General features: G+C 74.1%; 49 protein-coding genes and 1 riboswitch (1 of these 50 cut by a window edge). Of the genes, 22 read left to right on the top strand and 27 right to left on the bottom strand.

Translation table 11 applies throughout. The annotated features are described in order from the left end of the window. Positions 1-441: the final stretch of an amidohydrolase family protein gene (locus LWC35_RS07525; RefSeq protein WP_232869168.1), read on the top strand. Its footprint begins 894 nt before the window's first position; 441 of the gene's 1335 nt are visible here — the last part of the coding sequence; its start codon lies beyond the left edge, outside the window; it ends in the stop codon at positions 439-441. A gap of 425 nt (positions 442-866) precedes the next feature. On the opposite strand, the gene LWC35_RS07520 is transcribed toward LWC35_RS07525, so the two are convergent. Beyond that, complete coding sequence (locus tag LWC35_RS07520) at positions 867-1454, bottom strand: TetR/AcrR family transcriptional regulator (RefSeq protein WP_232869167.1); 588 nt, start codon at positions 1452-1454, stop codon at positions 867-869. A 99-nt stretch (positions 1455-1553) separates the two neighbouring features. Between LWC35_RS07520 and LWC35_RS07515 the strand changes: the two genes are divergently transcribed. Next, a complete protein-coding gene (locus LWC35_RS07515) occupies positions 1554-1979 on the top strand; it encodes an organic hydroperoxide resistance protein (protein WP_197040715.1) in 426 nt (141 codons plus the stop codon). A 76-nt stretch (positions 1980-2055) separates the two neighbouring features. On the opposite strand, the gene LWC35_RS07510 is transcribed toward LWC35_RS07515, so the two are convergent. Together LWC35_RS07510 and LWC35_RS07505 are read right to left on the bottom strand one after the other, a co-directional pair. Continuing rightward, positions 2056-4656 carry an MFS transporter gene (locus tag LWC35_RS07510; RefSeq protein WP_232869166.1) on the bottom strand — a complete coding sequence of 867 codons (2601 nt, stop codon included), beginning with the start codon at positions 4654-4656 and terminating at the stop codon, positions 2056-2058. A 77-nt stretch (positions 4657-4733) separates the two neighbouring features. Next, positions 4734-5228, bottom strand: coding sequence for a MarR family winged helix-turn-helix transcriptional regulator (locus LWC35_RS07505; protein WP_232869165.1), 495 nt, complete (start codon positions 5226-5228; stop codon positions 4734-4736). Positions 5229-5383: 155 nt separating this feature from the next. Between LWC35_RS07505 and LWC35_RS07500 the strand changes: the two genes are divergently transcribed. Further along, complete coding sequence (locus tag LWC35_RS07500) at positions 5384-5971, top strand: TetR/AcrR family transcriptional regulator (protein WP_232869164.1); 588 nt, start codon at positions 5384-5386, stop codon at positions 5969-5971. 69 nt (positions 5972-6040) lie between these two features. Next, positions 6041-7177 (top strand): MBL fold metallo-hydrolase, encoded by a 1137-nt coding sequence (locus LWC35_RS07495; RefSeq protein WP_232869163.1) that lies wholly within the window; start codon positions 6041-6043, stop codon positions 7175-7177. On the opposite strand, the gene LWC35_RS07490 is transcribed toward LWC35_RS07495, so the two are convergent. The 10 genes from LWC35_RS07490 to LWC35_RS40855 form a co-directional block, all read right to left on the bottom strand. After that, positions 7174-8577, bottom strand: coding sequence for an MFS transporter (locus tag LWC35_RS07490; protein ID WP_232869162.1), 1404 nt, complete (start codon positions 8575-8577; stop codon positions 7174-7176). The two genes, LWC35_RS07495 and LWC35_RS07490, sit on opposite strands and share 4 nt — an antisense overlap. 549 nt (positions 8578-9126) lie before the next feature. Beyond that, positions 9127-9504, bottom strand: a complete 378-nt coding sequence (locus LWC35_RS07485) for a TraR/DksA family transcriptional regulator (RefSeq protein ID WP_232869161.1) — start codon at positions 9502-9504, stop codon at positions 9127-9129. A gap of 318 nt (positions 9505-9822) precedes the next feature. Continuing rightward, positions 9823-10806, bottom strand: a complete 984-nt coding sequence (locus tag LWC35_RS07480; RefSeq protein WP_232869160.1) for an NAD(P)H-dependent flavin oxidoreductase — start codon at positions 10804-10806, stop codon at positions 9823-9825. Between the two features lie 202 nt (positions 10807-11008). Then, positions 11009-11314, bottom strand: a complete 306-nt coding sequence (locus LWC35_RS07475) for a hypothetical protein (RefSeq protein ID WP_232869159.1) — start codon at positions 11312-11314, stop codon at positions 11009-11011. Positions 11315-11513: 199 nt separating this feature from the next. Continuing rightward, positions 11514-11744 carry a hypothetical protein gene (locus LWC35_RS07470; protein ID WP_232869158.1) on the bottom strand — a complete coding sequence of 77 codons (231 nt, stop codon included), beginning with the start codon at positions 11742-11744 and terminating at the stop codon, positions 11514-11516. A gap of 20 nt (positions 11745-11764) precedes the next feature. Next, positions 11765-13063, bottom strand: a complete 1299-nt coding sequence (locus LWC35_RS07465) for a YeeE/YedE family protein (protein ID WP_232869157.1) — start codon at positions 13061-13063, stop codon at positions 11765-11767. A 12-nt stretch (positions 13064-13075) separates the two neighbouring features. After that, on the bottom strand, positions 13076-15292 hold the full coding sequence (locus LWC35_RS07460) for a hypothetical protein (RefSeq protein WP_232869156.1): 2217 nt from the start codon (positions 15290-15292) through the stop codon (positions 13076-13078). Continuing rightward, the gene (locus tag LWC35_RS07455; RefSeq protein ID WP_232869155.1) at positions 15276-17096 is read right to left on the bottom strand and encodes a selenium-binding family protein; all 1821 of its coding nucleotides are present in this window, start codon (positions 17094-17096) and stop codon (positions 15276-15278) included. The genes LWC35_RS07460 and LWC35_RS07455 overlap by 17 nt, the downstream gene beginning before the upstream one ends. Positions 17097-17103: 7 nt before the next feature. Further along, the gene (locus tag LWC35_RS07450) at positions 17104-17433 is read right to left on the bottom strand and encodes a hypothetical protein (protein WP_232869154.1); all 330 of its coding nucleotides are present in this window, start codon (positions 17431-17433) and stop codon (positions 17104-17106) included. A 209-nt stretch (positions 17434-17642) separates the two neighbouring features. Continuing rightward, positions 17643-17729 carry a putative leader peptide gene (locus LWC35_RS40855; protein ID WP_372463014.1) on the bottom strand — a complete coding sequence of 29 codons (87 nt, stop codon included), beginning with the start codon at positions 17727-17729 and terminating at the stop codon, positions 17643-17645. Positions 17730-18216: 487 nt separating this feature from the next. Further along, a riboswitch (SAM riboswitch) is annotated at positions 18217-18330 on the top strand. A gap of 57 nt (positions 18331-18387) precedes the next feature. Here LWC35_RS40855 and LWC35_RS07445 point away from each other — a divergent pair. After that, positions 18388-19857, top strand: coding sequence for an aminotransferase class V-fold PLP-dependent enzyme (locus LWC35_RS07445; RefSeq protein WP_232869153.1), 1470 nt, complete (start codon positions 18388-18390; stop codon positions 19855-19857). Between the two features lie 167 nt (positions 19858-20024). After that, the gene (gene treS, locus LWC35_RS07440) at positions 20025-22286 is read left to right on the top strand and encodes a maltose alpha-D-glucosyltransferase (protein WP_232869152.1); all 2262 of its coding nucleotides are present in this window, start codon (positions 20025-20027) and stop codon (positions 22284-22286) included. A gap of 51 nt (positions 22287-22337) precedes the next feature. On the opposite strand, the gene LWC35_RS07435 is transcribed toward treS, so the two are convergent. After that, entirely contained in the window at positions 22338-23240 is a 903-nt protein-coding gene (locus LWC35_RS07435) for an SDR family oxidoreductase (RefSeq protein ID WP_232869151.1), read from the bottom strand. A gap of 84 nt (positions 23241-23324) precedes the next feature. Between LWC35_RS07435 and LWC35_RS07430 the strand changes: the two genes are divergently transcribed. Beyond that, positions 23325-23885 carry a TetR family transcriptional regulator gene (locus LWC35_RS07430; protein ID WP_232869150.1) on the top strand — a complete coding sequence of 187 codons (561 nt, stop codon included), beginning with the start codon at positions 23325-23327 and terminating at the stop codon, positions 23883-23885. A gap of 32 nt (positions 23886-23917) precedes the next feature. Here LWC35_RS07430 and LWC35_RS07425 read toward each other — a convergent pair whose 3' ends face one another. Together LWC35_RS07425 and LWC35_RS40180 are read right to left on the bottom strand one after the other, a co-directional pair. Continuing rightward, the gene (locus tag LWC35_RS07425; protein WP_232869149.1) at positions 23918-24142 is read right to left on the bottom strand and encodes a hypothetical protein; all 225 of its coding nucleotides are present in this window, start codon (positions 24140-24142) and stop codon (positions 23918-23920) included. A 40-nt stretch (positions 24143-24182) separates the two neighbouring features. Continuing rightward, positions 24183-24587, bottom strand: coding sequence for an SRPBCC family protein (locus LWC35_RS40180; protein WP_232869148.1), 405 nt, complete (start codon positions 24585-24587; stop codon positions 24183-24185). Positions 24588-25028: 441 nt separating this feature from the next. Here LWC35_RS40180 and LWC35_RS07415 point away from each other — a divergent pair, with 441 nt between their 5' ends. Next, on the top strand, positions 25029-25511 hold the full coding sequence (locus tag LWC35_RS07415; RefSeq protein WP_232869147.1) for an HIT family protein: 483 nt from the start codon (positions 25029-25031) through the stop codon (positions 25509-25511). A 22-nt stretch (positions 25512-25533) separates the two neighbouring features. Then, positions 25534-27654: a TPM domain-containing protein gene (locus LWC35_RS07410; protein WP_232869146.1), complete on the top strand. Its 2121-nt coding sequence runs from the start codon at positions 25534-25536 to the stop codon at positions 27652-27654. Between the two features lie 531 nt (positions 27655-28185). Here LWC35_RS07410 and LWC35_RS07405 read toward each other — a convergent pair. Continuing rightward, the gene (locus LWC35_RS07405; protein ID WP_372463013.1) at positions 28186-28833 is read right to left on the bottom strand and encodes a GntR family transcriptional regulator; all 648 of its coding nucleotides are present in this window, start codon (positions 28831-28833) and stop codon (positions 28186-28188) included. 117 nt (positions 28834-28950) lie between these two features. Here LWC35_RS07405 and LWC35_RS07400 point away from each other — a divergent pair, with 117 nt between their 5' ends. The 8 genes from LWC35_RS07400 (at position 28951) to LWC35_RS07365 (ending at position 38392) form a co-directional block, all read left to right on the top strand. Continuing rightward, complete coding sequence (locus tag LWC35_RS07400; protein WP_232869144.1) at positions 28951-30168, top strand: sarcosine oxidase subunit beta family protein; 1218 nt, start codon at positions 28951-28953, stop codon at positions 30166-30168. Between the two features lie 23 nt (positions 30169-30191). Next, a complete protein-coding gene (locus LWC35_RS07395) occupies positions 30192-30434 on the top strand; it encodes a sarcosine oxidase subunit delta (RefSeq protein WP_232869143.1) in 243 nt (80 codons plus the stop codon). Beyond that, positions 30431-33169 carry a 2Fe-2S iron-sulfur cluster-binding protein gene (locus LWC35_RS07390; protein WP_232869142.1) on the top strand — a complete coding sequence of 913 codons (2739 nt, stop codon included), beginning with the start codon at positions 30431-30433 and terminating at the stop codon, positions 33167-33169. Before LWC35_RS07395 ends, LWC35_RS07390 begins: the two co-directional genes overlap by 4 nt. Then, positions 33159-33734 carry a sarcosine oxidase subunit gamma gene (locus tag LWC35_RS07385; RefSeq protein ID WP_232869141.1) on the top strand — a complete coding sequence of 192 codons (576 nt, stop codon included), beginning with the start codon at positions 33159-33161 and terminating at the stop codon, positions 33732-33734. The genes LWC35_RS07390 and LWC35_RS07385 overlap by 11 nt, the downstream gene beginning before the upstream one ends. A 19-nt stretch (positions 33735-33753) precedes the next feature. Beyond that, positions 33754-35121 (top strand): L-serine ammonia-lyase, encoded by a 1368-nt coding sequence (locus LWC35_RS07380; protein ID WP_232869140.1) that lies wholly within the window; start codon positions 33754-33756, stop codon positions 35119-35121. Positions 35122-35238: 117 nt separating this feature from the next. Next, positions 35239-35535, top strand: a complete 297-nt coding sequence (locus tag LWC35_RS07375; RefSeq protein WP_232869139.1) for a DUF3311 domain-containing protein — start codon at positions 35239-35241, stop codon at positions 35533-35535. Continuing rightward, a complete protein-coding gene (locus LWC35_RS07370) occupies positions 35532-37001 on the top strand; it encodes a sodium:solute symporter family protein (protein ID WP_232869138.1) in 1470 nt (489 codons plus the stop codon). Before LWC35_RS07375 ends, LWC35_RS07370 begins: the two co-directional genes overlap by 4 nt. Then, the gene (locus tag LWC35_RS07365) at positions 36998-38392 is read left to right on the top strand and encodes an amidase (protein WP_232869137.1); all 1395 of its coding nucleotides are present in this window, start codon (positions 36998-37000) and stop codon (positions 38390-38392) included. The genes LWC35_RS07370 and LWC35_RS07365 overlap by 4 nt, the downstream gene beginning before the upstream one ends. 34 nt (positions 38393-38426) lie before the next feature. On the opposite strand, the gene LWC35_RS07360 is transcribed toward LWC35_RS07365, so the two are convergent. From LWC35_RS07360 to LWC35_RS07325, 8 genes are all read right to left on the bottom strand, one after another. Then, entirely contained in the window at positions 38427-39473 is a 1047-nt protein-coding gene (locus tag LWC35_RS07360; RefSeq protein WP_232869136.1) for an alcohol dehydrogenase catalytic domain-containing protein, read from the bottom strand. 67 nt (positions 39474-39540) lie between these two features. Next, positions 39541-40008: an aconitase X swivel domain-containing protein gene (locus LWC35_RS07355; protein ID WP_232869135.1), complete on the bottom strand. Its 468-nt coding sequence runs from the start codon at positions 40006-40008 to the stop codon at positions 39541-39543. Beyond that, positions 40005-41273 carry an aconitase X gene (locus tag LWC35_RS07350; protein WP_232869134.1) on the bottom strand — a complete coding sequence of 423 codons (1269 nt, stop codon included), beginning with the start codon at positions 41271-41273 and terminating at the stop codon, positions 40005-40007. The genes LWC35_RS07355 and LWC35_RS07350 overlap by 4 nt, the downstream gene beginning before the upstream one ends. Next, positions 41270-42673 carry an MFS transporter gene (locus LWC35_RS07345; protein ID WP_232869133.1) on the bottom strand — a complete coding sequence of 468 codons (1404 nt, stop codon included), beginning with the start codon at positions 42671-42673 and terminating at the stop codon, positions 41270-41272. Before LWC35_RS07345 ends, LWC35_RS07350 begins: the two co-directional genes overlap by 4 nt. A gap of 32 nt (positions 42674-42705) precedes the next feature. Beyond that, positions 42706-44376 (bottom strand): dihydroxy-acid dehydratase, encoded by a 1671-nt coding sequence (ilvD, locus tag LWC35_RS07340; protein ID WP_232869132.1) that lies wholly within the window; start codon positions 44374-44376, stop codon positions 42706-42708. Then, positions 44373-45674, bottom strand: coding sequence for an FAD-dependent oxidoreductase (locus LWC35_RS07335; protein ID WP_232869131.1), 1302 nt, complete (start codon positions 45672-45674; stop codon positions 44373-44375). The genes ilvD and LWC35_RS07335 overlap by 4 nt, the downstream gene beginning before the upstream one ends. An 84-nt stretch (positions 45675-45758) precedes the next feature. Then, on the bottom strand, positions 45759-46700 hold the full coding sequence (locus LWC35_RS07330; protein ID WP_232869130.1) for a LysR family transcriptional regulator: 942 nt from the start codon (positions 46698-46700) through the stop codon (positions 45759-45761). Between the two features lie 51 nt (positions 46701-46751). Continuing rightward, the gene (locus tag LWC35_RS07325; RefSeq protein ID WP_232869129.1) at positions 46752-47969 is read right to left on the bottom strand and encodes a CoA transferase; all 1218 of its coding nucleotides are present in this window, start codon (positions 47967-47969) and stop codon (positions 46752-46754) included. A gap of 112 nt (positions 47970-48081) precedes the next feature. Between LWC35_RS07325 and LWC35_RS07320 the strand changes: the two genes are divergently transcribed. Together LWC35_RS07320 and LWC35_RS07315 are read left to right on the top strand one after the other, a co-directional pair. Beyond that, a complete protein-coding gene (locus LWC35_RS07320) occupies positions 48082-48573 on the top strand; it encodes a nuclear transport factor 2 family protein (RefSeq protein WP_232869128.1) in 492 nt (163 codons plus the stop codon). A gap of 169 nt (positions 48574-48742) precedes the next feature. Next, complete coding sequence (locus LWC35_RS07315; protein WP_232869127.1) at positions 48743-50482, top strand: flavin-containing monooxygenase; 1740 nt, start codon at positions 48743-48745, stop codon at positions 50480-50482. A 36-nt stretch (positions 50483-50518) separates the two neighbouring features. On the opposite strand, the gene LWC35_RS07310 is transcribed toward LWC35_RS07315, so the two are convergent. Together LWC35_RS07310 and LWC35_RS07305 are read right to left on the bottom strand one after the other, a co-directional pair. Beyond that, positions 50519-51457, bottom strand: a complete 939-nt coding sequence (locus tag LWC35_RS07310; protein ID WP_232869126.1) for an NADP-dependent oxidoreductase — start codon at positions 51455-51457, stop codon at positions 50519-50521. A gap of 64 nt (positions 51458-51521) precedes the next feature. Next, a complete protein-coding gene (locus tag LWC35_RS07305) occupies positions 51522-52427 on the bottom strand; it encodes a TauD/TfdA dioxygenase family protein (RefSeq protein ID WP_232869125.1) in 906 nt (301 codons plus the stop codon). A gap of 381 nt (positions 52428-52808) precedes the next feature. On the opposite strand from LWC35_RS07305, the gene LWC35_RS07300 reads away from it, so the two are divergent. From LWC35_RS07300 to LWC35_RS07290, 3 genes are read left to right on the top strand one after another with little or no spacing between them, the layout of a single operon-like run. Next, entirely contained in the window at positions 52809-53693 is an 885-nt protein-coding gene (locus tag LWC35_RS07300; RefSeq protein WP_232869124.1) for an LLM class flavin-dependent oxidoreductase, read from the top strand. Beyond that, positions 53690-55669, top strand: a complete 1980-nt coding sequence (locus LWC35_RS07295) for a M13 family metallopeptidase (protein WP_232869123.1) — start codon at positions 53690-53692, stop codon at positions 55667-55669. The genes LWC35_RS07300 and LWC35_RS07295 overlap by 4 nt, the downstream gene beginning before the upstream one ends. After that, on the top strand, positions 55666-57288 hold the full coding sequence (locus tag LWC35_RS07290; protein WP_232869122.1) for a site-specific DNA-methyltransferase: 1623 nt from the start codon (positions 55666-55668) through the stop codon (positions 57286-57288). The genes LWC35_RS07295 and LWC35_RS07290 overlap by 4 nt, the downstream gene beginning before the upstream one ends. Position 57289 lies beyond the last annotated feature (1 nt).

Raw genomic sequence — 57289 nt, 5'->3', positions numbered from 1 at the left:
GCGCTGCGGGGGCTCGCCGTCGTCACGCAGCCGGGGTTCCTGGCCGACCGGGGCGACCTCTTCCGGCGGGAGGTCCCGGCCGAGGAGCACGCGGACCTCTACCGGTGCCGGAGCCTGCTGGACGCGGGCGTGGGGGTCGCGTTCTCCTCCGACGCCCCCTACGGCCCGGTCGACCCGTGGGCGGTGATCGCCGCGGCGACGACCCGCCGCACCCCCGACGGTGCACCGCTCGGCCGTGGTGAGGCCGTCGAGGCGCGGCAGGCGGTCGAGGCCTACCTCGCCCCGCCCGACGACCCCGGGGGCCCGCCCCGCCGGGTCTCCCCCGGCGCCTCCGCCGATCTCGTCCTGCTGCACCGCCCCCTCGCCCCGGCTCTCGCCACCCCCTCCGCCGCGCTCGTGCGAGGGACGGTGATCGGCGGGCGGTGGGTGTACGGGGGCTGAGCGAGCCGCCGTGATCCTCGTTTCCGGAGCGGGAGGGTCGAATTCCGACCCTCTCCACCCACAGCAGCTGATCACTGCTCGACATGCCCGCTCAGCCGCGACATCCGCGCTGGAACTCCCGGCGGCCGACCACCCGGCGTCCGGACCCGTCCCGCCCACCAAGATCACCCGAGCGGGACCCGGAACGTCGAAAACCGACCCTCGCCGTCCAGGGTCGCTGATCATCGTCGCCGCGACCCCTCAGCCGTGGCCACCCGTGCCGCGCCGCCCGCCGCACGACCACCCGGCGTCCGGACCCGTCCCGCCCACCAAGATCACCCGAGCCGGACCCGGAACGTCGGAAATCGGCCCTTGCCGTCCAGGACCAGCGATCAACCGCCGTCGCACCACGCCGGACGGCGTCGCACGAGGCTCCGACCGGCCGCTCAGGCCTGCTCGAGCAGACCCTCGAGCCCCCGGACCAGGGTCTCCCGGGCCCGCGCCGCGTCGGCCAGGTAGCCCGCGACCATCGCCCCGTCCCGCAGCATCATCAGGTGCGCCGCGGCCTGCTCGGGGTCCGGATGTCCGGCGACCCCGAGCTCGCGCACGAACAGCGCCGCAAGCCACGCCCGGTGCTCCGCGACCGCCCGGTGCACGCGACTGTCCGGGTCGGGGTACTCCGCGGCCGCGTTGATGAACGCGCACCCGCGGAAGCCTGGGGAACACGCCTGCTCCCCCATCTCCCCGATCACGGCCCGGAGCCGCTCCCGCCCCTCGGGCGCGCCCTCGGCGATCGCGCGGACCGCCTCGTCCACCGACCGCAGGTAGGCGACGACCAGGTCGTCCTTGCTCGGGAAGTGCCGGTAGAAGGTGGCGCGCGTGACCGCGGCCTCGCCGATCACCCGGTCGACGCCCACGGCGCGGATACCCTCGCCGTAGAACAGGGCGCACGCGGTGCGCAGCAGCCGCTCCCGCGCCTCGGAGCGCCCGGACGTCCGGTCGTGGGTCGGGGAGTCGGAGAGCCGCGCAGGCATGCCACCACGGTAACAGACAGAACGATCGGTCTTGCATTTCTCGGCGTCCCGTGCCAGAGTCGACGTCCAAGAAGGACCGTTCGTTCTACCGAGGAGTCGATCGTGAAGGTGCTCTACACCGCCGCCGCCATGTCCAGCGGGGACGCCCGCAACGGCCACGTCCGCTCGTCGGACGGCCTGCTCGACTTCGACCTGGCCACCCCGAAGGAGATGGGCGGCGCCGGTGGCGCCACCAACCCGGAGCAGCTCTTCGCCGCCGGCTACTCGGCCTGCTTCCACAGTGCGCTGAAGGCCGTCGCGCGGCAGAAGAAGATCGACATCACCGACTCGTCGGTCTCCGCCGAGGTCGGCATCGGCCCGAACGACCAGGGCGGCTTCGCCCTGACCGTCGCCCTGCACGCCGAGATCGGCGGGGTCGACCAGGCCACGGCCGACGAGCTGGTGCAGGCCGCCCACCAGGTCTGCCCCTACTCGAACGCCACCCGCGGCAACATCCCCGTGACCGTCGACGCCACCGTCGAGTGAGCGCCTGACGGACCGCCCGACGCACGAGGGCCCGGCACCACCACGGTGCCGGGCCCGCTGTCCTTCCTCGTAACGGTCAGTCGCCCGCGATCGGCTGCGGCAGGCGGTCCGCCGGCGCCGGGACCCCGCCGGGAGCGGGGGCGCCGAGCGCGACCCGGACCTCGGTCGTCGAGCCCGGGTCGACCCGGACGACCTGCACGTCGGGCGCGTACCCGGCCGCGGTGAGCGTGTAGGTGCCGCTCGGCAGGTCGGCGAAGGCGAACCCACCCTCGTCGTCCGTGCTGGTCGACGCGACCACGCGCCCGTCGGCCCCCACGAGGGTCGCGACGGCGTCGGGCACGCCACGGCCGCTGCTCGCAGCGGTGACGGTGCCGCGCAGCTCGGCCCGGTTCGGCAGGACGACGTCGTGCACCAGCGGGGTGCCGTCGGCGAGGGTCACCGAGGTCGCCACCGGCACCCCCGGCCCGGCCGCGGCCAGCGTGAACGCGCCGGAGGAGACCCCGGCGATCCGGTAGCGGCCGGCCTCGTCGGTCCGGGTGGTCCCGGCGACGTCGCCGCGGGCGTCGATCAGCGTGACCGTGACCCCGGCGGCCGGGACGGCGGGCTCGCCCCGCGTCACCGTCCCGGACACCTCGCTTCCGCCGCCGAGGGTGACGTCGTGCCGCACGGGGCGGTCGGCCACGGCGACCATCGACGCGGAGGGCCGCAGCGTGCCGGCCGACACGACCAGCAGGAACGTGCCGCCGGTGGGCAGGTGGAACTCGAAGCCGCCGTCCGGGTCGGTGGCGGCACGCGCGACCTGCTCCCCCGTGCCCGCCGTCAGCGTGACGACGGCGTGCCCGATCCCCGCCCCGCCGGTGCCGCCGACGAAGCCGTAGATCGCGGGCCCGACGCCCTCCGGGTCGGCGGGGCGCCCGGTGGTGACGGGGTGCGGCATGGCGTGCCGGCCCCGTCCCCGGTCGTCGGTCGGGGGCCCGGCCGGGAGCTCCGCCGGACCGGCCGCGGTGGCCGGCGCGGCGACGGCGGCCGCCGGGGCGGCAGCCGCGGCGACGGCTCCCGCGGGCGCCGGTGCGGGAGCCGCCCCGTCCGCCTCCGCCTGCTGCTGGATCCCGCTCAGCGTGCGCAGCGGGGCCTCCTTGATGAACACGATCGCGAGCAGGGAGACGATCGCCAGCGCACCCGCGACGAGGAAGATCCGGGCGGTCGCGTCGCCGTAGGCGCCGCGGACGATGTCGCCGACGAAGTCCGGGAGCTCGTTGAGCGAGCCGATCCCGACCTCGCCGGACCCCGCGCCCGTCACGGGCACACCGGCCGCGGACAGGCCCTCCGTGGTGAGGTCCGCGACCCGGGTCGCCAGGATCGCGCCCAGCACCGAGACACCGATCGTGCCGCCGAGCGACCGGAAGAAGGTGACGACCGACGACGCCGACCCCAGGTCGCCGACCTTGACCGTGTTCTGCACCGCGAGCACCAGGTTCTGCATGGTCATGCCCAGGCCGAGGCCCAGGACGGCGAGGTAGAGGCCCATGAGCCAGATGTTCGTGGCGTGGTCGATCGTGGCGAGCAGGCCGAAGCCGCCGACCATCAGGATCGCGCCGGCGACGAGGAAGACCTTCCACTTGCCGAGCTTGGTGATCAGCATGCCGGAGACGGTCGCCGAGAGCGTCGAGCCGATGATCATCGGCAGGGTCAGCAGGCCGGAGGCCGTCGGGGAGTAGCCCCGCGCGATCTGGAAGTACTGCCCCAGGAACACCGCGCCGCCGAACATCGCGACGCCGACGGCGATGCTCGCGACGACCGCGAGCGTGGTCGTGCGCTCCTTGAACAGGTACAGCGGGACGATCGGCTCGGCGGCCCGCGACTCGACGAGCACCGCGAGCCCGAGCAGGACGACGCCGATGGCGACGAGCAGCCACGACGTGCCGGAGCCAAACGCGAAGTCGTTGCCGGCCAGGGTGACCCAGATGAGCAGGTCGCAGACGCCGGCCGCGATCAGCGCGGCACCCAGGTAGTCGATCTTCACCGCGCGCCTGACCACGGGCAGGTTCAGCGTGCGCTGCACGACGACCAGCGCAACCACCGCGAACGGGGCGCCGACCCAGAAGCACCAGCGCCACCCCAGCGAGCTGTCCACGATCACGCCGCCGATCAGCGGCCCGGCGACCGTGGCCAGCGACATGACCGCGGCGATCGGGCCCGTGTAGCGGCCGCGCTCCCGCGGGCTGATCATCGCGGCGATCACGATCATGATCAGGGACTGCAGCGCGCCGAGGCCCAGGCCCTGGACGGCGCGCCAGACGATCAGGATGTCGACCGAGTGCGAGAAGCCGGCGAGGATCGACCCGCCGATGTAGAAGACGATGCCGAGCTGGACCAGCAGCTTCTTCGAGAAGAGGTCGGACAGCTTGCCCCAGATCGGGGTGCTCGCCGTGGACGACAGCAGGGTCGCGGTGACCACCCAGGTGTACTGGCTCTGCGAGCCGTGCAGGTCCGTGATGATCGTCGGCAGCGCGTTCGAGACGATCGTCGCCGACAGGAACGCGGTGAACATCGCCAGCAACATGCCGGAGAGCGCCTGCAGGACCTGGCGGTGCGTCATGGCGCCGGCCTCACCGCTGGTCGGGGGCGCAGCCGGCGCGCTCGGCGCGACCGGTGTCTCGGCGCGGGTGGTGGACACGCGTGTTTCCTCGTCTCTCGGATCTTCCGGGTTCGTGCGGGGAGATGTCGGCCGGGGCGGACCCGGGCGGCCGGCGGTCAACGCGTCGGCGCCGGCTCGGACCGCCGCCGCGGGGCTGGCGGGATCCGGTGCAGGTCCGCGACCAGGCCGCGGAGCTCGCCGGCGATCCGGCCGACCTCCTCGTCCGTGCGGTGGGCGAGGGCGGCGGCGACCTGCTCGGCGCGGTGCTCGCGATAGGCGACGAGGGCGGCACGCCCCCGGTCGGTCGCGCCCACGAGCTGCGCGCGGCGGTCCTGCGGGTCGGGACGGCGCGCGACGAGGCCGGCCTCCTCGAGGGCGGCGACGCGTCGGCTGATCACCGAGGCGTCGACGTCGAGCGACGCGGCCAGCACCCCGAGCCGCTGCTCCCCCTCCCCCACCAGCAGGCCGAGCAGCCCGGCGCTCGACGGGTGCAGGACGCACGAGCCCTCGGCGGGCGGCTCGGCGTCGGCCAGCTGGCGCGCGAGACGGCCGAGGCCGACGAACTCGCGGATGGCCTCCACGAGGTCGGACGCCGTCGACGTGCTGATCACGGTCCTCTCCCTTTGGTTGCTACATGCAAGCATAGCCTGATGCTTTCGCCATGCAATTCTGGTCCGTCACGTTCGCCCCATCAGGTCCTCCGGACACCGTCGTCCCGTCCGTCCCGCTCGGACCGCGCCCGGACCGGGGCTAACCTGGCCGCGAGATGAGCGCCTCCCCCGCCGCGGGCCGCCCCCGCGATCCGGACGTCGACCGGCGGGTCGCGCGCGCCGCCGTCGAGCTCTTCGGCTCGCAGGGCTGGGCGGGGTTCAGCGTCGAGGCGGTGGCCCGCCGCGCCGGCGTCGGCAAGGCGTCGATCTACCTGCGCTGGCCGAGCAAGGAAGCCCTGCTGGTCGGCGCGCTCGCCGAGCGCGTACCGGTCGTCGCGGACGTCGACACCGGCACCCTCCGCGGCGACCTCGTCCGGCTGGCCCGACAGCTCCTGGACATGCACCTCGGCCCGTCCGGACGCGCGTTCCAGCGGATGGGGCTGGACGCCCCGCAGCTCCCCGGGGTGGCCGAGCGCTGGGAACGGCACCGCGAGGCCCAGGTGCGGGCGGCGCGGGCGATGGTCCGGCGAGGGATCGACCGCGGCGAGATCGCCGCCGACACCCCGGTCACGCTGCTGCTCGACACCCTGTGCGGCGGAGTCGCACTGCACGTCTCGTCCACCCCGGAGCGGCTGCGGCCGAACATCGACGTCGAGGACTACGCGGAGCGTCTCGTCACGTTCCTCCTCCGCTCGCTTGAGTGAGCCGCCCGGGCCGGGTTACCGTCCGAGCAGGTTTTCGGACGTTCGGCGTCCAGGAAGTGGGGTGGCCGGGTGGCGCAGAGGGTCCCCGCGGGCGGCGTCCCCGCGGGTGTGGAGGTCGTCGGGACCGCGCAGCGCGAGGCGTGGGCGGCGAAGGTGCTCCCGCCCGTCGAGCGACTGGAGGCGGGCCTGTGGTCCGTGCCGGTCCCGATCCCGCACAACCCGTTGCGATACACGCTCTGCTACCTGGTCCCGGGCGACGACGGCGTGGTCGTCGTCGACCCGGGGTGGGACACCGACGAGACCTGGGACGCCCTGGTCGGCGGGCTGCGGGCCGCGGGCGCGGGCTTCGACGACGTCATCGGGATCGTCGCGACGCACGTCCACCCGGACCACCACGGCCTGTCCGGGCGGCTCGCCGAGCACAGCGGCGCGTGGATCGCGATGCACACGGCCGAGGCCGCGACGCTCCCCCAGCGCTGGAGCTCGGGCAGCGCCGAGGACAGCCGCCGGGTCATGGCCGGCTGGCTCTGCGGCTGCGGCGCCTCGGACACCGAGGTCGGGGAGCTCACCGGGCCGCGCTCCGGCGGACCCGACGGGTCGATGGCGGAGCCGGACGTCCTGCTCGACGACGGTGACGTCCTCCCGGTGAAGGGCCGTACGCTCCGCACCCTCTGGACGCCCGGGCACACCCCGGGGCACATCTGCCTGCTCGAGGCCGACGCCGGGGTGCTGCTGACCGGCGACCACGTCCTGCCGCGGATCACCCCGAACATCGGCCTCACGCCCAGCTCCGACGCCCCGGCCCTCGCCACCTTCCTCGACTCGCTCGAACGCGTCGCGGTCACCGACACCGAGCACGGCGGGCTCACGGCGCTCCCCGCCCACGAATACCGGTTCCGCGGGCTCGCCGCGCGGTCCCGCGCACTGCAGGCGCACCACGCCGAACGGTGCGACGAGCTGACGGAGATCGTCCGGGAGGCCGGCGAACCCACGATGTGGGAGCTGGCCGCTCGTCTGACCTGGTCGCGGCCGTGGGAGGAGGTCGGTCCGATGCGTATCGGCGCGCTCGCCGAGACCGCCTCCCACGTGCGCTACCTCGTCGACCGCGGCGAGCTCGAGTGCCTGGGCGGCGTCCCGGGCGCGATCACCGCGCCCGAGCCCGACCACACCCTGCGGGTCCGGCTCGCGCGGCGTGCCGTCGCCTAGTCCTCCTCGATGAGCTCGCGCGCCTCGGCCTCGCTGGACGCCGCGGGCCGCGAGCCGGCCAGGGGCCGGCGGGCGCTCTCGGCGAGCAGCCACACCGAGATCGCGCCGACGACACCGGCCGCGATCAGGTAGTAGCCGGGCCAGTTGAGGTCGCCGGTGGCCAGCACCAGGGCCCCGATCACCGTGGCGGCCGTGCCGGCGAAGGCGGACACGAAGAGGTTGAACGTGATCGACAGACCGCCGTAGCGGATCTCGGTCGGGAACAGCGCCGGGAGCGTCGACGGCGCGGTCGAGGAGAAGCAGACCAGCATCAGGCCCATCACCAGCAGGCCGAGGAACGTCGCGCCGACGCCGCCCTGACGCAGCAGCAGCACGGACGGCAGGCCGAGGACCACGAGCGCCACCGACCCGATCATGAGCACCGGGCGCCGACCGATCCGGTCGCTGAGCCGGCCGAGGAAGGTGATCACGGCCATGAGGATCACCAGCACGGCGATCTGCAGCAGGTTCGACGCCGACTCGCTGATCCGGTCCTCCGGTGGCAGCGTCTGCGTGACGTAGGTCGGGACGTACGCGGTCAGCACGTAGTTCGTGACGTTCCAGGCGATGATCACGCCGCCCGCGATCAGCATCTGCTTCCAGTACCTGGTGAAGATCAGCCGGAAGGCGCGGCCGGTCGGGGTGCCCTCCTTCGACTCCGACGACTTCAGCATCGCCTGGAAGGCGGGCGTCTCCTCCAGCTTCACCCGCAGGTAGAGCCCGACGACACCGAGCGGCAGCGCCAGCAGGAACGGGATCCGCCAGCCCCAGCTCACCAGCTGCTCGGGCGTCAGGAGCCAGGTCAGGAAGGTGACGAGGCCGGCGCCCAGCGCGTAGCCGGTGAGCGTGCCGAACTCCAGCCAGCTGCCCAGGAACCCGCGCCGCCGGTCCGGGGCGTACTCGGCGATGAAGGTCATCGCGCCGCCGTACTCACCGCCCGTCGAGAAGCCCTGGATCAGCCGGACCAGCAGGACCAGCAGCGGCGCCGCGATGCCGATCGTCGCGTAGCCGGGCAGCAGGCCGAGGATCGTCGTCCCGGCCGCCATCATGATCACCGTGATCGAGAGGACCTTCGTCCGGCCGATGCGGTCCCCGAGCGGGCCGAAGAACAGCCCGCCGAGCGGCCGGACGACGAAGGAGACGGCGAAGACCGCGAACGCGTAGACCGTCGCCGTCGCGGGGGGCAGGTCGGTGAAGAAGACCTTGGTGATCGTGACGACGAGGTACGAGTAGACCCCGAAGTCGTACCACTCGGTGACGTTGCCGATGGCGGCCGCGCCGACCGCCCTCCGGATCGTCGCCTCGTCGGTGATGGTGATCTCGTCCAGGGTCAGCCCGGAGTCGCGTCCCTCGTCGGCCACTACATGTCCTTCCGTCATACCGGCGGGGAACGCTAGTCCCGGTGCCACGGGATTGCAGGATGGAACGATCAGTCGTGTGGGGGTCGTTTACGCTGGTCAGGGCGCTTCATCCCGATCACGTGGCGGGAATCGCACGATGGCGCCCGCGCCCGGGCGAGCCGCCCTCGTCCGTGGTCGCTCCGCCCACCCCTTCCGGCGCCGCACGCCCGTTGCCTGCCGGTCCCACACCCGTCCCGGCGCCGCACGCGCATGCCGACCCGGCCCCACACCCGCGGAGTCCGGGCAGCGAACCGTCCGACCCGGCGCGCCGCCGGCCGGTGGCCCCGCCGATCGTGTCGTCCCACTCCGCGCGCGTGCTCCACGCTCGACCTGCGGCACGACCGGAGCGACATGACACCGGCCGTCGGTTCGGTGTGCCGTACACCTCGCGCGTGTGGCCGGGACCGCGAGTGGGTGTGGCAGAGCCGGGAGAGTGTGGGGCGGCCCGAGGGGTGTGTGACGGCGCACGACGACTCAAGGCCCGACGGACGGCGGGTGGGAAGCCGTCGCTCAGCGGCGTCGACGACGGCCGCGGCGGAGGTCGGCGCAGGCCAGGCAGGTTTCGGCGGCGGGGAGGGCTTCGAGCCGGACGTCGGGGATGGCGGCACCGCAGTCGGCGCAGTCGCCGTAGCGGCCCTCGCGCAGTCGTTCGGCTGCGCGGTCGAGCGCCGCGATCTCGTCCCGCGCCCCGCCGAGCAGGCCGAGGAGCTGGGCGCGCTCGAAGCCGATCGTGACGCCCTCGGGGTCGTGCTCGTCGTCGTGCGTGGTCAACGCCTGTTGTTCCGCGAGCGCCGCGACCTGAACCTCGAGCGCCGCGGCCCGGGCGATGGCCTCGGCGCGGGCGGCCGCGATCCGCTCGGCGGCGGGCGGCGGATCGGCCGATGCCACCTCCGTCGACTCTGCGCGGCCCGCGGTGGAGCGCGCGCGGCGGTCGGGTCCGGGATCGGGAGGCATGCCCTCCACTCTCCCGGCCCCGACCGCCGCGCGCAGCCTCCGACCCGCGCTCCCGGAACTCGCGACTCGCGGAAGCCCACAGCCCGACTCGCGCTACCGGAACTCGCGACTCGCGGAACCCCAGCTCCACTCGCGGAAGCTCACAGCTCGCCTTGCGCTACCGGAATTGCCGACTCGCGCTACCGGAACTGCCGCCTTGCCGCTACCGGAACTGCCGACTCGCGCAGCCGGAACTGCCGACTCGCGGGGCGGTCAGACCGCCGCGGGAGTCCCGACCATGCCGGCGAGGCGGCCGGTGATGATGTCCTCGGCGTCCCGGACGATGCGGGTGATGAGCTCCTCGCAGGTCGGGATGTCGTGGATGAGCGCCTGCACCATCCCGGCCGACCAGATGCCGTGGTCGAGGTCGCCGGTCTCGTAGACGACCGCGCCGCGCTTGCCCGCCACGAGGTCGCGGATGTCCTCGAACTGCGCCCCGGCCTCGAGCTTCTCCACGACCTCGCGGGACACGGCGTTGTCGGCCACGCGGGCGGTGTTGCGGAGCTGCCGGAAGATCAGCTGGGTGTCCCGCTCCCCCGCCTCGACCAGGCGGTCCTTCACGTTCTGGTGGATGCCCGACTCCACGGTCGCCATGAAGCGGGTGCCCATGTTGATGCCGTCGGCACCCAGCGCGAGCGCCGCGGCGAGCCCGCGTCCGTCGCCGAAGCCGCCGGAGGCGATGAACGGGATCTCCAGGGCGTCGGCCGCCGCGGGCAGCAGGATCAACCCGGGGACGTCGTCCTCACCCGGGTGCCCGGCGCACTCGAAGCCGTCGATGGACAGGGCGTCGACGCCCAGGTTCTGCGCCTTGACCCCGTGCCGCACCGAGGTGCACTTGTGGATCACCTTGATGCCGGCGGAGTGGAAGTGCTCGAGGTGCTCGACGGGGTTCGCCCCCGCGGTCTCGACGAAGGGCACGCCCTCCTCGATGATCACCTGCCGGTACTCCGCGTAGGGCGGCGGGACGATCGCGGGCAGGATGGTGAGGTTGACGCCGAAGTTCTTGTCCGTCAGCTCCCGGCACCGCCGGATCTCCGCCCGCAGGTCCTCGGGCGTGGGCTGGGTGAGGGCCGTGATGAAGCCCAGACCGCCCGCGTCGGCCACCGCGGCGACGAGCGGCGCCCGTCCGACCCACTGCATGCCACCCTGCGCGATGGGGTGCTCGACCCCGAACAGCTCCGTGAAGCGCGTCCGCATCCTTGCTCCGCTCCCCGCCCGCCGGGGGCCGCACCCGCCCGGCGCGCCCGGCCGCGAGAAGCCCCACTGAACGAACGATCGACTAGTCCTCTTCCCCGTGATCGTGCCCGGCGCGCGCGAGGCGCGTCAATGAACTCCGGCTCACGTCACGGAGTTCACGCCACGGAGTTCCTGCGACGGGGCCCCGTCGCAGGAGCCCATGTCACGGGGAGGTCGCCCGGACGGGGGATCGCAGGAACATCTCGTCCGGCCACGGCCCCGTCCCGACGACGGCGGCGAAGTGCCCGTCGATCCACTCCCGCTCGGCGGCGTCGTGCCCGGCGGTGTCGGCCGGCTGCGGCACGCCCGACCACCCGCACTCGCACCGGGGGATCACGGCGACGTACGCGGACAGCCGGCCCCGGACGTCGGTCCAGATGTCGGTGGCCCGGCCGGCGGCGTCGAGCCCGGCGACGTAGCCCTCGTGCTCGTCCGTCGACTCGTCGGCCGGCGGCCCGATGAACAGCATGAACACCACCCTGATCCCCGCAGGCCCGCGACGGGAGCCGGCGGCGGACCACCTCACCCGGCGGGTCCGTGAACGGCCCCTGCGGACCGACGAGCGGCGGCCACCCCCGGACGCGACCCGGACGCCCCCGGACACACCGGAGCCGCCACGACCGCTCGCGAGGTCGTGGCGGCTCCGGTCCCCGGTGGGCAGGTCGGCGCTAGTTGATGCCGCCGACGAGGCCGTAGACCGGCGCGATCGCGTCGAAGACCCCGAAGGTCGGGTCGTCGATCGGGACCGGCACGTGGTCGGTGGCCCACAGGGGGTTGCCCGCGACGGCCGGGCCCGGCTCCGTCGGCGGCTCGGCGATCACCGGCGCGGCGTTGGCGACACCGCCGGCGAGCGTGGTCAGGGCGATCCCGCCGAGCACGGCGGAGGTCACACGGATCATGGAGGGTTCCTTTCTGGTGATCAGCAGATCGAGTCGGCCGGCTTGGGGTTCGAGAGCCCGAACAGCGGCCGCAGCCGCAGCCCGACCCACGTCCCGGCCAGCGCGACCACACCCCAGATCCAGCCGTGCAGGCTGAACGAGGCGATTCCGGAGAAGTAGGCGCCGATGTTGCAGCCCCCCGCGAGCCGCGCGCCGTACCCCATGAGGATCCCGCCGACGACCGCGCCGACGGCCAGCTTCCACGGGATCCGCTTGTGCAGCAGGAAGGCGCCGCCGACCGCGGAGGCGAAGAGCGCGCCGACCATGATCCCGAGGTCGAGCACCGAGATCCGGTCGGCGAGGACCGGGCCGGCGAGCGACTTCGCGTTGGCGGGCTGCTGCCAGAACGCCCAGTTCTGCGGCTCGGCGCCGAACCACTGCAGGACCTTGGCGCCCCACAGGCCGAACGCCGACGTCACGCCCCACGGCTGGCCGGACACGAACAGCACCGCGGCGTTGAGCACGGCCAGCACGATCGCGCCGACCCACAGCGGCCACGAGCCCCGCAGCACGCGGGCGACCCCGTGGGCCGACGGCGGCCGCTCGACCGGTGGCGGGGTGCGCCGCTTGGCCACCCAGTAGGTCAGGCCGGTGATCAGCACCAGGACCAGCAGCGACGCGCCGACGGCGCCGGGGATGCCGCCGAAGACGTCGACCAGCGAGATCGCCGGGCCCTGCGGCACCACGCCGTTCCAGAACGGGAAGGACAGCGCGGCGAACACCGAGCCGACGATGAAGCCGAAGAGCGTCAGCACGATCGCGCTCTGCCCGCTGCCGACGGCGAACAGCGTGCCGGAGGCGCAGGAGCCGCCGATCTGCATGCCGGCGCCGAACAGGAACGCCCCCACGACCAGCCCGATCCCGACCGGCGAGACGAAGCCCCTGGGGTCGCCCGACAGCCCGCTGCCGGTCGCGAAGATGACGCCGAACAGCACGGTCGCCACTCCGAGCATCACCATGTGCGCCCGGATCGCGGCCCCCTGCCCGACGGCGACGAGCTGCCGCCAGCCGGAGGTGAAGCCGAAGCGGGAGTGGAACAGCGTGAAGCCGAGGGCGAGGCCGAGCGCGCCCGTCCCGACCATGGTGGCGGGGGCGACCCGCGAGATGCCCCACAGCAGCAGAGCGGCCAGCAGGATCGCCACGGCGGTCGGCACCCACTGCACCGGCGGCGCCTCGCGGTCGGCCGGGCCGAAGGCGGCGCGTTCCTGGGCCGGGACCCCGCGCAGGGCCCGCACCAGCGGGTTCCCCGGTCCACCGACCGGTTCATCGAGCACGGACATGACGGGTCTCCTTCACGAGGGATCGAGGGGGGCACTGACCGGCACGACCGTGCCGTTCGGGAACCAGGCGGCCGGGTTGCCGCCGCCGTGGTGCCCGTCGGTCTCGCCCGGGGCGTTGACGGTCATCGGGACGTCGACCGGGGCCGCGCCGAACAGCGTGGGCCGGTCGTCGAGCGGGACGCCCGAGTGGGCGGCCCACCGGGCGTACCCGGAGGTCGAGGGCGCCTCGCCGGGGAACGCGGCGCCGACCTCGCCGGCGTACCGCTTGGCGAGCTGGTCCTGCGGGTTGAAGGCCAGCGGCACCACGGACGACGACGTCCGCGTCACGACCCCTGCCGTCAACAACCAGGGGGCCAGATACGTTCCGCCCAGATGGGTCGGGGTCTCGAGGGCCCGGGCCGAGGCCTGCTGCAGGGCCGCCACGGCGGGCGCCCAACCGGAGACGACGATGAGGGCGCTGTCCGCGTCGGCTCGCTCGACGAGCCGGGCGCCGGCCTCGGTGGCCCGGGTCCGGACGAGCTCCGCCGCCGTCCGCGAGCGGGGCGAGTCGTCCGCCACCACGCGCACGCTGCGCACCCCGTGGTCCGTGAACGTGCGCACGGTCGCCCGCAGCGCGCCCGCGTCGGTCTCGGAGAGGGCGTCCGACGGACAGGTACCGACCTGCGGCGCGGACTCGCCCGGGCGCTGCCCGACGAGGTCGCCGAGCAGGGCCGCCGCGCACTCCGGCCCGTCCGGGCCCGTCAGGGTGCCCTCGGCGGGGGTGGCCGCCGCCGACCCGGTGTCCACGGGGACGGTGCTCGTCACGCCGCCGGCGGTGACCGTCAGCGTGCTCGCCCCCGCGGGCAGGTCGACGACGGCCCAGCCGCCCGCCGCACCGTCCCGCGCCGTGAACGGGACGGCGGGGGCGGACGTGTCGGACGCGACGCTCGCCGCGGTGGGGAGCGTCGGGCCGTGCTGGTGCCCGCCGGTCGCGAGCGCGACGGGCTGGACCGCCGTGCCGTCGGTGGTACCGGAGGCCGGGTAGCCCGTCCCGGAGAGGCGGACCAGGTTCGGGCCCGGCCGCATCGGCGCGACCAGCAGCGCGAGCCGATCGGCCCCGGCATCGACGGTGCGCAGCAGCGGCCGTCCCGGCTCGGGACCCGGTCCCGGCAGCGGCAGGGCCGCGAGCAGTGCCGCCGCCGTGATCCCGGCGACGCCGGTCACCCCGGCCATCCGGTACAGCTCCCGGGACCGCAACCGGCCGGCCGGCAGCAGTGCCGCGGCCCAGCCGACCACCACGAGCAGGGGCAGCACGACGGCCGCGAGCCCGGCCAGTCCGTACCCGCTCCCGGTGAGGTCGTGGGCGGTGTCCGGGCCGCTGACGAGGAGCTGCGCGCTCGCGGTGACGGCGGCGACGAGTCCCGCGGCGATCGCGACCCGGGCGAGCGTCCCGGACCGGGCCACCTCCTCGCGTCGGGCGGGCGGAGCAACCGCGGTGAAGGGCTCCGTCGGCGCCTCCGCAGCGGCGCGGCTGCGCAGCCCGGTCGGGGGCACCCCGGTGACCTGTGTCCGCGACCCGGCCGGGACCGCGGGCTCCCCCGCCCGAGGTCCCGGCGCGGGCCCGGCCCGTCGGGCTCCGGCGGCCGCGACGGCCGTGGCCCCGACGAGCACCCCCGACGCGACGGCGTACGCCGCGTCGAGCGCGAAGGCGGGCCCGGTGTGCACCGACCCCAGCTGCGCGGCGAGCAGCACCAGCAGCAGCGCCCCCGGGACCGCCGACCAGCGGGTCCCGAGCAGGGCCGCGGCCACCAGCGCGAGCACCACGTGCGCCACGGTGCCGAGGACCGACACCGACCCGGTGAGGTGCGTGACCTCGGCCGCGGCGGCCACGACGCCCGCCGCCACCCAGGCCGTCACCTGCAGCCCGCGCGGGGCGTGCCCGGCGAACAAGCCACGCGCGGAACCCTGCTGCGGGGTGCCGACCACGGCGTGGACCAGCGCGATCCCGCCCGCAAGCGCCGTCCCCGCCAGCAGGGCCACGCGCAGCAGCACCGCCGCCGCACCCACCTGCTCCCCCAGCGCCGCTGCCGCACGCGCGGCGGGGGTGACGGTGTCGGCGAGGGCGGAGCCCCCGCTCGCCACGAGGACGAGCGGGAGCCCCACCAGGGCCGCGGCGGCCGCCCGGCCGCGGCGCACCAGGGCGCGCCGCGACCGGGAGACCCGGTGCCGGGTGTTACTTGACGTCGGCATCGTTCGCCACGAACAGCATCGAGTGGGGCTTCGCGTTGCCGAAGGCGCCGTGCGGCCAGCGCTCCCGGTTGAACGAGATGCAGGTCTGGCCCGTGTTCTCGTCCTTGAAGTCCTCGTCGAGCTTCAGCTGCCCGTCCTTCTCGATGTCCACGATGCAGACCCGGTGGTCGCCGTCGGTGCCCGTGCGGGCCACGAAGTAGTTCGCGGTCGCCAGGCGCTTCGGCTGGTCGGTCTCGTGGTAGAAGCCGTCGTCACCCAGGCCGAGGGTGTCCAGGGCGCCCCAGTGCGGGCCGCCCGCGGCCACACCCGGGTTGATCGTCTGGTGCCCCTTGAGCGTCGGGCAGTCGGACTCCGCGCCGCCGCCGGCGATCTCGTCGGCGGTGTCGATCGAGCAGGTCGCCTCGTCGCCCGCCTCGACCAGCTTCTCGATGTCGAGCGCGATCACGCCGCCGGCGGTGCCGGGGTCGTCCTTGCCCAGCGCGCCGGGCTTACGGCCGATGATGGCGTGGTAGAGCGTCTTGTCGTCCGGGCTGGTCTGCAGCCACCCGCCGTTCGAGCTCGGGCCGCCGTTGTCGCCGGCGGCCGGGTCGAGCTCCTTCACCGCATTCGACAGGTCGTAGATCTCCCGCCACCGCGGCTCCGGCACCGTGATGTCCGGCGTGTAGAACAGCGCGCCACCCTGCATGGTCTGGGCGAAGGCGCCCTTGTGACCCGGCAGGTTGGTCACCGTGGTCTCCATCGCCGCACGGTTCTCGTTGTGCAGCGGGTCCGTGCCGTTGGACCGCGGACCGGTCGGCAGGTAGGACACCGACTTCACCTTGGGGTGGTTCAGGTCGGAGATGTCCCACGTGCGGACCGTCGGCCGACGCAGGTACGGCGACGGCGCCTTGACCGGGTCGAGGATGATCGTCCGCGGCTCGGCGTAGTCACTCGTGACCATGGTGTTCAGGTCCTCGCGGACCTGGATGCCGTGCGGGTTGGCGCAGCTGGGCTGGCCGAGCGCCGGCATGTTCAGGCACTGCGTCGGGTCCTCCGGCGTGGTGGTCGCGGCCGGGGCCTCGACCAGCTTCTGCCCGTCCGGGCCGAACCGGACGACCTCGCCCGGCGTGCCCGCGAACCCGTTGCCGGTGCGGACCTCGCCGTTGGAGTAGGTGCAGGGACCCGGGACGACCGGGCCGCCCATGTAGGTCCCGTAGGCCGTTCCGTCCTTCAGAACCCAGTACGCGTCCGGCACCGACCCGCAGAGGGTTTGGCTGGGGAGGCTGATGCCGGAGAGCTTGAGCTCCGGCAGCGCGGACACGTCGAAGACGTAGGTGGCCGCCGAGAAGAGGCCACCCGCGTAGATCTTGTCGCCCTTGCGCCACGAGTACTGCATGTGGTGCGGCTCGTTCTCCACCAGCGGGCCGACGGTCGCGGTGTTGACGACCTTGCCGTAGCTGGGCGAGCCCTTCGTGACGTCGACGACCGCCATGAAGTCCGGGCCCGGCAGCGCGTTGCGGACCTTGTCCGTCGGGTTGGTCAGCGACCCCGGCAGCTTCTTGACGTCCGGGACCACGGTGTCGGCGACGTTCTCGTCACCGGCCCACACGACCATGTACTCCGGCCGCGTGGACGCCTCGTGGGAGCCCTCGGCGGCGTCGGTGTCGATGTTGTTCTCGACCCAGTAGTCCTTGCCGTCGGCCCCCTTGAGGGAGGACTTGACGGTCTGGACGTCCGCGTACGCGTCGCCGCCCGGCAGGGTGGTCACCCCGGCGACGACGCCCAGGGCCAGGAGCCCGAGCAGGATCTTCTTCGGTGCGCGCATCCCGGCCTCAGCTCGGCAGGAGTCGGCTGGGTGCGCCCACGACCGACTGGGTCAGCCCGGCGATCGGGACGCCGGCGGGTGCGAAGTCGCGGGCCTGGTTCAGCAGGTCACCCTGCTCGAACGCCGTGGCCGACGGCTCCACGTACGGCGCCTCCGGCGCGGGGGCCGGCTCCTCGTCGTCGTGGGCCGTGAGCAGCGGCGCGAGGTCCGGGACCAGGTCCGGGGTGGCGGCCTGGGCCGGTCCGGTGAGTCCGACGACGGCGGCGCCCGCCAGGGTCGCCGACCCGGCGAGCCGGGTCAGGGCCGACCGCGGTGGTCGGTGTCGGTGTCGGGGCACGGGTGTCTCCACTTCTTCTCATCTGGGGAGCGGACGGCGGCGGACCGGCACCCGGCTGTCCGTCGCGGGGTCCGCTGTGGACGGACCCGCGACGGTGGGGCGGGCGGCGGTGGGCACGCACGAGGCACACCGGGTCGCGGGAACGGAGCCGGACGGGCGGTGCACCCAAGGGGGCGAGGGGCGAGGGGCGGCCCGGACGGGCCCGGGCCTCAGCTCACCGTCGCGCTACACAGCGCGCTCGCCACGCGGCGCAGGTCGACATGACGTCGACAGGCGAAGCGGTCGGTGAGGCGCATGACCGGAACTGTGTCATCCGGATGGAGCAGTGACGCTCACCGGGGTCGGACAGAGGGCCGTCCCACGCCGTTCCGGACCCATTTCGGACCCCTTTCCCGTGGCCCAGGTCACCGAAATCGGCCGTTTTCCAGGCCCTGAAGAACGGGAAGACGACAGGTGACGGCGGCCCGATTCTTCACGCGATCGTGTCGTCTCCACCGGGAACCGATCACGCGGCAGCGCACCGACCTGGAGGTTCGCCGAGCTTCTCCCCGATCGGGTGACGGCGTGTCCCGTCTCCTTCCTGTACCGAGCGTGACCAGATTCTTCACGACGGGGGAAACGGGTCGGAATTGCCACCGAAAGGCATCGAGCCGGACCCAGGGTCGGACAATTGACGCCGATCTGGAACGCTCGTCGCCGCAATGTCCGGTCATTCGTGCGACCCTTTTCGCGGCCCGGATCACACTTGACCGCTCCCCGGATCGCGACCTACCGTCGTCGTCAGGTCAAGAGCGCCAGCGCCAAGCCCCGGCTCGCTGGCCGGCAACCCTCCTCCGCGGTGGGGTGCTCCGGGTGACGACCGGGCCGCCGCGCACCCGCGGCCGGCAAGCGCGGACCCTCACGTCCGGCACCTCGTGCCGTTCCCGGGTCCTGAGTGATCCGGGAGGATCCACGATGTCCGACGTCCGTACCCAGGCCGTCCGAGAGCCGCTCTGCACCGAGACCCCGGGCTGCGCCGAGACCCCGGGCGGCGCCGCCGCCGAGGAGCCGTCGCGCACCGCGGTCGCCGCGACGGTCGGCACGCCCACCACCGTCTCCGCCCCCACCGCACTGCCGGAGCTCGTCGGCACCGGACTCCCGGTCCCGCTGGTCGACGGCCGCAGCGTCCCCTACGCGAACCTCGACCTCGCCGCGAGCGCACCCGCCCTGCGCGCGGTGGCCGACCACGTCGCCGAGCTGCTCCCCTACTACTCGAGCGTGCACCGCGGCGCCGGTTACGCCTCTCAGGTCTGCACCTCGGTCCTCGAGGGCGCGCGGGAGACCGTGGCCCGGTTCGTCGGGGCGCGCGGCGACGACGTCGTCGTCTTCACCCGCAACACCACCGACGCGCTCAACCTGCTCGCCGGCGCGGTCCCCGGCGCGACGCTCTGCCTCGACGTCGAGCACCACGCCACGCTGCTCGCCTGGCGGGGGACCGCGCACCGCGTGCTGCGGGCCCCCGACACGGTCGACGAGACCCTCGCGCTCCTGCGCGACGCGCTGACCGCCGAGCACACCGCGCTGCTGGCGATCACCGGTGCCTCCAACGTCACCGGCGAGATCCTGCCGATCGACGAGATCTGCGCGATCGCGCACGCCGCGGGCACCCGGGTGGTGCTCGACGCCGCCCAGCTCGCCCCGCACCGCCGCGTCGACATCGCCGCGTCCGGTGTGGACTACGTCGTGCTGTCCGGGCACAAGCTCTACGCCCCCTACGGCGCCGGCGCGCTGATCGGGCGGCGGGACTGGCTCGACGTCGCCAGCCCGTACCTCGCCGGCGGCGGCGCCGTCCGCTCGGTGGGGGTCGAGGACCGCACCGCCGAGGTCAGCTGGGCCCCGGCGCCGCACCGGCACGAGGCCGGCACGCCGAACGTCCTGGGCGCCGCCGCGATCGCCGCGGCCTGCCGCGCGCTGGACCCGGTGATCGACGAGGTCGCCCCCGCCCACGAGCGGGCCCTGCTCGCCCGGCTGGTCGACGGGCTGTCCGGGATCGCCGGCGTCCGTCCGCTGCGGATCTGGGCCGACGCCCCGGACCGGGTCGCCGTCGCCTCCTTCACGGTGACCGACGTCCCGGCCGGGCTCGTCGCGGCGGTGCTGTCCGCCGAGCACGGCATCGGGGTGCGCGACGGCCGCTTCTGCGCCCACCCGCTGCTCGCAAGGCTGGCCGGCGGGGCCGACGCCGTGCGCGTCAGCCTCGGCCTCAACACCACCGCGGACGACGTCGACCGGCTGGTCGCGGCCGTCCGCGCGATCGCGACCGCGGGCCCGGAGTGGGACTACCGGGAGGTCGACGGCCGCTGGACCCCGACCCCCGACCCCCGCGACCTCGACCCGCTGCGGCTGGGCGCCGTGGTCGGGCCGGGCGGCGCGGCCTGCGGCCACTGACCCGGGCAGCCGGCGGGCGTCCCGTCGCCGAGCGGCGGGGCACGCCGCTCGGCCTGTGCGGTCGGGTGGACGGGCGCACCGTCGGCGCGTCACCGTCGTTTCCCCGCAGGCGTGGGTGGTACACCCTCCCCGGGCGACGACCGGGTCGCGGCGAGCACGGAGAGTAGATGGCAGACGACGCAGCGCTGTCCACGGAACAGGCCGAGGACACGGAGCAGCAGCCCCACGAGCCCAGCGAGATCACCTACGCGGAGCACCTGCATCCCGCGCGCCCCCGCACGCTCCGCCATCGCGCCCGGGCCAAGTCGCCCGTCGTCCGGCGGTCGGTGGCGAAGGACGGCGCCGCGACCGGGGAGAACCCGGCGTACGTGTCGTGGCTGCTCAGCCAGTCCATGCTCGCCGACGCCAACGAGATCGCCCGGCAGTTCTCCGGCCAGGGCACGATGTGGCAGAACCCGTTCGCCGACCCCGGTCCGCGGCAGGCCGTCGAGTCGGCCTCGGTGTGGTTCACGGCCTACCCGATCTCGCTGATCACGCGGCCCGGCGAGTCCTTCCTGTGCGCGCTGGGCGACGAGGCGCTCTGGAACGCCTTCTGCACCATCGGCATCGAGGCCATCCACACCGGACCGGTCAAGCGCGCGGGCGGCATCTCCGGCTGGCAGTCCACGTCCAGCGTGGACGGCCACTTCGACCGGATCGGCACCGAGATCGACCCGGCCTTCGGCACGGAGGCCGAGTTCCGCGCGATGTGCGGCATGGCCACCTGGTCCGGCGGCACGATCATCGACGACATCGTGCCCGGCCACACCGGCAAGGGCGCGGACTTCCGGCTCGCCGAGCTGAAGTACGGCGACTACCCCGGCATCTACCACATGGTGGAGATCGAGGAGGAGGACTGGAACCTCCTGCCCGAGGTCCCGCCGGGCCGGGACTCGGTGAACCTCGACGTGCCCACCGAGGAGGCCCTCGAGAAGGCCGGGTACATCATCGGCCGGCTGCAGCGGGTGATCTTCTACGCGCCCGGCGTCAAGGAGACGAACTGGAGCGCGACCAAGCCGGTCGTCGGCGTCGACGGCGTGGCCCGGCGCTGGGTGTACCTGCACTACTTCAAGGACGGCCAGCCCTCGATCAACTGGCTCGACCCGTCCTTCGCCGGGATGCGCCTGGTGATCGGCGACGCCGTGCACTCGCTGGCCGACCTCGGGTCCGGAGCGCTGCGGCTCGACGCGAACGGCTTCCTCGGCGTCGAGAAGAGCGCCGAGGGCATGCCGGCCTGGTCGGAGGGCCACCCGCTCTCCTCCGCGGCCAACCACCTGATCGCCAGCATGGTCCGCAAGCTGGGCGGGTTCACCTTCCAGGAGCTGAACCTGACGATCGACGACATCCGCGCCACCGCCGAGGCCGGCCCGGACCTGTCGTACGACTTCGTCAACCGCCCCGCCTACCACCACGCGCTGGTCACCGGCGACACCGAGTTCCTGCGGCTGACCCAGCGGACCTCGCTCGAGCTGGGCGTCGACCCGGCCGGGCTCGTGCACGCCCTGCAGAACCACGACGAGCTGACCTACGAGCTGGTGCACTGGGCGAACGGGCACCGCGACGACGTCTACCCCTTCGCCGGCGAGCAGCTCACCGGCGAGCAGCTCGCCGAGCGCATCCGCGCGGACCTCACCGACGCGCTGACCGGCGAGAACGCGCCCTACAACCGGGTGTTCACCACCAACGGCATCGCCTGCACCACCGCGACCGTCATCGCCGCGACGCTCGGGCTGTCCTCGCTCGACGCGATCACGGACGAGGACGTCCCGGAGATCATGCGGGTCCACCTGCTGCTGGCGATGTACAACGCCCTGCAGCCCGGCGTGTTCGCCCTCTCCGGCTGGGACCTCACCGGCATGCTCACCCTGCCGGCCGACGAGGTCGCCGAGCTGATCGGCGAGGGCGACACCCGCTGGATCCACCGGGCCGCGCACGACCTCATGGGCGTCGCGCCGCACGCCGTCAGGTCGGCGTCGGGGATGCCGCGGGGCCGCTCGCTGTACGGGCCGTTGCCCGCGCAGCTCGAGGACGAGCGCAGCTTCGCCCGCCAGCTGCAGGCGATCCTCGCCGTCCGGTCCCGCTACGGGATCGCGGTGGCGCGGCAGGTCGACATCCCGGACGTCTCCCACCGCGGCATGCTCGTGCTGGTCCACGAGCTCGACCCGGGCGAGGACGGCGGCCGCCGGATGCACGTCACGGTGCTGAACTTCGCCGCCGAGACCGTGGTCGGCACGGTGCGCTCCGAGCACCTCGTCCCCGGCAGCCGGGTCACCGACATGTTCACCGACAAGGAGTGCGGCGTCGTCGACGACCTGCGGGCCTTCGTCGTGGAGCTCGAGCCGCATCAGGGCCACTCGCTGCTGCTCGAGGTGCCCGCCGAACCGCGCTGACGCACCCGTGCGTGGGAAGGATGCCGGAGCACCCTTCCCGCGCACGGCCCGTCAGGCAGCGGTCGACGTGCGGAAGTAGTGCCCCTCCCCCAGGTCCTCGAGGAGGCCGGGGCCGGTCGGCTCCCAGCCCAGCTGCGCGCGGGTCTGCACGTTCGACGCCGGGCAGTCGAGCGCGAAGAACCCGCCGAGCCAGCCGAAGTGCGCGGCGGCCTGCTCCGCCGGCACCGCGGCGACGGGCAGGTCGAGCCCACGCCCGATGGCCTCGGCGATCGCGCGGGCCGGCACCCCCTCCTCGGCCACGGCGTGCAGGACCGAGCCGGCGGGCGCCTGCTCCACCGCCAGGCGGACGAGCGCGCCGGCGTCGTGCCGGTGCACGGCCGGCCACCGGTTGCTTCCGTCGCCGACGTGGGCCGAGACGCCCTTCTCCCGCGCGATGTCGACGAGCCTGGCCACGAACCCGTGGTCACCGGCGCCGTGGACCGTCGGGGCGAAGCGCACGACGACGGGCCGCACCCCGCGGTCGGCGAGCGCGAGCGTGGCCGCGGCGTTGGCGATCCTGGGGTGGGCGGCGGGGTCCGCGTCGTCGCGCTCGGTGGCGACGCGCCCCGGCGCGAGCCCGGCGACGCCCGAGGCGATGACCAGCGGCCGGCCCGTGCCCTCGAGGACCCTGCCGATCGCCTCGATCGCGGCCAGGTCCATCCGGGCGGCCGCGGCCATCTGCGTGAAGTCGTGGTGGTAGGCGAGGTGGACGACGCCGTCGGAGTCGGCAGCGCCGGCGCTGAGGCCGTCGAGGTCGTCGAGGTCGCCGCGGTGCACCTCGGCACCCAGGGCGGCGACGGCGGCCGCCGCCGCGTCCGAGCGGGCCAGCCCGACCACCTGGTGGCCGGCCCGCCGAAGCTCGCGGACGGCCGCCGCGCCGATCCAACCCGACGCCCCGGTGACGAAGACGCGCATGGAACCCTCCCGAGGGCTTGATGTCACTTGATGACATCACCCTACGCCTCGATGTCAGCGAGTGTCATCACTAAACTCGCACGAATGGGTCGCTGGGAACCGAACGCGAGCGGACGGCTGCGGGAGGCCGCCCTCGACCTCTACGTGGAGCGCGGCTTCGAGCAGACGACGGTCGCGGAGATCGCCGCCCGCGCCGGGCTCACCGCGCGCACGTTCTTCCGACACTTCGCCGACAAGCGCGAGGTGCTCTTCGCCGGCTCGGCCGAGCTCGAGCAGCACCTGGTCGACGCGCTCGTCGGCGCACCGGCGGAGGCGTCGCCCATGGACGCGATCGGCGTGGCCCTCGACGCAGGTGCGGCCTCGCTGGGCGGCAATCGCGAGCTCTCCCGGCGGCGCCGGCTCGTGATCGCCGCGAACGGGGAGCTGCAGGAGCGCGAGCTGATCAAGATGACGCGGCTCGCGACGGCCCTGGCGGACGGGCTGCGCCGGCGCGGCGTCGACGAGGCCGACGCCCGGCTGGCCGCCGAGGCCGGCGTCTCGGTCTTCCGGGTGGCCTTCGAACGCTGGGTCACCGAGCCGGAGGAGCGCGCGTTGCCGGAGGTCATGCGCGAGTCCTTCGACCGGCTGCGGTCGCTGTCGCGCTGACCCCTGCCGTGCCGGGCCGGGCGCCGAGCCCCTCACCGGCGGTGCAACCGCAGGTCGGAAGGGGTGGTTCTGCGGTTCTGCCCGTCGAAGACCTCGCTGACCGAGTCGTCGGTGAAGATGCGCCGGATCGAGTCGGCGAGCAGGACACCGCGTGCACGGTGTCCGGGGCCGCCGGGCCGCAGCGGGATCGTGTCGGTCACGACGATCCGCTCGAAGGGCGAGGCCGGGAGGTTCTCGTCGGCCTTCCCGCTGAACACAGCGTGCGTCGCGGCAGGATCCGCGGTGTGCCCTGCCCGGTCAGGGGCGGGACAGCAGTCGGGCCAGCGTGTCGAGGTCGGTCCGGACGGCTGCCACGTCGCGCTCCAGGTCCTCGTCGCTCATGTCGTGGCGCCGACGGACGGTGAACACGAGGTCGCAGCCGTCCTCGTTGGGCAGCACCCGCAGCGGGTTGGAGACCACCTCGCCGCTCGGGAGCACGACGTCGTGGTCGAGCACGCCGAACTCGTTGCGCGGCGCGAAGGCGATCTCGACCGTGCCCATCGGCGACTCGGTGACCCACCGGCCCTCGCGCAGCTCGACGCTCGCCGTGGCGAGGCCGGCCGCCCACCGCGGCAGGTTCGTGGGGTCGGCGACGAAGGCGTACACCTCGCTCGCCGGCGCCTCGATCCGGACACCGACGTGCCGGCTCGGGAGAGTGGACACGGGCGCTCCTTCCGCTCGGGCCGTCACCTTCCCACGCCCCACGGAGAGGATCACCTCGGCGCACGCTCCCCTACTCCCAGCTCCGCGGCGAGCTTCCGCGCCAGCGCGACCTTCTGGATCTTCGTGGCGGAATCGGCGGGTCGCCGACGACGCGCAGGTGCCGCGGCACCCGGAACGCGGCGAGCGAGGCGCGGCAGTGGGCCGGCAGGTCGTCGGCGGAGGCGGGCGCCCCGGGCGCAGCTCCTCGAACGCCACGGGCACCTCGGTCAGCCGCCGGTCCGGCACGCCGACGACCGCGACCACCGCAACGGCGTTCGACCCGGACGACTGGCCCCGGCGCGGCAGCGCGCGCTGATCGCCCGGCACGTCGCGGCGCCGGCGCGACCGTCCGGTGAGGACCTGCCGGCTGCGCCGGCGGGCGATCCGCTCTAGCGTCGGACCATGAGCGACAGCGCTGACCCGTCGTCCGACAACCGGCTCGAGGCCCTCCGGCGCGGCGAGAAGCTCCCGAACCTGATCGCCGAGACCGCGTCGGGCTTCGCGGTGTTCGGCGACCACCAGAAGCTCCCCGGGTACTGCCTGCTGATCCACCGGGCCGAGGTCGAGCACCTCGACGATCTCGAGGAACCCGAACGGATGCGGTTCCTCTACGAGCTGTCGCTGCTCGGTCAGGCCGTGCGCACCGCGCTGCGTGCGGACGGGCAGTTCCGCCGGATCAACTACGAGGTCCTCGGCAACACGTGGCCGCACCTGCACGGACACGTCCACGCGCGGTACGAGTGGGAGCCCGACGAGTACAAGTTCCTGCCGGTCTGGCGCTATCCGGATCTGCGCGCGCCGGAGCACGCCGCCGGAACCCGGCACGAGGAGCTGAGGGAACGGATCGCCCTCGAGCTGCGGGTGCTGCTCACGGGCGGCCTGTAGCCCGGCGGGGCGGGGGTCCAAGATGGCGGGCGTCGCCCTGCCGAAGGAGATCACCGTGCGCCGGTTCGCCGCGCTCGCCGTCCTGCTCGTCCTGCCGTTGCTGCTGCCCGGCAGCGCCGCCGCCGACCCGCCCTTCCGCGTGCCCGACCGCGTCACCGACCGGGCCGGGGCACTCGACGCCGCCGGACGCGCCCAGGTCACCGAGGCGGTCGACCGGCTGCGCACCGACCGGGGGTACGACCTGTTCGTCGTCTACGTGAGGTCCTTCGACGGGCAGGACGGTCAGCAGTGGGCCGACGCGACCGCGGTCGCCTCCCAGCTCGGGCGTGACCAGGTGCTGCTCGCCGTCGCGACGGACGACCGGGTGTACGGGATGTCCGTGGACGACAACTTCCCCGAGTCCGACGCGTCGATCCTGCAGATCCGGCGGGACGCCGTGGAACCGGCGCTCGCGCGGTCCGACTGGGCCGGAGCCGCGGTCGGGCTGGCCGACGGGTTGCGAGAGACCAGCAGTGGCGTGTCGATCCCGTTGCTGGTCGGCGGCGGGGTGGTCGTCGTGGGCGGGGCGGCGTGGCTGGTGAGCCGGCGGCGCCGCCCGAAGCCCGAGGTCACCCCGCCGGCCCCAGTCCCGGCCGGGCCGCCCGACCCCGCGCCCGGCGAGTCCACCGAGGACCTCGCCTACCGCTCCAGCCAGGCGCTCCTCCAGGTCGACGACGCCGTCGGCACCTCGGAGCGGGAGCTGTCCGCCGCCCGCACCCACTTCGGCGAGGAGGCGGTCGCCGGGTTCGCCGCGGCCCTCGAGGCCTCGCGCGCCGACATGCTCGCCGCCTTCGAGATCCGCCAGCGGCTCGACGACGACGTCCCCGAGACCGAGCCCGAGCAGCGCGCCATGCACGCCGAGATCATCCGGCTCGCGACGCTGGCCGACGACCGGCTGGACGCCCAGGTCGAGGGCTTCGACCGACTCCGTGCCCTCGAGGCCGACGCCCCGGGCTACATCGACGGGATCGCGGCGCGGCTCTTCGGGCTCACCGCCCGGCTGCCGGAGGCCGAGCAACAGTGGGCCGAGCTCGGCCGGCGCTGGGCACCGGCGGCACTCGAACCGGTCGCGGAGAACCTGCCACAGGCCCGCGCGCTGCTCGCCGACGCACAGAAGGAGCTCGACGAGGCGCGGGTCCGGCTGGGCGCGTCGCAGGCGGCCCTCGCCGTGGTCGACGGTCGGGCGGCGGAGGACGCGGAGACCCAGGCGGAGACGCTCCTGCACGGGATCGCCCGGCGCGGGAAGGAGCTGGCCGAGGCGGCGGAGCGGGTGCCGACCGCGCGCACCGAGGTCGAGCAGGACCTCGCCGAGGCTGCAGCGCTCCCGGGGGTCGATCCCGGCGTGACGGCCCGGGCGCGGGCGACGCTGGCGACCGCGGAGGAGGCGGCGCGGGGTGCGAGCGGTGGATCCGCCGGCAGCGGAGCGGCGACCGGCACGGCGACGGGCGGAGCGGCGCTCGGTGGTGCGGCCGGAGGCGAAGCGGCGACACCGGGCGCGGGGCTCCCCGACCCGATCGCGGCGCTGCGGCTGCTCGACGAGGCGGCCGGGGCGCTCGACGCGGCCATCGCCGGCGCCCGCGAGGCCGCGGAGCGCACCCGCCGCGCGACCGCCGCCCTGGAGCAGGCCCTGGTGACGGCCCGCTCGGCGGTGGCGGCGGCGTCGGACTTCGTGTCCACGCGGCGCGGCGCGGTGGGCGCTCCGGCGCGCACCCGGCTCGCCGAGGCGCAGCGGCACCTCGCCGCAGCGACTGCGGGCGGTGACCCCGCGGCCGCACTGCGCGAGGCACAGCAGGCGGAGGCGCTGGCGCAGGAGGCCCTGCGGCTCGCGCAGTCGGACGTCTCGCACTGGTCGGGTCCCTCCGGGGGCGGCAGCGGCTTCGGCGGTGAGCTCGGCGCCCTCGTGCTCGGCGGGATCCTCTCCGAGGCGATGCGCGGCGGCGGCTACCGCGGCGGCGGAGGCTTCGGGGGCGGCTTCGGCGGTGGCTTCGGCGGCGGGGGTGGGAGTGGGGGCTTCGGCGGCGGTGGTCGCTCGGGCGGCCGCGTCCCCGGCAGCTTCGGCGGCTCCTCCAGCCGCGGCCGGCGGGGTGGCGGCGGACGGTTCTGAGGGAGTCGCGTTATGGTTCCACAACGCGATCCAAGCCGGCGCCTGCACGCGTTATGGTTCCATAACGCGTTCCAAGCCGGCGCCTGCACGCGTTAAGGTTCCACAACGCGTTGCACGCCGGCGCCTGCGCGCGTTGAGGTTCCACAACGCGATCCACGCCGGCGCCTGCGCGCGTTGAGGTTCCACAACGCGATCCACGCCGGCGCCTGCGCGCGTTAAGCTTCCACAACGCGATCCAAGCCGGCATCTGCGCGCGTTAAGGTTCCATAACGCGTTCCAAGCCGGGGTCTGCGCGCGTTATGGTTCCACAACGCGATCCACGCCGGCGCCTGCACGCGTTATGGTTCCACAACGCGTTCCAAGTCGGGGTCTGCGCGCGTTATGGTTCCATAACGCGATCCACGCTGGGACCTGCACGCGCCAGGGAACCATAATGCGCGTCAGACCGGGTCTTGCACGCGTTGTGGAACCATAATGCGCTTTTCGAGCGGTCCTGAGCGCGTCAGGGAACCATAATGCGCAAGGGGGAGGTCACAGGAGGGCGCGGATCGCCTTCTCGAACCCGACGACGTGGGCGAGCGCCAGCTCCGCCGCCTTCTCCTCCTCCCCCGCGACCACGGCGCGGAGCAGGTCGGCGTGCTCGTGGACGTGCCCGGGCAGGGCCGGGAGCCGGTCGAGGAAGAGCACCCAGATGCGGGTGGCGAGGTTGTCCAGCCGCACGCAGACGTCCTCGAGGTGCGGGTTGCTCGTGGCACGGTAGAGCGCCCGGTGGACCTCGACGTCGGCGCGGAGCAGCTCGCGCGGGTCACCGCCGGGCTCGAGGGCCGCGATCCGCTCCCCGAGCGCGGCCAGCTCCGCCCGGTCGGCACTGCCGGCGCCCCGGGCGGCGGACCGGGCGGCGAGCGGCTCGAGCGCGAGCCGCACCTCGGACAGGTTCGCGAGGTCGGTGATGTCGACGGCCGTCGCGAACGTCCCCCGCCTGGGGTAGGCGACCACGAGCCGGTCGCTCTCGAGCCGCTTCAACGCCTCCCGGACCGGGGTCCGCCCCGTGCCGAGCTCGGCGGCCAGGCGGTCGTCGTTGAGCGGGTCGCCGGGCCTGATCTCGAGCATGACGAGCCGGTCCCGGATCGCCGCATACGCGCGATCCGCCAGCGACACGACCTCTCCCGACGGCGCCACGCTCACGTGTCCTCCTCGACCGACCCCTTGACCGACCTCGATGCCGTCCCTACCGTACCTCACGATTGATATACCAGTCTGCGGGATCTTGTCCCGCAGATCGTCGGACGGAGGCGCATGGCCGAGCAGCTACCGGAGCATCCCGACTTCCTGTGGCGTACGCCCGAGCCGAAGAGGTCCTACGACGTGGTGATCGTGGGTGGGGGCGGGCACGGGCTGGCCACCGCGCACTACCTGGCCAAGAACCATGGGATCACGAACGTGGCGGTGCTGGAGAAGGGCTGGTTGGCGGGCGGCAACATGGCCCGCAACACCACGTTGATCCGGTCGAACTACCTGTGGGACGAGTCCGCGGCGATCTACGAGCACGCGCTGCAGCTGTGGGAGGGCCTCGAGGAGGACCTCGGGTATCCGATCCTGTTCTCCCAGCGTGGGGTGCTGAACCTCGCGCACGGCGAGCAGGACGTGCGGGACTCGGTGCGCCGGGTCCAGGCCAACCGGCTCAACGGGATCGATGCGGAGTGGCTGGGCCCCGACGAGGTGGCCAAGCTCTGCCCGATCGTCAACGTCTCCGACCAGATCCGCTACCCCGTGCACGGGGCTACCTATCAGCCCCGGGCCGGGATCGCCAAGCACGACTACGTGGCGTGGGGGTTCGCCCGGAGCGCCGACGCCGCCGGCATCGACCTGATCCAGGACTGCGAGGTCACCGGCTTCCGGACGGACGGGGACCGGGTGACCGGGGTGCGCACCACGCGCGGCGAGATCGCCTGCGGGCAGGTGGCGTTGTGCGCGGCCGGACACACCTCGGTGTTGCTGGACCTGCTCGGCGTCCGCGCGCCGTTGCAGTCCCACCCGCTGCAGGCGCTGGTGTCGGAGTTGTTGGAGCCGGTGCACCCGACGATCGTGATGTCGAACGCGGTGCACGTCTACGTGTCGCAGGCGCACAAGGGCGAGCTGGTGATGGGCGCCGGGGTGGACGCCTACAACGGGTACGGGCAGCGCGGGGCGTTCCACATCATCGAACGCCAGATGGCCGCCGCGGTGGAGCTGTTCCCGGTCTTCGCCCGGGCCCACCTGTTGCGCACGTGGGGTGGGATCGTCGACGTCACCCCCGACGCGTCCCCGATCGTGGGGCACACCCCCTACGCCAACGTGTATCTCAACTGCGGGTGGGGCACCGGCGGCTTCAAGGCCACCCCCGGGCTGGGCTGGTGTCTGGCCGACACCCTGGCGCACGCCCGCCCGCACCCCTTCCTCGCCCCGTTCGCCCTGGACCGGTTCGTCACCGGCGCGCTCGTCGACGAGCACGGCGCCGCGGCCGTCGCCCACTGACCGGGCACCCTCAGGAGACCCCGATGCAGCTGATCCGATGCCCGTGGTGCGGCCCCCGCGAGGAGGTCGAGTTCCACTACGGCGGCCAGGCCGGCGTGGCCTACCCCGCCGACCCCGCCGCGCTTTCCGACGAGGACTGGGCCCGCTACGTGTTCGTCCGCGACAACCCCAAGGGCCGGTTCGAGGAGCGGTGGAGCCATGCCGCCGGCTGCCGGCGCTGGTTCACCGCCGTCCGCGACACCGCGACCTACCGGTTCGAGCGATGAGCCGCGTCGACGGGTACGGCCGCATCGACCGCACCCGCACCCTGACCTTCACCTTCGACGGCGCGCAGTACACCGGCCACCCCGGCGACACCCTCGCCAGCGCCCTGCTCGCGAACGGCGTGCGGCGCATCGGCACCAGTGTGAAGCTCGACCGGCCGCGCGGGATCACGGCCGCGTGGGGCGAGGACCCGACCGGGCTCGTCCAGATCGAGGAGCCCTTCCCCGAGCCCATGCTGCTCGCCACCACGGTCGACCTGGTCGACGGGCTGGTGGCCCGCGGCCTCGGTGGCCGCGGCCGGCTCGCGGAGGTCCCGGACACCGCGCGCTACGACCGCCGGCACACGCACTGCGAGACCCTGGTGGTCGGCGCAGGGCCCGCGGGCCTGCTCGCCGCCCGCACCGCTGCGCGCCGCGGTGACCGCGTGGTGCTCGTCGACGACCGTCCCGCCGCGGGTGGCGCGCTGCTCGGCACCGAGCGGATCTGCGGCCGGGACGCCCTCGACTTCGTGGCCGACACGATCGCCGAGCTGCGGGCCGACCCGGACGTCCGGATCCTGCCCCGCACCACCGCCTTCGGGCACTACGACGACGGGTTCGTCCTCGCCCTGGAGCGCCGCACCGACCACCTCGCCGAGCCGCCGAGGAACGTCTCCCGGCAGCGGGTCTGGCGGATCCGGGCCGGACACGTGGTCGTCGCGACCGGAGCGCACGAGCGGCCGGTCGTGGTCGAGGACAACGACCGCCCCGGGATCATGCTGGCCGCGTCGGCCCGCGACCTGCTGCACCGGTACGGCGTGCGGGTCGGCCGGGAGATCGTCGTCTTCACGACCGACGACGCCGCGCACGGTGCCGCCGCCGACCTCGAGGCCGCCGGTGCGCGGGTCACGGTCGTCGATCCACGCCCCGGGGCGGGCGGGAGCGCGACCCGCCAGGCACAGGTTGTGGGGACGAGGAGCGACGCCGAGGACGGCGCGGTCACCGCCGTCACCCTCGACGACGGCACCGTCCTCCCCTGCGACACCCTGCTCCTCTCCGGCGGCTGGAACCCCACCGCGCACCTGTTCTCGCACGTTCGCGGCGCGCTGCGGTACGACGCCGAGCTCGGTGCCTTCCGGCCCGGCGAGCCGCTCGACGGCGTCACCGTCGTCGGGGCGGCGAACGGGACGTTCGACCTCGCCGGCTGCCTGGCGGAGGGCAGGGGTGAGACGCCCGAGCCGGTCGCCCGCACCACCCGGGTCGTCTGGCGCACCGAGGGCGACCCGGCGCGGCAGTTCGTCGACCTGCAGCGCGACTCGACGGTCGCCGACATCGCCCGGGCCGTGGGCGCGGGCATGCGCAGCGTCGAGCACGTCAAGCGCTACACGACGATCGGCACCGCGCACGACCAGGGCAGGACCTCAGGGGTGATCGCCTCGGGGATCACCGCCGAGCTGCTCGGCGTGCCGGTGGAGTCGCTGGGCACGACCACCTTCCGCCCGCCGTACACCCCGGTCGCGTTCGCGGCCCTGGCCGGGCGCGAGCGCGGCCGCCTCTACGACCCCGAACGCACGACCGCGCTGCACGCCTGGCACGTCGAGGCGGGCGCGGTGTTCGAGGACGTCGGGCAGTGGAAGCGCGCCCGGTACTACCCGCGGCCGGGCGAGGACATGGAGGCCGCGGTGCTGCGGGAGTGCGCGGCGGCCCGCACCGGCGTCGGCATCCTCGACGGCTCCACCCTGGGCAAGATCGACGTCCAGGGGCCCGACGCCGGCGTCCTCCTCGACCGGATCTACACGAACCTCATGTCCTCGCTGAAGCCCGGCCGGGTCCGGTACGGGGTGATGTGCGGCGTGGACGGCATGGTGATCGACGACGGCACGGTCCTGCGCCTCGACGAGGACCGCTTCCTCGTCTACACCACCACCGGCGGCGCCGCACCGATCCTCGACCACCTCGAGGAGTGGCTGCAGACGGAGTGGCCGGAGCTGCGGGTCTCGCTGACCTCGGTGACCGAGCAGTGGGCGACCTTCCCGGTCGTCGGCCCGCGGTCCCGGGACGTCATCGGCGCGTTCGCCCCGCACGTCGACGTGTCGAACGCGGCCTTCCCGTTCATGAGCTGGCTGGACACCGAGGTCGACGGCGTCCCGGTCCGGTTGGCGCGCATCAGCTTCTCGGGCGAGCTGGCCTGGGAGGTGAGCGTCGACGGCTGGCACGCGGCGGCCGTCTGGCAGCGCCTGCTGGACCTCGGTGCGCCCTACGCCATCACCCCGTACGGCACCGAGACCATGCACGTGCTGCGCGCCGAGAAGGGCTACCCGATCATCGGCCAGGACACCGACGGCACCGTCACGCCCCAGGACCTGGGCATGGACTGGGTGGTGTCGAAGAAGAAGCCGGACTTCGTGGGCCGGCGCTCCTTCGCCCGCCCGGCGAACCTCGACCCGCTGCGCAAGCAGCTCGTGGGTCTGCTGCCGGTCGATCCCGACCTCAGACTGCCGGAGGGCTCGCAGATCGTCGAGCTGACCGACGCGCTGCCGCCGCCCCCGGTGCCGATGCTCGGCCACGTGACGTCGAGCTACCGCAGTGCCGCGCTCGGCCGCACCTTCGCGCTCGCCCTGGTCAAGGGCGGCCACGCGCGGATCGGCGAGCGCCTGACCGTGCCGGTCGGCGAGGCGCTGGTGCCCGTCGAGGTGACCGGCTCCGTGGTGTTCGACCCCGAGGGGACCCGACGGGATGGAGAGCCCGGTGTCCACTGAGACCCTGCGCCCGACCGGCGCACTCGACGGCTGGGCCGGCCGGTTCGCGGAGCTGCCCGACTCGGTCGCGCTGCTGGCCGAGCCCTTCCACGCGATGGTCGACGTCCGCACCGCGGACCCGGCCGCGCTCGAGGGCCTGGTCGGCGCACCGCTGCCCGGCCCGAACGCGTGGACCGGCGGCGAGCGCGTCACCGCGATCCGGCTCGGGCCCGACGAATGGCTGCTGACCAGCCCGTTCCTCGCGCCGCCCGAGCTGGAGGCGGCCGCGCGCGCCGCCGGGGCCGCCGCGCTGCCCGGGGCACGGGTCGCCGTGGCCGACGTCTCCGCCCAGCGCACCACGGTCCGGCTCCGCGGCGCCCACGCCCGCGACGTGCTGGAGACCGGCTGCGCGATCGACCTGCACCCGCGGTCCTTCGGGGCAGGGTCGGCGGCGGTGACGCTGCTGGGCCAGGCCGGGGTCGTGCTGCTCGGCCTCGGGCCGTCGGACTACCGGGTCCTGGTGCGTTCCTCCTTCGCGGCCTACCTCGCCGAGTGGCTGCTCGACGCCGCGCGCGAATTCCGCTGACGGGACGGTGACTCCACCCATGACGGTCTCCGCGTTCGACCTGTTCAGCGTCGGTATCGGTCCGTCGAGCTCGCACACGGTCGGACCGATGCGGGCGGCGCTGCGGTTCGCCGAGCGGCTCGGGCGCGAGGGGCTGCTCCCCCGCGTCGCGCACGTGAAGGCGGAGCTGTTCGGTTCGCTCGGCGCCACCGGGAAGGGTCACGGCAGCGTCGGCGCGGTGGTGCGCGGGCTGGCCGGCGAGGCACCCGAGACCGTCGACCCGCGCAGCCCCACCGTCGACGACGTGTGGGCGACCGGGCGGCTGCGGCTGCTCGGCCGGCACGAGATCGCGTTCCGGCCCGAGGACGTCGTGCTGCACCGGCGGCGGACGCTGCCCTTCCACCCCAACGGGATGCGGTTCACCGCGCACGGCGGCGCCGGCACCGCGCTGCTCAGCGCGGAGTACTTCTCCGTCGGCGGCGGCTTCGTGCTCGACGAGGCGCAGCAGGCGCTGCTCCCGCGCGAGCCCGAGGTCCCGTACCCCTTCGCGACCGGCGCCGAGCTGCTCGCCCGCTGCCGCGAGACCGGGCTGGCGGTCAGCGGGCTCGTGCTGGCCAACGAGTGCGCGCGGATGCGACGGCTCCACCCGGACCTCGAGCCCGAGGCCGAGGTCCGCCGCGGCCTGCTGGCGCTGTGGACGGTCATGCAGGAGTGCGTGGAGCGCGGCTCGACGACCGGCGGGGTGCTCCCGGGCGGACTGCAGGTCCGCCGCCGTGCGGCCGCCATGCGGGAGGCCCTCGAGGCCGAGCCCACCGCCGAGTCCGGGGAGTGGGTCACCCTCTACGCCCTGGCGGTGAACGAGGAGAACGCCGCGGGCGGGCGGATCGTCACCGCCCCGACCAACGGCGCGGCCGGGATCGTCCCCGCCGTCCTGCACTACTACCGCCGGTTCTGCCGCGCCGCCTCCGACGACGGCGTGGTCCGGTTCCTGCTCACCGCCGCCGCCGTCGGCTCGCTGTTCAAGGAGAACGCCTCGATCTCCGGGGCCGAGGTCGGCTGCCAGGGCGAGGTCGGTTCGGCCTGCTCGATGGCCGCCGCGGGCCTCGCCGAGGTCATGGGCGGCACCCCGGAGCAGGTGGAGAACGCCGCCGAGATCGGCATCGAGCACAACCTCGGGCTGACCTGCGACCCGATCGGCGGGCTCGTGCAGATCCCGTGCATCGAGCGCAACGCCGTCGCCTCGACGAAGGCGATCACCGCGGCCCGGATGGCCGTGCGCGGCGACGGGCACCACCACGTCAGCCTGGACAAGGCGATCCGGACGATGCGGATCACCGGTGCGGACATGAAGACCAAGTACAAGGAGACGAGCCGCGGCGGGCTGGCCCTGACCGTCGTCGAGTGCTGAGGACCCGCCGGACCCGCCGGACCTGGCGGGCCCCCGGACCCGACGGAGCTGTCGGAGCCGACGGACCGGGCGGACCCAGCGGTTGCGCGAGTGCGGTGCACGACGGACGGTGCTCCCATGAGTGGGCCGTCCCGATCCTCACGGCGCTCCCTGTGGTGGCTCCTCGGCCCGCCCGTCCTGTTCTGCGTGGCGGTCGTGCCCGCGAACCGGGTCGACCCGTGGGTCCTCGGGATGCCGTTCCTGGTGTTCTGGCTGCTGCTCGCCACACTGCTCTCCCCGGTCTGCGTGTGGCTCGCGGCCCGCCGTGATCCCGTCTGGCAGGCGGCGCGCCGGACGGCGCCGGGGCGGCGGACCGCGAAGGCGGCACCGGAGGCGGCACCGACGGCGGCGGCACAGGAGGTGGACCGGCGATGAGCATCGCGATCGTCGCCGTCTTCCTGGTCGCCGCGTGCGTGCTCGGGGTCCGCGCCGGCCGCGGGCAGGACAAGGTCGACCTCGCGGCATGGTCCGTGGGCGGGCGCAGCCTCGGGCTGCTGATGACGCTCGTGCTGATGGCCGGCGAGACCTACACGACCTTTAGCTACCTCGGCGCTGCCGGCTGGTCGTACACGCACGGGGTCTCGGCGCTGTACGTCGTGGCCTACCTGAGCATCGGGATGGCGGCGAGCTACGTCGTCGGTCCGCTGCTGTGGAGCTACGCGCACCGGCACGGGCTGCACAACGTCACCGACATCGCCGCCCACCGCTTCGGCGCGCCCTGGCTGGGCGTCCTGCTCACCGTCGCGGCGACCGTGTTCCTGCTGCCGTACGTGCAGTTGCAGATCACCGGGATGGGCACGGTGGTGGCGAGCGTGAGCTACGGGGCGATCGGGCTGGGCGTGTCCTACCTCGTCGCGTTCGTGGTGTCCGAGGTGTTCGTGCTGGCCAGTGGCCTGCGCGGGAGCGCGTGGGTGTCGGTGCTCAAGGACGTCACGGTCGTCGTGACGCTCGCGGTGGTCTTCGTGTTCGTGCCGCTGCACTTCTTCGGCGGCTACGGCGCGATGTTCGCGCAGATCGGCGCCGAGCGGGCCGCGTGGTTGACGATGCCGGGCCCGGGCTCGTCGACCTACGGGCTGGCCTGGTTCCTCTCCACCGCGCTGCTCAACGGCGCGGTCTACAGCGTGATCCCCACGACCGTCGCGGGCTTCCTCGGCGCCGCGAGCCCGCAGATCCTGCGCCGCAACGCGCTGCTCCTGCCGCTCTACCAGGTGTTGCTGTTCGTCCCGGTGATCCTCGGGCTGGCCGCGACGTTCGTGGTTCCGGGCCTGAAGGACTCGAACCTCGCGCTGTTCGAGATGCTCCGCACGGCCATGCCGGAGTGGCTGTTCGGGCTCGTCGGCGCGGCCGGCGCGCTGTCGGCGATCGTGCCGCTGGCGGTGTTCATGCTGGCCATCGGCACGATGTGGAGCCGGTCCGTGCTGGGCCTGCACGCCCGCACCCGCGGCCGGCAACGGCAGCTGGCCCAGCTCGTCACGCTCCTGGCCGGCGGGCTCGCGCTCGGGATGACCTACCTGTTCCCCAACGCCCTCGTCCGGCTCTCGGTGATCTCCTACGAGGGGCTCGCGCAGCTGCTGCCGCTCGTGGTGATCGCGCTCGTCTGGCGCCGGATGTCGCTGGCCGGCGGCGTCGCGGGGCTGGTGGCGGGGCTGCTCGTCGTGCTGGTGTTGATGGCGACGGGCAACGACCCCTGGGGCGGGATCAACGCGGGCGCGATCGGACTGGTGCTCAACCTCCTGGTCACGGCGGCGGTCTCGCTCGCCCGTCCCGGCGCGGCGCCCGCGGACCGGCTGGCCGCGCCCGAGCTCGTCCCCGCCCGTTCCGGCCCCGAGGAGGACCGTTGACCCGCACCGCCGACCGGCTCGCCGACCTGACCGCCCGCGAGCTGCTCGCGGGCTACCGCGCCGGCGCCCTGTCCCCCGTCGAGGTCGTCGACGACGTCCTGGCCCGCATCGAGGCCGACGAACCCCGGCTGCACGCCACCTACGCGCTGGACCCCGACGGGGCGCGGGCCGCCGCGGCGGAGTCGGCCGCGCGCTGGCGGGCCGGCGAGGCGCGTCCGCTCGACGGTGTCCCGATCACGCTCAAGGACAACATCGCCACCCGCGGGGTGCCCACGCCGGTCGGGACGGCCGCGACCGAGCTGGTCCCCGCCGAGCGCGACGCGCCGGCGGCGGCCCGGGTCCGCGAGGCCGGGGCGGTGCTCCTCGGCAAGACGACCATGCCCGACCTGGGGATGCTCGGGTCGTCGCAGTCGAGCTTCCACCCGGTCACCCGCAACCCCTGGGACCCCACCCGCACGCCCGGCGGGTCGAGCTCCGGCGCCGCCGCGGCCGCCGCGGCCGGCTACGGGCCGCTCCACCTGGGCACGGACATCGGCGGGTCGGTGCGCCAGCCGGCGGGCTGGAACGGGATCGCGGGGCTGAAGCCGACCTTCGGACGGGTGCCGGTGGTGCCGCCGTACGCGGGCCGGGTCGTCGGGCCGATGTGCCGGACCGTCGGCGACGTGTCCCTGCTCATGTCGGTCGTCGCGGTGCCGGACCCGCGCGACCACACCGCGCTGCCCGGCGCCGACATCGCCTGGCCGGAGGCGCCGGGCGCGGTGCGGGGGCTGCGGCTCGGCCTGCTCCCCGACGTCGGTGTCGGGCTGGCCACCGAGCACGCGGTGCGCGGCGCCGTCGAAGAGGCCGCGCGCACGCTGGAGGCCGCCGGCGCGGTCGTCGAGCCCGTGGCGCCGTTCCTGACGCGGGACATGCTCGACGGGATGGACCGCTTCTGGCGCGCCCGCGCCTGGTCCGACCTCGCCGCGCTGCCCGAGGAGCGCCGGGCCAAGGTCCTGCCCGCCATCCTCGAGTGGGCCGCCGCCGGCGCGGACCTGACCGGCGCCGAGGTCTTCCACGGCTACAGCCAGATGGACGCGATGGCCGTCGCCGCCCACCGCGCCCTCGCCGACCTGGACTTCCTGTTGCTCCCGACCGCGCCGATCCCGCCCTTCCCGGTCGAGTACGCCTCGGCCTTCGACGACCCGGCCCGGCCCTTCGAGCACATCGCGACGAGCCTGCCGTTCAACATGTCCGGCCAGCCGGCGCTCTCGGTCAACTGCGGCCACACGGCGGGCGGGCTGCCGATCGGCCTGCAGATCGTCGGCCGGCGCTTCGACGACGCGGGCGTGCTGGCCCTCGCCATGGCCTACGAGGAGATCCGCCCGGCGCCGCGCCCCTGGCCGACCCTGTGAGTGGCGACGGCGGGACCGTCGCCACCCACGGCGGTCAGGCCCGCTTGACGACCACCTTGAGGGCCTCGTTGGCGGCGGCGTCGGCGAACACCTCGTAGGCGCGGTCGATCTCGTCGAGGCCGAAGGTGTGGGTGCCCATCTTCTCGGCGGGGATCTTGCCGCTCGCCACCATCTTCAGCAGCGTCGGGATGGACACGGTGTCGACCAGGCCCATGGTCAACGTGACGTTCTGGATCCACATCTGCTCGAGCGGCAGCTCGACCGGCGCGCCGTGCACGCCGATGTTGGCGATGTGCCCGCCGGGGCGCACCAGCGCGGCGGTCGTGCGCAGCGTCTCCGGATAGCCGACCGCCTCGATCGCGACGTCGACCCCGAGGCCGTCCGTCATCGCCGTCACGGCGTCGACGACGTCCGGGCCCGCCTCGACCGTGTCGGTCGCGCCGAACTCGACGGCCTTGCTCAGCCGGAACTTGTTGCTGTCCACGGCGATGACGCGGGACGCGCCCCAGAGGCCGGTGGTCAGGATGGCGGCGAGCCCCACCGCGCCGGCGCCCACCACGGCGACCGTGTCCCCGGGCCGGACCTGCCCGGCCAGCACCCCGACCTCGTACCCGGTGGGCAACGAGTCGGCGAGGAAGATCGCCTGCTCGTCCGTGACCTCGTTGGGGACGGCGTAGAGCGACGTGTCGGCGTAGGGCACCCGGACCGACTCGGCCTGGGTGCCGTCGATCAGGTGCCCGAAGATCCACCCGATGCCGCCGACGGTCTGACAGTGCGACGGCATGCCGTTCTGGCAGTACGTGCAGCGCCCGCAGCGGGTTATCGCCGGGACGAGCACCCGGTCGCCCTCGCGGAACCCGGTGACCGCCGAGCCCACTTCGGTGACGGTGCCGACGGCCTCGTGGCCGAGGATCCGCCCGTCCGTCACCGCGGGGACGTCGCCCTTGAGGATGTGCAGGTCCGTGCCGCAGATCGTGGTGGTGTCCACTCTGACCACGACGTCCGTCGGTTCCTGGACCGCCGCGTCGGGGACCTCCTCCCACGCCTTCGACCCCGGTCCGTGGTAGACGAGCGCCTTCATCCGTGCCCTCCCTCGGTCGGTTACCGCCGCCGCAGGACGTTAGTGGCGCCGGTCACACGGCGGTGTCTCACTCTGCGACCGGACCCCGCCGGAGCAGCGTGACGAGGCCGGCGTCGGCGTCGAGCCGGATCCGGTCGCCCGTCCGCAGGAGCTCCGTCGGGTCGCGGTCGAGGTCGGACAACGCAGGCACGCGGGTGACCACCGCACCGAGTGCGGCCTTCGTCGTGGTCACCGTGAACACCATCCCGATCGGGGCGGTGCCGAGCAGGCGGGTCGTCTGGAAGAACCCGGACCAGCCGGAGGAACCCTTCGCCCCGGGGAAGACGAGGATCTTCCCGGTGAAGCACACGCCGCACAGCTCGTGCCGGCGCTCGATGATCGTCCCGGTGGCCGGGTCGATGCCGCCCCAGCCCGAGATCGTCTCGTGGCTGACCAGCGCCTCGCCCTCGACCACGCCCGGCACCACCGTCCGGCCACGCAGGACCAGCGGCGCCTCCGTGTCGTCTGCCGCCCGGACCCGTGTCTCCGCCGTCATCGCAGCTCCCCCCGCCACCGGCCCGTGACCGCCGCGTCCACGCACTCCGCCGTCGTCCCGAACCACGCCTCGATGCCGAGGATCGCCGGCAGGTAGTGCGCCTGCTTCGCCGAGTCGGTGGCGAAGACCCGCGTGCCCTCCGGCGCCGCCCGCGACATCGCCGGACAGGAGTCGGCCAGGATCCGCCCGCCCGCCGCCTCGATGACGGCGGTGTAGCCGGAGCGGTCCGCCACGGCCTTCAGCGCCCGTGGCGCCATGATCCACAGCTCGGCCTCGACGTGCCGGCCCTCGAGCAGCCGGGCGGCCTCGCGGATCTGGTCGAGCGAGGCGTGCGGGCACCCGAGCAGCACGAAGTCGACCTCCTCACGGTCGCCCTGGTCGTTGAGCCGGTCGTAGACGGTCCGCCGCTCGGCCGGCCCGTACCCGACGGCCTCCGGCACCCGGCCGCCGAACGCCGCCTCGACCGTCGGTGCCTCGGGGGTCACGCCGGGCAGATGGAAGAGCTCGATCCCGCCCGACGAGGCGGCCGCGGCCCCGAGGTGCTTGAGGTCGGTCAGGTCGGGGCGGGCGAGCTCGCCGACCAGGACCGGCCGGGCCTCCTGCACCAGGTCGCCGACGAAGTACCCGAACAGCCCCCAGTCCCGGAACGACCGGACCGGGAGGTCGGCCCGCACGAGGTGGGTGCCGAGCCGGTTGGTCACGTGGTGGTTGCCCCAGCAGGGGATCCGGCCGGTCAGGCTCGCGGCGCCGGTGGACGCGGTGCCCTCGCAGTTCGTCCGGGCTCCGAGCACCGAGTTCGCGTACACGACCGCCGACGACTCCATCCACGCCACGTGCTCGCCGCGGACGGGCAGGTTCCCGACCTGGTACGGGGTGCACGTCGCGAGGATGTTCACGCCCCGCCGGCCGTAGAAGGCCTCGGCGTCGGACTGCAGGTCCACGAACTCCGCCGGGTAGGGCACGCCGTGGGCGTCGGCCCCGAAGCCCTGCTGGAGCTGGCAGGTGGGCACCCGCATCGGCGGGACGTCGAGCGTCTCGTCCGAGTCCAGGTTGATCACCGAGAAGGCCCGCTCCCAGCCGCCCTCGGCCACCAGGCGGGCCTTCGCCGGCGAGGGCTGGGTGGTGGTGCCGGCGACGTTGCGGACCTCGCACAGGTGCTCGGCCCCGAGGGCCTCGCCGTAGCGGACGAGCAGGTCCATCGCCGCGGCGACGGCGGGCCCCTCGGCCCCGTCGCGCATCCCGCGCTCGTCGTCGGTGAGGATCACGCCGTGGCCTCCGCCGCGGACCCGGCCGCGGAACGAGCCGCTTCCGCACGGCCGGGCGGGTTGGTCTCCGGGCCCCGGCGAACCGCGGCGAACATCAGCAGGGCCCCGCCGACGATCAGCACCACGGGCCCGATCTCGTACGGCATGACGGTGCTCAGCGCGAGCAGCCACACGGTGTAGAGCCCGGGCAGGATCAGCCCGAACATGTAGCCGATGCCGTAGCCGCTCGCCCGGACCGACGCCGGGAAGCGCTCGTTGAGGTACACCAGGATCACGCCGAGCGGCGCCGAGGGCACCGACTTGGCGACCACCGCGACCGAGCCGACCAGCCACGGCGGCGCCCCTGCGCCGGCCATCAGGGCGAGGGCGAGGAACGCGCCGCCGACGACCACCGCCATCACCAGCGCCCAGGTCATCAGGAGCCTGCGGCGCCCGATGCGCTGCCCGACGGCGGCCAGCACGACGATCATCGCGATCGTCACGACCGAGGAGACGATCTCCTCGGTCGTGCTCAGGGTGGCGCTCTGGTGCAGCACCTGGACCAGCAGGGTCGGCAGGAAGGACACGGACATCTGCGTGGCGAACCAGTACCCGCAGGTGAACAGGAAGACGCCGAGGATGAGCGCGCGGTGCTCGGTGAACAGCGCGACCACCGGCTGGCGCCCACCCGCCTCGGCGCGCCGGCGGGTGACCTCGCCGGCGTCCTCCTTCACCCCGCGGTAGTGCCACAGGTAGGCCAGGCCGAGCACGAAGCCCAGCACGAACGGGACGCGCCACCCCCAGGACAGGAAGCTGTCGTGCGGCAGGGTCTCCAGCGCGCCCAGCAGGAAGGTGTTCATCACCAGGAAGGACAGCGGGGCGCCGACGCCGATCAGCGCGCCCACCCGGCCCCGGCGGTGCGGCCGGGCCTGTTCGAGGGCGAGCGGGATCGGGGCCGCGTAGCCCCCGGCCAGGAAGATCCCGCCGATCAGGCGCAGCACCGCGAAGACGGTGATGGCCCCGTAGCCCCACGTGGCGTAGCCCGGCAGGCAGCCCATCAGGAGCGTCACGACGGTGAAGCCCCACCCGCTGAGCATGGTCACGCGCTTGCGGCCGATCCGGTCGGACAGGTTCCCGAAGATCACGCTGCCGATCGGGCGGCCCAGCAGGCCCACCGTGAACAGCAGCGTCGTGAACGTCGCCTTGACCTCCACGGACAGGTCCTGCGGCAGGAAGTAGACCATCGCGGCCGGCAGGACGAGCGCGGGCAGGTAGACGTCGAAGCTGTCGACGAACATCGAGAAGGCGCCGCCGCGGGCGGAGCGCCGCTCGTCGGCGGCGGTGAGGGTGCCGGCCGGGGCACGTCCGCCGTCCGGCACGGGACCGGCGGTCGGGTCGGGAGAGTGGTCGGACAGCGTCATTGCCGTTGTCTCCTCGTCGGTGGGTGGGTCGGTCAGGGGGTCGGGGCGGGCCGGGGGCGCAGGACGGCGCCCTCGCCCAGCGGGCGGACGGTGCGCGCGTAGACGGAGAGCCAGCCGTGCTCGGGATGGTGGAGGGGCGGGACCGGCTCGCGGCCCGCCAGCTCCGCCGGGTCCACGCGCAGGTCGCACCGGCGGCCCGGGAGGTCGACGTGCACGACGTCCCCGTCGCGGACCAGCGCCAGCGGCCCGCCGTCGGCAGCCTCGGGCCGCACCTCGCCGACGACGACCCCACGGTTGACCAGCCCGGACAGCTGCCCGTCGGTCACCACGGCGACCTTGCCGGTCAGCCCGGCGCGGTCCAGGGCGAACACGATCTGCGAGGCCATCCCCATGCCGGGCCGGCCGCGGGGCCCCTGCCCCCGCAGCACGACGACGTCGCCCGCGGCGATCCGGCCCTCGGCGAGCGCCGCCACCGCCTCGGCCTGGTCGGCGAAGCACCGCGCCGGGCCGGTGAAGGTGGGCGGCCGCTCGTCGTGCACGGACAGCTTGACGATCCCGCCCAGCGGCGTGAGGCTGCCGCGCAGCACCAGGATCAACGGGTCGTCGCCGACGTGCCGGATGACCTCCGGGTCGGTCACGGTGACGCCGGCGAGGTTCTCCCCCACCGTGCGTCCGGTGACCGTCCGGGCCGAGCGGTCGAGCAGGTCGCCGAGCCGGGCCATCACCGCGGCGGCCCCGCCCGCCGCGTCGAACTGCTCGATCGTGTGCGGCCCGTTGGGCCGCACCGCCGACAGCAGCGGCGTCTCGCGGCCGAGGTCGCCGAACAGCGCGGTCACGTCGACGTCGACGCCCGCCTCCACGGCGACGGCCTGCAGGTGCTTGATCGTGTTGATCGACGACCCGACGGACAGGGCGACGCGCACCGCGTTCCGGAACGCCGCCGGGGTCAGGACGTCGCGCGGTCGCAGGTCCTCCTGCACCAGCTCGACGATCCGGGCCGCGGCCGCGTCGGCCGCCCGCCACATCGCCGCTGAGTTCGCCGAGACCGGGGTGCTGCCCGGCAGCGCCATGCCGAGGGCCTCGGCCGCGATGTGCATCGAGTTCGCCGTGCCCATGCCCGCACACACCCCCGGGCCGCGCACGGCGTCCTCGCTCATCTCGGTGAGCTCGGCGGTCAGCACCGGGGAGGGTTCGCCACAGGCGTGCAGGAAGACGTCCTCGATGTCGCAGTGCTCGCCGCGGAAGGTGCCGCTGGGCTGGTACCCGCAGGCCAGGATCAGCGTGGGGACGTTCAGCCGGCCCGCCGCCATCAGCTGGGCCGGGGTCGTCTTGTCGCAGCTCGCCAGGCAGACCATCCCGTCCAGCTGGGCGCCCTCGACCGCGACCTCGATGTCGTTCACGATCAGGTCGCGCGAGGCGAGGATGTACCCGCCCCCGTGGCCGGCCGAGTGGATGAAGTCGCTGGGCGCGGTCGTCCGGGCCTCGAAGGCGACCCCGCCCGCGGCGCGGATGCCCTCCTTGACCCGGGCGGCGACGGTGTCCAGGTGGCTGAAGCAGATCGCCATGTCGGACGAGGAGTTGACGACGGCGATCTTCGGCTTGTCGAGGTCGGCATCGGTCAGGCCGAGCGCCCGCCACTGGGCGCGGCGGGTGGCCCAGCGGACGGTGCCGGGGGTGAAGGCGCTGCGCAGCTCCGCGCTCATGAGTCGAGGTTCTCCGTGATCCGGGCGGCGAGGGCGGCGACGTCGACCTCGTGCACCGACCCGTCGCCGACGAGGTCGAGGACGTGCGCGGCCGCGTGCCCCATCGCCCCGCACGGGCCCATCACGCGGATGCTGGACAGGGCCGCCGCGTCGCCGTCGGCGCACCGTCCCGCGACCAGGACGTTGTCGACGTCGGGCGGGGTGAGGGAGCGCAGCGGGACGTAGTGGAGGTGGTCCGGGCCGAAGGTCTCCCAGACGTAGCCCTCCGGGCTGTCGTGCAGCTCGATCGGCCAGGCCGTGCGCGCGACCGCGTCCGGGAAGCGGGTGCCGGCCCGCACCTCGTCGAGGGTGAGCTGGTGGGCCGCCCGGACCCAGCGGGTCTGGCGCCGGCCGGGCAGGCCGTAGGAGCGCACCGTCGCCTTGCCGAAGACCTCGGGGAACTCGGCGCGCAGGAACGCGACGACCCGGTCGGCCTGCGCCTTGCCCTCCATCTGCGCCTCGGCCGCGGCGATCGGGTCCAGCGGGGCCTCGATGTGGGTCATGTTGAGCACGGCGGTGCCGCGGCCGGGGAAGAAGAAGGCCAGGCCGTCGTGCCGGCGCAGCCCGTACTCGGCCGCCTTGCGGCCCACCCGGTCGGCGAGCACGGCGGGATCGGGCCGGTGGGCCTCGTCGAGGTTCTCCACCACGAGCTGCTGGCTGCCGTAGATCTCGCGGTCCGGGAGCCGGCAGGGCAGCCCGGCCGCCCAGCTCAGGGCCGCGTCGCCGCTGGCGTCGACGAACCCGGTCGCGGTGACGTCGATCGAGCCGTAGCGGCTGGCGAACCGGACCGAGCGCAGCCGCCGGTCCTCCCGGTGGACGCCGGTGATCGCGGCGCCGGTGATCACGCGGATCCCGTGGGCGCGGACGGTGTCCTCCACCCAGCGGCCGAGCCGAACCTCGTCGTACCCGACCGTCACGGTGTGCCCGTCGCGGTAGAAGAGGTCACCGGTCGCCTCGAGGGCGCGGAAGATGTCGTCGAACAGGCCGTGCGTGAGGCGCCGGTACTCCGGTCCGTTGCCGAAGACCCCGCAGAACAGCCCGATGAGCGAGTTGACCATCTGGCCGCCGAGCACCGGCAGCGCGTCGACGAGCACCACGTCGCGCCCGAGCTTCGCGGACTCGACGGCGGCGGACAGGCCGGCGATCCCGGCGCCGACGACCAGCACGTCGGCGGTGACGGCGTGCTCGGCCGGGTCGGCGGCGGAGAGGACCGGCCGGGTCACGGTGCGGACCGGCAGGTCGGTGAGGGCGTGCGGCATGGACCACACGCTAGGAAGCGAGCACGCGCTCCCGGAAATAGACGATCCGCCTGACCGGCCATCACCGCCGTTGATAGTCGCAGCTCAGAGGCGCGAAGTCAGCTCGACGACGAGCTCGCGGAGCCAGCGGTGCGCGGGATCGCCGTCCATGTCGGAGTGCCACCACAGCCGTTCGACGAGCGGCGCCGGCTCCCCCGGACAGTCCAGCACGCGCAGCCCGAGAGGCTCCGCGACGGCGGCGGCGAGCCGCTCCTGGACGAGCGCGACCCGGTCGGTGCCGGCCACGAGCGGAGGCACCGCGAGGTAGCTCTCGACGCGCACCCGGATCGCCGGCTGGATCCCGAGGAGGGCGAGCTGGCGGCTCATCGGCGCGGCCGCGGAGAACCCGCGGTCCGGCTGGAAGGGCACGACCCAGGGCAGCGCCGCCAGCCGCTCCACGGTCGGCGGGCCCTCGTCCGCGACCGGGTTGGCCCGGTCCACCACGCACACCCAGCGGTCGGTGAACAGCGCGACCGAGCGCAGCTCGGGCAGGTCGAAGCGCCCGGCCGGGGGTGCGACCATGCCGTCGATCAGCCGGATCGTCTCCGCGATGTCGGCGGCGAACGCCTCCCGCACGAGCCGGATGTGCAGGGCGACCCCTGGCGCGCGCTCCGTCAGGGCGGCCGAGAGCCGGGAGCCCAGGACGCCGACGGTGTAGTCGGCCATCAGGAGTGTGAACTCGCGCTGCGAGGAGCCGGGGTCGAAGCGGTGCCCGGTGCCGAAGAGCCGCTCGGCGGCCGCGCAGACCGCCTCGACCTGGTCCGCGAGCTGGGCGGCGAGCGGGGTGAGGGTGTACCCGTTTCGGCGGCGGACCAGCAGTTCGTCGTCGAAGTGCCGGCGCAGCCGGGAGAGCGAGGCGCTGACCGCCGGCTGGGTGACGCCGATCCGGGCCGCGGCCCGCGTGACGTTGCGCTCACGCAACAGCTCCCGCAGGGTGACCAGGAGGTTCAGGTCCAGGTTGGCGAGGTGCGCCGTCGGGTGCCTCACGGTCCGAACGCTAACCCTGCTGCCCCACGGGCCCGGGCCCCGTGCTCGTCGTCAGCCGACCACGCCGCGGTCGTGCAGGGCGCCGATCTCCGCCGCGCCCAGGCCCAGGACCTCGGCCAGCACCTCGTCGGTGTCGCGGCCGAGCATCGGGGCCTCCCCTGCCGGCCCGTGCTCGCCGCCCCAGCGCAGCGGCGAGCGCGCCGTGATCGAGGCCGTGCCGTCGGGCAGGGCGAGGTCGGCCAGCACGGGGTGGCGGCCCTCGCGGTGCGCCCCCACGACCTCGGTCATGCCGCGGTAGCGGCCCCACAGCACGCGGGCGGCGTCGAGCTCGTCGGACACGGTCTTGAGGTCGCGCGCGGCGAACCACGGCCGCAGCACCGCGGCGATGGTCTCGCGCAGCCGGTAGCGCTCGGACTCCTTGGTCAGGTCGGCGTCGAGCGCCTGCTCCAGCGCCGCGAAGACCTGTTCGGTGCCGGTCACCTTCCGCAGCGCGGCCCACTGCCCCTCGGTCAGCGCCACCACCATCACCCGCGCCCCGTCCGAGCAGGCGAAGTCGACGCCGAACGAGCCGTAGACGTGGTTGCCGTGCCGCGGGCGCTCCCGGCCCCGCTCCGCCGCCTCCGACAGCCAGCCGAGGTTCGCCACCCCGGCCAGCGCGACGTCCGCCAGTGCCAGCTCGACGTAGGTGCCCCGGCCGGTGCGGGACCGGTCGTACAGCGCCGCCAGCACGCCCGTCGACACGCTCAGCCCGGTCACCAGGTCCCAGGCCGGCAGCACGTGGTTCACCGGCGTGCCGCCCTCCTCGGAGCCGGTGATCTGCGGGATCCCGACCTCGGCGTTGACCGTGTAGTCCACCGCCGGCCGGCCGTCCGGGTAGCCCTGCACCCGCAGGTGGATCAGGTCGGGGCGGCGGGCGACCAGCACGTCGTTGGCCATCCAGCGGCGCCCGACGACGTTGTCCACCAGCACCCCGCGGTCCGTGCCCGGCGCGGTGACCAGGGCGGTGACCAGCTCCCGGCCCTCGTCCGAGCGCATGTCGACGGTGACCGATCGCTTGCCCTTGTTCAGCGAGGCCCAGTAGTACGACTCGGCGTCGGCGGGTCCGGTCCCGCTGCCGACCACCGGCCAGCGCCGGTGGTCGGTGTTGCCGCCGATCGGGTCGATCCGGATCACGCTCGCGCCCAGCTGCGCCAGCGTCATCCCACCCGTGGGCCCGGCCACGAAGCTCGCGCACTCCACGACCTGCAGGCCCTCCAGCGGACGGCTCATCTCGTTCCTCCCCGGCTCGTGCTCGGCTCTCGATCCTGCCGCCCGTGGACCGCGGGCGCACACCCGCATAGGGTACGAACGATCGTTCGTCCGCTCACCGTGGAGGTCCCCCGTGCCGGTCCCCGACTCCCTCGAAGCCCGCCTGCGCCGCGTCGAGGACGCGCACGAGATCGCCCAGCTGCGCGCCCGCTACTGCCAGTACCTCGACGACGGCCGCTGGGCCGACCTGGCGGCGCTCTTCACCCCCGACGGCGTGTTCACCGGTCTCGCCACCGCTCGGGGCACCGCGGAGCTGGAGTCCTTCTTCGGCGGGCTGCAGGAGGGCCCGCTGACGGCGTGGTGGCACTACAGCGCGAACGAGACCGTGGAGATCGACGGCGACACCGCGACCGGCGAGACCTGGCTCTGGCAGCCGTGCGTGGTCGACGGCGAGGCCCAGATCGCGGCCGGCCGCTACCGGGACCGGATCACCCGCGGCACCGACGGGGCCTGGCGGTTCGCGGAGCGGGTCGTGACGTTCTTCTACTGGACCCCGCTCGCCGGGGGCTGGGACAAGGGGAAGATCGGCTTCCCGCCCGCGGAGGCGGCGCTCGACCGGGGGTGAGTCGGGCGGACCCGTCGGGGTCCGACGTCCGGAGGTGCGCAGGACCGCCGGATCGGCGGTCCCGGGCCCTCGTGCCCGACCTTACGATCGTTAGTCCGGTCATGTGACGCCGTCGTCACGTCGACGGCGCCGTGGCGGGTCAACGGAGACCGACGGGCGAGGAGAACCCATGTCCCACGCGCACACGGACCAGCAGGAGGCGCCTGCGGAGGCGACGGAGCTCGACGCCGTCGTCGTCGGCGCCGGATTCTCGGGGCTGTACATGCTGCACCGGCTCCGCGACACACTCGGCTTCTCCGCCCGCGTGTTCGAGGCGGGCGAGGACGTCGGCGGAACCTGGTACTGGAACCGCTACCCGGGCGCCCGGTGCGACTCCGAGAGCTACTTCTACAGCTTCTCCGACCGACTCTCGGAGGACCTGCTGCAGGAGTGGACCTGGAGCGAGCGCTTCGCCGCCCAACCCGAGATCCTCGGCTATCTACGCCACGTCGCCGACCGGTACGACCTGCGCAAGGACATCCGGTTCGGCACCCGGGTCGTCGCCGCGGAGTACGACGACGCCACCGGCCGGTGGACGGTCCGCACCGACGACGGCGGCCAGGTCACCGCGACCTACCTGATCACCGCGGTGGGCTGCCTGTCGACGACCAACCTGCCCGACTTCCCGGGCCGCGACAGCTTCCGCGGCGAGTCGTACCACACCGGCGCGTGGCCCCACGAGGGCGTCGACTTCACCGGCAAGCGGGTCGCGGTGATCGGCACCGGTGCCACGGCGGTGCAGGCCGTGCCGGAGATCGCCGAGCAGGCGGCCCACGTGTACGTGCTGCAGCGCACCGCGAACTACGACATCGCGGGCGGCAACCGGCCGATGGACGCCGAGGACGGGCGCAGGATCAAGGAGCAGTACCGCGACATCTGGAAGGCGACCCGCGAGACGGCCTTCGGCTTCCCCTACGACGTCGCGCCCCGTTCCGCCCTGTCGGTCTCGGACGAGGAACGGCAGCGGATCTTCACCGAGGCCTGGGAACGCGGCGGGTTCCGCCTCGGCACCACGTTCAACGACCTCCTGCTCGACGAGGCGGCGAACGAGACCGCCGCGGAGTTCCTGCGGGCGCGGATCCGCGAGCGGGTGACCGACCCGGAGATCGCCGAGTTGCTCTCGCCCCGCGACCACCCCTTCTTCACCAAGCGCCCACCGCTGGAGAACGGGTACTACGAGACGTTCAACCGCGAGAACGTCACGTTGGTCGACGTGCGGGAGGCGCCGATCCAGGAGATCACCCCGGCCGGGGTCCGGACCGCGGACGCCGAGTACGAGGTCGACCTCATCGTCTACGCCACCGGTTTCGACGCGATGACCGGCACCCTCTTCACACTCGGGATCCGGGGGCGCGACGGCGTCGGGCTCGAGGAGAAGTGGGCGGACGGCCCCCACACCTACCTCGGCCTCGCCACCCACGGGTTCCCGAACCTGTTCATGATCACCGGCCCGCAGAGCCCGTCGGTGCTCAGCAACATGCCGGTGTCCATCGAGCAGCACGTGGACTGGATCACCGACTGTCTCCGCCGACTGCGGGAGGAGGGGTACGACACCATCGAGGCCCTACCCGCGGCGGAGGACGACTGGGTCTCCCACCACGACGAGGTCACCGCGACGACGTTGCTGCCGCGCGCGAACTCCTGGTGGGTGGGAGCGAACATCCCGGGCAAGCCACGCCGCCTGTACCCGTACGCCGGCGGGGTGGGGGTGTACCGGCTGCTGTGCGACGAGGTCGCCGCCCGTGACTACGACGGCTTCGCCCGCGGCAAGAGCGGAGCAGCCACGAACGGCAGGTTCAGCGGGATCGCGCGGGCCCGCTACACGGAGCTGGCCGAGGAGGCGGCCGCGGCGGCCGGGGCTGCCTCCTAGAACAGGCCCCACAGCGACGTCTCCACCGCCTCGGCCTCAGAAGAGCAGCACCAGCCGCCCCCGGGTCCCGCCCCGCTCCAGGCGGGCGTGGGCCTCGGGGGCGCGCTCGGCCGGGTAGGTCTCGGCGACCCGCAGCGTGACGGCGCCGGACTCGGCCAGCACGCGCAGGGCGTCGAGCCGCTCGCGGTCCTCGGCGACGTCGCGCACCCACACCGGGTGCCAGGTGACGCCGCGCTCCTCCGGCCCGCGGTACCCGCGGACGGTGGCGATGCGGCCGCCGTCGCGGACCGCGGGGAGCAGCAGGTCGCCCTGCACCGCGCCGTCGGCCAGCGCGTCGACGCCCTCGGGCACCGCCTCGCGGATCCGCTCCGCGACGGCGTCGCCGCGCGGGACCACGACGTCGGCGCCGAGCTTGCGCACCAGCTCGACGTCGGCGTCGGAGGCGTCGGCGACCACGCGCAGCCCGGCCGCCTTCGCCAGCTGCACCACGTACCCGCCGTAGGCCCCGGCCGCCCCGGTCACGGCCAGGGTGGCCCCCGGCTCCGGGTCGAGCAGGTCCAGGGTCCGGCGCGCGGTCAGCCCGTTCATCGGCAGGGTCGACGCGTGCGCGTGGTCCGCGCCCGCCGGCGCCCGCACGACCGACCCGACCGGCACCACGACGTACTCGGCGTAGGCGCCGTGGGCGCCGTCCGGCACGACCACCGCCATCACCGGGTCACCGAGGGCGAGCCCGCCCCCGGCGCCCTCGCCGATCTCGTCGACCACGCCGGCGGCGTCCATGCCGGGCACGTACGGCGGCGGGTCCTTGCGCTGCCGCTCGGCGCGGGACCCGTCCCGGACGTAGGTGTCGGTCGGGTTGACCGCCGCCGCGTGCACCCGGACCCGGATCTCGCCGGGCCCGGCGTGCGGTTCCGGCAGCTCGACGACCTCGAGGGCCTCGGGCCCGCCGTACTCGTTCACCCCGATCGCGCGCATGCCCCGAGACTCCCATCCGCCCGGCGCGGCGGCGCGCCGGGGCACCCCGAAAGTGGCGCCCGGCTCAGCCCGCGTCGCGCAGCACCTCGACGCCGACCGGGGCGTCGCCGCGCAGGGTGACGCGGTGCATGACCCGGCGGGCGTCGCCGTAGTCGCGGTTGGCGTAGTGCGCGGTGGCGCGGTTGTCCCACATGGCCACGTCGCCCTCGGCCCAGCGGTGCCGGACGATGTGCTCGGGCTTGGTCAGGTGCGCGAAGAACAGGTCGAGCAGCGAGCGGCTCTCCGCCTCCGACACCCCGTCGATCCGCACGGTGAAGCCCGGGTTCACGAACAGCGACTTGCGCCCGGTCTCCGGGTGCACCCGCACCACCGGGTGCACCACCGGGTCGAGGCTGGTCACCGTCTCGCCCTCCCACTCGCTGCCCCGGCCCTGGCGGCGCTGGGCCAGGTAGTAGCCGAAGTCCTTGGTGCCGTCGTGCACCGCGTCGAGCTGCTCGGCGAGCCGCTGCACCGGCGGGGCCAGCGACTCGAACGCCAGCTCCAGGTCCGCCCAGTTCGTGTCGCCGCCGGCGGGCGGCAGGGTGACCGCGCGCAGGATCGAGCCCAGCGGCGGGCGCTTCATGAAGGTGACGTCGGTGTGCCAGACGTCGGCGTAGCCGTCGTCGGCCGAGTCGAGCGCGTAGATCTCGGTGTGGGCGTCGTCGATGCCCGGCACCACGGGGTGCGACGCGGTGAGCTCGCCGAGCCGGTTGCCCAACCGGACCTGGCCGGTCGGGTCGAGGGTGTGCTGGCCGCGGAAGAACAGCACCTTGCGGGCGGTGAGCTCGGCGCGGATCGCGGCCACCTGCTCGTCCGGGGCGGTGGCGAGGTCGACGTCGTGCACGATCGCGCCGAAGCGCGGGCCGAGCGGCTCGAGGTTCAGGGTCGCGGCACCGGGGGTGGGCAGCGCGGACAGGGACGCAGGCGACATGGGTGGCTCCGGGAACGTCGGCGCGGCGGCTCACGCCGCGACCGGGATGATCGACAGGGGTGACGACGTCGTCGACGGGCTGGGGCGTCCGCGGCACCGTTCGTGCGGGCGGACGTGAGGTGAGGGCGGCCGCGGGGCCGCGGCACTCAACCGAACCAGCAGCGCGTCGCCGACCCCGTCCAGAAGAGGTCGACGTCCACCGGACACAGGGCGACGTTCGTCCGACACAGGTCGACGTAGAGCCGAGCCACGAGTCGGAGGTCCGAGGTCACCCTCGGATGGTCGCGCCGCGGGCCGCGGCACGCAAGGTGCTGTCGCGCGTGTCCGCCGTCACCCGCCGGCTTCGACTACACAGCGTCGAGCACTCGGTACCGTCCGCACATGGAGCTCGGTTACCTCACGCACGTCGGCGGCCTGGGCTCCCCGCGCGACGCCTTCCGCGACACCGTCGAGCTGGCCGTCGCGGCCGAGGCGGCCGGGTTCGCGTCGTTCTGGGTCGCGCAGCACCACGGCAGCGAGGTCCAGGGCTTCCTGCCGTCCCCCTTCGTCCTGCTCGCCGCGGTCGCGCAGGCCACGAGCCGGATCCGGCTCGGCACCGGCGTGGTCGCGGTCGCGCTGGAGGACCCGCGCCGGGTCGCCGAGGACGCCGCGGTGCTCGACGCGCTCTCCGGCGACCGCCTGGAGCTGGGCGTCGGCGCGGGGTCGGACCCGGCGGCGTCGGCCCTGTTCGGCCGCGACCACGAGCGCCGGCACGCCGAGAGCGCAGCGGCCGTCGACGAGCTGCGGGAGATCCTCGGCGGGGCCACGCTGGTGCCCGACGCTCCCGGGCTGCTCGACCGGATGTGGTGGGCCACCGGCTCGCGCCGGGGGATCGACGCCGCCGCGACCCGCGGGATCGGCGTCATCAGCGGCCGTCCGCAGGGCGCCGCCCCGGACCTCGAGCGGTACTGGGCCCGCGCCGTCGCCGAGCCGCGGGTCGCGGTGTCGCGGCTGATCCGGGCCGGTGAGCCGGCCGCGGAGGTCGCCGCCCGGCTGCGCGCCGATCCCGCCGTGCCGTGGGCGAGCAGCCTGCTGGTGCAGACCCAGCCGACCCGCACCGACCTGGCCGGTCACCTGCGCACGCTCGCCGTCGCCGCCGAGGCCGTCCCCGCTGCCGTCCCCGCTGCCGTCACCACTGCCGTCACCACTGCCGTCCCCGCGGCCGTCTCTGCCGTGCGCGAACCCGTGGCGGCCGGGACGCGGCGGACGGCAGGATGGACGGCGTGACGACCTCCCCCGAGACAGCGAACGGGACCCGCCGCAGCGGTCTGGACCTGCGGTGGGTCGACCCCGGCACCCGCCCCCAGGACGACCTGTTCGGCCACGTCAACGGCCGCTGGCTGACCAGCCACGTGATCCCGGACGACCGCGCGCAGGACGGGGCCTTCCGCGACCTGCGGGACCGGGCCGAGGAGGACGTGCGGGCGATCGTCGAAGGCGCGGACGACCTCGAGGGCCCCGAGGCCCGGCAGATCGCCGACCTCTACGCCTCGTTCATGGACACCGACACGATCGAGGCGAAGGGCGTCGAGCCGCTGCGCCCGCTGCTGGCGGAGATCGCGCACGCCGCGGACAAGGCCGAGCTCGCCGCGGTGCTGGGCCGCCGGCAGCGGCACGGCCGCGCCTCCCTGTTCGGCGTCTACGTGTCGACGGACGCGAAGGACTCGGACCGCTACCTCGTGCACCTCTCGCAGTCCGGCCTCGGGCTGCCCGACGAGTCGTACTACCGCGAGGACGCCTACGCCGAGATCCGCGCGAAGTACGTGACCCACCTGGAGAGGCTCGCCGGGCTGGTCGGGCTCGACGACCCGGCGGGCCTCGCCGCCACGGTGATGGAGCTGGAGACGGCACTCGCCGCGGTCTCCTGGGACCGGGTGACCAACCGGGACGCGGAGAAGACCTACACCCTGATGACCTGGGCCGCGGTGGCGGCCAACGCGCCGGAGTTCCCCTGGGAGTCCTGGCACGCGGCGCTGCGGGCGCCGGACGGCGCGTTCGACGAGGTCGTCGTCCGACAGCCGTCCTTCGTGCTGGCCGCGGCGAAGCTCTGGGAGGAGCTCCCGCTCGAGCACTGGAAGGCCTGGTTGTCGATCCGCACGGCGTCGGCCTCGGCGGACTACCTGACCGGGGCCGTCGTCGACGAGGACTTCGACTTCTACGGCCGCACCCTCTCCGGCACCCCGGCCCTGCGGGAGCGGTGGAAGCGCGGCGTGTCGGTGGTCGAGAGCGCGATCGGCGAGGCCGTGGGCAAGCTCTACGTGGAGCGGCACTTCCCGGCGTCGTCCAAGGAGCGGATGGTCGAGCTGGTCGCGAACCTCGTCGAGGCGTACCGGCAGAGCATCTCCGCGCTGGACTGGATGAGCCCGGCGACCCGCGAGCGGGCGCTGGAGAAGCTCGGCAAGTTCACGCCGAAGATCGGCTACCCGGACAGGTGGAAGGACTACTCGGCGCTCGAGATCAAGGCCGACGACCTGCTCGGCAACGTCCTGCGCGCCGCGGAGTGGGACTTCGACTACGACCTGAACCGCATCGGCGGGCCGGTCGACCGGGACGAGTGGCTGATGACCCCGCAGACGGTCAACGCCTACTACCACCCGCGGATGAACGAGATCGTCTTCCCGGCCGCGATCCTGCAGCCGCCCTTCTTCGACCCCGAGGCCGACGACGCCGCCAACTACGGCGGCATCGGCGCCGTGATCGGGCACGAGATCGGGCACGGCTTCGACGACCAGGGCTCGCGTTACGACGGCGACGGCAACATGACGGACTGGTGGGAGGCCGCCGACCGCGCCGAGTTCGACCGGCGCAGCAAGGCCCTGATCGACCAGTACGACCGGCTCTCCCCCGCCGGGCTGCCCGACCACAAGGTCAACGGCGCGCTCACCGTCGGCGAGAACATCGGCGACCTCGGCGGCCTCACGATCGCGATCAAGGCGTACCGGATCGCGACCGAGGGCACGGAGCCGCCCGTGATCGACGGCTTCACGGGCCTGCAGCGCGTGCTGATCGGCTGGGCGCAGGTGTGGCGGGCCGTGACCCGCGACGCGGAGGCGATCCGCCGGCTCACGATCGACCCGCACTCGCCGCCGGACCTGCGGTGCAACGCCGTGGTCACCAACCTCGACGCCTTCCACGAGGCGTTCGCGGTCCAGGAGTCCGACGCGCTGTTCACCGCCCCCGAGGCGCGCGTGCGCATCTGGTGACGCTGACCGAGGGGCCGGGTGAGCGCTTCGGGCTCACCTGGCCCGGCCGGGCCGAGTGCCTGCGCGTGATCGGCGAGCCGCCCACCGGCACGCTCGAGCCGATGCCGGCGGAGTCCGTGGACTGGGACGGCACCGGCAACGTGATCGTCGAGGGTGACAACCTCGAGGTCCTCAAGCTGCTGTCCCGCGCCTACCACGGCGCGGTCAAGCTGATCACGATCGACCCGCCGTACAACACGGGCCGGGAGTTCCTCTACCCGGACGACTTCGCCGACCCGATGGCCGCCTACCTGCGCTTCTCCGGCCAGGTCGACGACCTCGGGCGGCGGGCGAACGCCGCCGTCGAGACCGCGGGACGCCGGCACTCGCGGTGGCTGTCGATGATGTACCCGCGGCTGGTGCTGGCCCGCGAGCTGCTGCGGCCCGACGGGGCGATCTTCGTGACGATCGACGACACCGAGGTCGCCCACCTGCGGCTGATCATGGACGAGATCTGGGGGGAGGAGAACTTCGTCGCCACGGTCGCCTGGCAGAAGGTGTTCGCGAAGAAGAACCGCGCGCTGATCTCCGGCAGCCACGACCACGTGCTCGTCTACGCCCGGGACGTCGAGGCGTGGGACCGCCGGCTCCTCCCCCGCGGCGCGGCGCAGGAGAAGGCCTTCGGCAACCCCGACGACGACCCGCGCGGGCCCTGGCAGAGCGTCTCCTTCTCGGTGCGCTCGGAGGGCGTGGAGCGGGCCGGGACCTACCGGTACCCGGTGACGCTGCCGTCGGGCCGCGAGGTCTGGCCGCCCGCGGGCCGGCACTGGAACGGCGACCGGGCGCGGTACGAGGAGCTGCGCGCCGACGGCCGGATCTGGTTCGGCCGCGACGGCGACCACCCGCCGCGGGTCAAGGGCTTCCGCAGCGAGGTGCAGGCCGGGATCGTGCCGGACACCTGGTGGCGACACGACGAGACCGGGCACAACCAGGAGGCCAAGCGCGAGGTCGTGGCCCTGTTCGGGGCGGACGAGCCGTTCACCACGCCCAAGCCGACCCGGCTGGTCCGGCGGATGCTGCAGATCGGCACCGGCCCCGGCGACCTCGTGCTCGACTTCTTCGCCGGCTCGGGGACGCTCGGGCACGCGGTGTACGCCGAGAACCTGGCCAGCGGGGAGGAGCGGCGGTTCCTGCTGGTCCAGCTGCCCGAGCCGACGCCGGGCACGGCGTACACGTCGATCGCCGAGGTCACCCGGGAGCGGGTCCGACGGGCCGGGGCGGCGCTGCGGCCGGACGCACCGGCGGGCGCCGACCTCGGTTTCCGGGCCTACCGGCTCGCCGCCGGGGGTGGCCCGGACCTCACCGGCCTGATGCTGGCGGCCGGGCATCCGCTCACGGCCCCGGTCGAGGAGGTCGACCTCGCCGGCGTCGCGGGCTGGTCGGTCGCCGGTGGCGCGCTGCTCGCGTGCCTCGCCCCGCTCACCGAGGCGGCGGTCGAGGCGATGCTGGAGCGCGAACCCGCGGTGCTCGCCGTGACCGAGGCGGGCTTCGGCGGCGACGACGCGCTGCGCCTGCACACCCTGCACGCCGTCCGCGAGCGCAACCGGCGGGGCGTCGACCTCGCGCTCCAGGTGGTGTGAG

The sequence above is a fragment of the Pseudonocardia kujensis genome (genome assembly GCF_021283305.1).
Classification (GTDB): domain Bacteria; phylum Actinomycetota; class Actinomycetes; order Mycobacteriales; family Pseudonocardiaceae; genus Pseudonocardia; species Pseudonocardia kujensis.
This window is presented reverse-complemented; position numbering and strand designations above follow the sequence as displayed.

Bases quoted from the DNA above. Each gene is read 5' to 3' on its own strand.
- LWC35_RS07520 (WP_232869167.1), bottom strand. From the start codon at position 1,454: ATGCCTGCGCGGCTCTCCGACTCCCCGACCCACGACCGGACGTCCGGG.
- LWC35_RS07500 (WP_232869164.1), top strand. From the start codon at position 5,384: ATGAGCGCCTCCCCCGCCGCGGGCCGCCCCCGCGATCCGGACGTCGAC.
- LWC35_RS07480 (WP_232869160.1), bottom strand. From the start codon at position 10,806: ATGCGGACGCGCTTCACGGAGCTGTTCGGGGTCGAGCACCCCATCGCG.
- LWC35_RS07475 (WP_232869159.1), bottom strand. From the start codon at position 11,314: ATGCTGTTCATCGGGCCGCCGGCCGACGAGTCGACGGACGAGCACGAG.
- LWC35_RS07470 (WP_232869158.1), bottom strand. From the start codon at position 11,744: ATGATCCGTGTGACCTCCGCCGTGCTCGGCGGGATCGCCCTGACCACG.
- LWC35_RS07465 (WP_232869157.1), bottom strand. From the start codon at position 13,063: ATGTCCGTGCTCGATGAACCGGTCGGTGGACCGGGGAACCCGCTGGTG.
- LWC35_RS07460 (WP_232869156.1), bottom strand. From the start codon at position 15,292: ATGCCGACGTCAAGTAACACCCGGCACCGGGTCTCCCGGTCGCGGCGC.
- LWC35_RS07455 (WP_232869155.1), bottom strand. From the start codon at position 17,096: ATGCGCGCACCGAAGAAGATCCTGCTCGGGCTCCTGGCCCTGGGCGTC.
- LWC35_RS40855 (WP_372463014.1), bottom strand. From the start codon at position 17,729: ATGCGCCTCACCGACCGCTTCGCCTGTCGACGTCATGTCGACCTGCGC.
- LWC35_RS07445 (WP_232869153.1), top strand. From the start codon at position 18,388: ATGTCCGACGTCCGTACCCAGGCCGTCCGAGAGCCGCTCTGCACCGAG.
- treS (WP_232869152.1), top strand. From the start codon at position 20,025: ATGGCAGACGACGCAGCGCTGTCCACGGAACAGGCCGAGGACACGGAG.
- LWC35_RS07435 (WP_232869151.1), bottom strand. From the start codon at position 23,240: ATGCGCGTCTTCGTCACCGGGGCGTCGGGTTGGATCGGCGCGGCGGCC.
- LWC35_RS07430 (WP_232869150.1), top strand. From the start codon at position 23,325: ATGGGTCGCTGGGAACCGAACGCGAGCGGACGGCTGCGGGAGGCCGCC.
- LWC35_RS07415 (WP_232869147.1), top strand. From the start codon at position 25,029: ATGAGCGACAGCGCTGACCCGTCGTCCGACAACCGGCTCGAGGCCCTC.
- LWC35_RS07410 (WP_232869146.1), top strand. From the start codon at position 25,534: ATGGCGGGCGTCGCCCTGCCGAAGGAGATCACCGTGCGCCGGTTCGCC.
- LWC35_RS07400 (WP_232869144.1), top strand. From the start codon at position 28,951: ATGGCCGAGCAGCTACCGGAGCATCCCGACTTCCTGTGGCGTACGCCC.
- LWC35_RS07395 (WP_232869143.1), top strand. From the start codon at position 30,192: ATGCAGCTGATCCGATGCCCGTGGTGCGGCCCCCGCGAGGAGGTCGAG.
- LWC35_RS07390 (WP_232869142.1), top strand. From the start codon at position 30,431: ATGAGCCGCGTCGACGGGTACGGCCGCATCGACCGCACCCGCACCCTG.
- LWC35_RS07380 (WP_232869140.1), top strand. From the start codon at position 33,754: ATGACGGTCTCCGCGTTCGACCTGTTCAGCGTCGGTATCGGTCCGTCG.
- LWC35_RS07375 (WP_232869139.1), top strand. From the start codon at position 35,239: ATGAGTGGGCCGTCCCGATCCTCACGGCGCTCCCTGTGGTGGCTCCTC.
- LWC35_RS07370 (WP_232869138.1), top strand. From the start codon at position 35,532: ATGAGCATCGCGATCGTCGCCGTCTTCCTGGTCGCCGCGTGCGTGCTC.
- LWC35_RS07360 (WP_232869136.1), bottom strand. From the start codon at position 39,473: ATGAAGGCGCTCGTCTACCACGGACCGGGGTCGAAGGCGTGGGAGGAG.
- LWC35_RS07355 (WP_232869135.1), bottom strand. From the start codon at position 40,008: ATGACGGCGGAGACACGGGTCCGGGCGGCAGACGACACGGAGGCGCCG.
- LWC35_RS07345 (WP_232869133.1), bottom strand. From the start codon at position 42,673: ATGACGCTGTCCGACCACTCTCCCGACCCGACCGCCGGTCCCGTGCCG.
- ilvD (WP_232869132.1), bottom strand. From the start codon at position 44,376: ATGAGCGCGGAGCTGCGCAGCGCCTTCACCCCCGGCACCGTCCGCTGG.
- LWC35_RS07335 (WP_232869131.1), bottom strand. From the start codon at position 45,674: ATGCCGCACGCCCTCACCGACCTGCCGGTCCGCACCGTGACCCGGCCG.
- LWC35_RS07325 (WP_232869129.1), bottom strand. From the start codon at position 47,969: ATGAGCCGTCCGCTGGAGGGCCTGCAGGTCGTGGAGTGCGCGAGCTTC.
- LWC35_RS07315 (WP_232869127.1), top strand. From the start codon at position 48,743: ATGTCCCACGCGCACACGGACCAGCAGGAGGCGCCTGCGGAGGCGACG.
- LWC35_RS07310 (WP_232869126.1), bottom strand. From the start codon at position 51,457: ATGCGCGCGATCGGGGTGAACGAGTACGGCGGGCCCGAGGCCCTCGAG.
- LWC35_RS07305 (WP_232869125.1), bottom strand. From the start codon at position 52,427: ATGTCGCCTGCGTCCCTGTCCGCGCTGCCCACCCCCGGTGCCGCGACC.
- LWC35_RS07300 (WP_232869124.1), top strand. From the start codon at position 52,809: ATGGAGCTCGGTTACCTCACGCACGTCGGCGGCCTGGGCTCCCCGCGC.